This is a genomic window from Streptomyces sp. PA03-5A, assembly GCF_033792725.1.
Classification (GTDB): Bacteria; Actinomycetota; Actinomycetes; order Streptomycetales; family Streptomycetaceae; genus Actinacidiphila.
Map to the genome: position 1 here is coordinate 137,606 of NZ_JARAVL010000007.1, position 56,306 is coordinate 193,911.

The 56,306-nt window shown below is 73.4% G+C and carries 54 protein-coding genes and 4 tRNA genes (2 of these 58 running past the window's edge); 35 read left to right on the forward strand and 23 right to left on the reverse strand.

Features of this window, described 5'->3' with window-relative positions; all coding sequences use genetic code 11:
- From PV410_RS10565 to PV410_RS10580, 4 genes are all read left to right on the forward strand, one after another.
- Positions 1-479: the 3' portion of a tyrosine-protein phosphatase gene (locus PV410_RS10565; RefSeq protein ID WP_500323815.1), read on the forward strand. Its footprint begins 253 nt before the window's first position; 479 of the gene's 732 nt are visible here — the last part of the coding sequence; its start codon lies off the left edge, out of view; the stop codon is at positions 477-479.
- 92 nt (positions 480-571) lie between these two features.
- Positions 572-1,048 (forward strand): SRPBCC family protein, encoded by a 477-nt coding sequence (locus tag PV410_RS10570; protein ID WP_500323816.1) that lies wholly within the window; start codon positions 572-574, stop codon positions 1,046-1,048.
- Positions 1,045-1,398: an ArsR/SmtB family transcription factor gene (locus PV410_RS10575; RefSeq protein ID WP_500323817.1), complete on the forward strand. Its 354-nt coding sequence runs from the start codon at positions 1,045-1,047 to the stop codon at positions 1,396-1,398. Before PV410_RS10570 ends, PV410_RS10575 begins: the two co-directional genes overlap by 4 nt.
- Positions 1,399-1,403: 5 nt before the next feature.
- Positions 1,404-1,949 carry a hypothetical protein gene (locus PV410_RS10580; protein ID WP_500323818.1) on the forward strand — a complete coding sequence of 182 codons (546 nt, stop codon included), beginning with the start codon at positions 1,404-1,406 and terminating at the stop codon, positions 1,947-1,949.
- Positions 1,950-1,998: 49 nt separating this feature from the next.
- Here PV410_RS10580 and PV410_RS10585 read toward each other — a convergent pair whose 3' ends face one another.
- Positions 1,999-2,238, reverse strand: coding sequence for a hypothetical protein (locus PV410_RS10585; RefSeq protein ID WP_500323819.1), 240 nt, complete (start codon positions 2,236-2,238; stop codon positions 1,999-2,001).
- A gap of 13 nt (positions 2,239-2,251) precedes the next feature.
- Complete coding sequence (locus PV410_RS10590; protein ID WP_500323820.1) at positions 2,252-3,403, reverse strand: inorganic phosphate transporter; 1,152 nt, start codon at positions 3,401-3,403, stop codon at positions 2,252-2,254.
- Between the two features lie 175 nt (positions 3,404-3,578).
- On the opposite strand from PV410_RS10590, the gene PV410_RS10595 reads away from it, so the two are divergent.
- Entirely contained in the window at positions 3,579-4,214 is a 636-nt protein-coding gene (locus tag PV410_RS10595; protein WP_500323821.1) for a DUF4291 domain-containing protein, read from the forward strand.
- Here the strand turns inward: PV410_RS10595 and PV410_RS10600 are convergent.
- Positions 4,189-4,566, reverse strand: coding sequence for an MmcQ/YjbR family DNA-binding protein (locus tag PV410_RS10600; RefSeq protein WP_500323822.1), 378 nt, complete (start codon positions 4,564-4,566; stop codon positions 4,189-4,191). The genes PV410_RS10595 and PV410_RS10600 overlap by 26 nt on opposite strands.
- Positions 4,567-4,731: 165 nt before the next feature.
- Positions 4,732-6,087: a M14 family metallopeptidase gene (locus tag PV410_RS10605; RefSeq protein WP_500323823.1), complete on the reverse strand. Its 1,356-nt coding sequence runs from the start codon at positions 6,085-6,087 to the stop codon at positions 4,732-4,734.
- A gap of 176 nt (positions 6,088-6,263) precedes the next feature.
- Here PV410_RS10605 and PV410_RS10610 point away from each other — a divergent pair.
- From PV410_RS10610 to PV410_RS10635, 6 genes are all read left to right on the forward strand, one after another.
- Positions 6,264-6,336 (forward strand) — tRNA-Ser (locus tag PV410_RS10610).
- Between the two features lie 16 nt (positions 6,337-6,352).
- A tRNA-Glu gene (locus tag PV410_RS10615) sits at positions 6,353-6,424 on the forward strand.
- Positions 6,425-6,444: 20 nt separating this feature from the next.
- Positions 6,445-6,516, forward strand: a tRNA-Cys gene (locus tag PV410_RS10620).
- 15 nt (positions 6,517-6,531) lie between these two features.
- Positions 6,532-6,604, forward strand: a tRNA-Ala gene (locus PV410_RS10625).
- Positions 6,605-6,640: 36 nt separating this feature from the next.
- Positions 6,641-8,002 carry an SDR family NAD(P)-dependent oxidoreductase gene (locus PV410_RS10630; protein ID WP_500323824.1) on the forward strand — a complete coding sequence of 454 codons (1,362 nt, stop codon included), beginning with the start codon at positions 6,641-6,643 and terminating at the stop codon, positions 8,000-8,002.
- 1 nt (position 8,003) lies between these two features.
- Positions 8,004-9,182 (forward strand): leucine-rich repeat domain-containing protein, encoded by a 1,179-nt coding sequence (locus tag PV410_RS10635; protein ID WP_500323825.1) that lies wholly within the window; start codon positions 8,004-8,006, stop codon positions 9,180-9,182.
- On the opposite strand, the gene PV410_RS10640 is transcribed toward PV410_RS10635, so the two are convergent.
- The 11 genes from PV410_RS10640 to PV410_RS10690 form a co-directional block, all read right to left on the reverse strand.
- Entirely contained in the window at positions 9,183-11,039 is a 1,857-nt protein-coding gene (locus PV410_RS10640) for an ATP-binding protein (RefSeq protein ID WP_500323826.1), read from the reverse strand.
- A complete protein-coding gene (locus tag PV410_RS10645; RefSeq protein WP_500323827.1) occupies positions 11,036-12,436 on the reverse strand; it encodes a vWA domain-containing protein in 1,401 nt (466 codons plus the stop codon). The genes PV410_RS10640 and PV410_RS10645 overlap by 4 nt, the downstream gene beginning before the upstream one ends.
- A complete protein-coding gene (locus tag PV410_RS10650) occupies positions 12,325-13,392 on the reverse strand; it encodes a hypothetical protein (RefSeq protein ID WP_500323828.1) in 1,068 nt (355 codons plus the stop codon). Before PV410_RS10650 ends, PV410_RS10645 begins: the two co-directional genes overlap by 112 nt.
- A 37-nt stretch (positions 13,393-13,429) precedes the next feature.
- A complete protein-coding gene (locus PV410_RS10655) occupies positions 13,430-14,050 on the reverse strand; it encodes a TetR/AcrR family transcriptional regulator (protein ID WP_500323829.1) in 621 nt (206 codons plus the stop codon).
- Positions 14,038-14,787, reverse strand: a complete 750-nt coding sequence (locus PV410_RS10660) for an enoyl-CoA hydratase family protein (RefSeq protein ID WP_500323830.1) — start codon at positions 14,785-14,787, stop codon at positions 14,038-14,040. The genes PV410_RS10655 and PV410_RS10660 overlap by 13 nt, the downstream gene beginning before the upstream one ends.
- On the reverse strand, positions 14,787-16,376 hold the full coding sequence (locus tag PV410_RS10665) for a 4-coumarate--CoA ligase family protein (RefSeq protein ID WP_500323831.1): 1,590 nt from the start codon (positions 16,374-16,376) through the stop codon (positions 14,787-14,789). The genes PV410_RS10660 and PV410_RS10665 overlap by 1 nt, the downstream gene beginning before the upstream one ends.
- A gap of 29 nt (positions 16,377-16,405) precedes the next feature.
- Positions 16,406-17,608, reverse strand: coding sequence for an acyl-CoA dehydrogenase family protein (locus tag PV410_RS10670; protein WP_500323832.1), 1,203 nt, complete (start codon positions 17,606-17,608; stop codon positions 16,406-16,408).
- Positions 17,605-19,497: an acetyl/propionyl/methylcrotonyl-CoA carboxylase subunit alpha gene (locus PV410_RS10675; protein ID WP_500323833.1), complete on the reverse strand. Its 1,893-nt coding sequence runs from the start codon at positions 19,495-19,497 to the stop codon at positions 17,605-17,607. The genes PV410_RS10670 and PV410_RS10675 overlap by 4 nt, the downstream gene beginning before the upstream one ends.
- Before the next feature lie 13 nt (positions 19,498-19,510).
- Positions 19,511-21,049: an acyl-CoA carboxylase subunit beta gene (locus PV410_RS10680; protein WP_500323954.1), complete on the reverse strand. Its 1,539-nt coding sequence runs from the start codon at positions 21,047-21,049 to the stop codon at positions 19,511-19,513.
- Positions 21,050-21,069: 20 nt separating this feature from the next.
- Positions 21,070-21,867, reverse strand: coding sequence for a TIGR03084 family metal-binding protein (locus PV410_RS10685; RefSeq protein ID WP_500323834.1), 798 nt, complete (start codon positions 21,865-21,867; stop codon positions 21,070-21,072).
- 189 nt (positions 21,868-22,056) lie between these two features.
- Complete coding sequence (locus PV410_RS10690) at positions 22,057-22,719, reverse strand: HAD family hydrolase (protein WP_500323835.1); 663 nt, start codon at positions 22,717-22,719, stop codon at positions 22,057-22,059.
- Positions 22,720-22,843: 124 nt separating this feature from the next.
- On the opposite strand from PV410_RS10690, the gene PV410_RS10695 reads away from it, so the two are divergent.
- Positions 22,844-23,305 (forward strand): GNAT family N-acetyltransferase, encoded by a 462-nt coding sequence (locus PV410_RS10695; RefSeq protein ID WP_500323836.1) that lies wholly within the window; start codon positions 22,844-22,846, stop codon positions 23,303-23,305.
- Between the two features lie 55 nt (positions 23,306-23,360).
- Here the strand turns inward: PV410_RS10695 and PV410_RS10700 are convergent, their stop codons facing one another.
- Both PV410_RS10700 and ddaH read right to left on the reverse strand, forming a co-directional pair.
- Complete coding sequence (locus PV410_RS10700; protein WP_500323837.1) at positions 23,361-24,326, reverse strand: acyl-ACP desaturase; 966 nt, start codon at positions 24,324-24,326, stop codon at positions 23,361-23,363.
- Between the two features lie 89 nt (positions 24,327-24,415).
- Positions 24,416-25,192: a dimethylargininase gene (gene ddaH / locus PV410_RS10705; RefSeq protein WP_500323838.1), complete on the reverse strand. Its 777-nt coding sequence runs from the start codon at positions 25,190-25,192 to the stop codon at positions 24,416-24,418.
- A 102-nt stretch (positions 25,193-25,294) separates the two neighbouring features.
- Here ddaH and PV410_RS10710 point away from each other — a divergent pair, with 102 nt between their 5' ends.
- The 5 genes from PV410_RS10710 to PV410_RS10730 all read left to right on the forward strand — a co-directional run bounded on the left by PV410_RS10710 (position 25,295) and on the right by PV410_RS10730 (position 31,619).
- Entirely contained in the window at positions 25,295-26,935 is a 1,641-nt protein-coding gene (locus tag PV410_RS10710; RefSeq protein WP_500323839.1) for an ABC-F family ATP-binding cassette domain-containing protein, read from the forward strand.
- 112 nt (positions 26,936-27,047) lie between these two features.
- Positions 27,048-27,536 carry a glutathione peroxidase gene (locus tag PV410_RS10715; protein WP_499515182.1) on the forward strand — a complete coding sequence of 163 codons (489 nt, stop codon included), beginning with the start codon at positions 27,048-27,050 and terminating at the stop codon, positions 27,534-27,536.
- Between the two features lie 29 nt (positions 27,537-27,565).
- Positions 27,566-28,246 carry a L,D-transpeptidase family protein gene (locus tag PV410_RS10720; protein ID WP_500323955.1) on the forward strand — a complete coding sequence of 227 codons (681 nt, stop codon included), beginning with the start codon at positions 27,566-27,568 and terminating at the stop codon, positions 28,244-28,246.
- A gap of 326 nt (positions 28,247-28,572) precedes the next feature.
- Entirely contained in the window at positions 28,573-30,657 is a 2,085-nt protein-coding gene (locus PV410_RS10725) for an FUSC family protein (protein WP_500323956.1), read from the forward strand.
- A gap of 44 nt (positions 30,658-30,701) precedes the next feature.
- Positions 30,702-31,619 (forward strand): DMT family transporter, encoded by a 918-nt coding sequence (locus PV410_RS10730; protein WP_500323840.1) that lies wholly within the window; start codon positions 30,702-30,704, stop codon positions 31,617-31,619.
- Positions 31,620-31,657: 38 nt separating this feature from the next.
- On the opposite strand, the gene PV410_RS10735 is transcribed toward PV410_RS10730, so the two are convergent.
- Positions 31,658-32,578, reverse strand: a complete 921-nt coding sequence (locus PV410_RS10735; RefSeq protein WP_500323841.1) for a LysR family transcriptional regulator — start codon at positions 32,576-32,578, stop codon at positions 31,658-31,660.
- A 73-nt stretch (positions 32,579-32,651) separates the two neighbouring features.
- Here PV410_RS10735 and PV410_RS10740 point away from each other — a divergent pair, with 73 nt between their 5' ends.
- The gene (locus tag PV410_RS10740; RefSeq protein ID WP_500323842.1) at positions 32,652-33,743 is read left to right on the forward strand and encodes an EamA family transporter; all 1,092 of its coding nucleotides are present in this window, start codon (positions 32,652-32,654) and stop codon (positions 33,741-33,743) included.
- Here PV410_RS10740 and PV410_RS10745 read toward each other — a convergent pair.
- Positions 33,664-34,545 (reverse strand): SCO6745 family protein, encoded by an 882-nt coding sequence (locus PV410_RS10745; RefSeq protein ID WP_500323843.1) that lies wholly within the window; start codon positions 34,543-34,545, stop codon positions 33,664-33,666. The two genes, PV410_RS10740 and PV410_RS10745, sit on opposite strands and share 80 nt — an antisense overlap.
- Before the next feature lie 196 nt (positions 34,546-34,741).
- On the opposite strand from PV410_RS10745, the gene PV410_RS10750 reads away from it, so the two are divergent.
- The gene (locus PV410_RS10750; protein ID WP_500323844.1) at positions 34,742-35,407 is read left to right on the forward strand and encodes a pyridoxamine 5'-phosphate oxidase family protein; all 666 of its coding nucleotides are present in this window, start codon (positions 34,742-34,744) and stop codon (positions 35,405-35,407) included.
- Here PV410_RS10750 and PV410_RS10755 read toward each other — a convergent pair.
- A complete protein-coding gene (locus PV410_RS10755; protein WP_500323845.1) occupies positions 35,385-36,161 on the reverse strand; it encodes an enoyl-CoA hydratase/isomerase family protein in 777 nt (258 codons plus the stop codon). The two genes, PV410_RS10750 and PV410_RS10755, sit on opposite strands and share 23 nt — an antisense overlap.
- 151 nt (positions 36,162-36,312) lie before the next feature.
- On the opposite strand from PV410_RS10755, the gene PV410_RS10760 reads away from it, so the two are divergent.
- Positions 36,313-36,921, forward strand: coding sequence for an HdeD family acid-resistance protein (locus PV410_RS10760; RefSeq protein WP_500323846.1), 609 nt, complete (start codon positions 36,313-36,315; stop codon positions 36,919-36,921).
- Positions 36,922-37,131: 210 nt separating this feature from the next.
- Positions 37,132-37,623, forward strand: a complete 492-nt coding sequence (locus tag PV410_RS10765; protein WP_500323847.1) for an ATP-binding protein — start codon at positions 37,132-37,134, stop codon at positions 37,621-37,623.
- Positions 37,624-37,702: 79 nt separating this feature from the next.
- Here the strand turns inward: PV410_RS10765 and idi are convergent, their stop codons facing one another.
- From idi to galE, 3 genes are all read right to left on the reverse strand, one after another.
- Positions 37,703-38,311 carry an isopentenyl-diphosphate Delta-isomerase gene (idi, locus tag PV410_RS10770; RefSeq protein ID WP_500323848.1) on the reverse strand — a complete coding sequence of 203 codons (609 nt, stop codon included), beginning with the start codon at positions 38,309-38,311 and terminating at the stop codon, positions 37,703-37,705.
- Positions 38,312-38,423: 112 nt separating this feature from the next.
- A complete protein-coding gene (locus PV410_RS10775) occupies positions 38,424-39,374 on the reverse strand; it encodes a cation diffusion facilitator family transporter (protein ID WP_500323849.1) in 951 nt (316 codons plus the stop codon).
- A gap of 183 nt (positions 39,375-39,557) precedes the next feature.
- Positions 39,558-40,544 (reverse strand): UDP-glucose 4-epimerase GalE, encoded by a 987-nt coding sequence (gene galE, locus PV410_RS10780; RefSeq protein WP_500323850.1) that lies wholly within the window; start codon positions 40,542-40,544, stop codon positions 39,558-39,560.
- A gap of 420 nt (positions 40,545-40,964) precedes the next feature.
- On the opposite strand from galE, the gene PV410_RS10785 reads away from it, so the two are divergent.
- From PV410_RS10785 to hpnH, 14 genes are all read left to right on the forward strand, one after another.
- Positions 40,965-42,746: a DUF5941 domain-containing protein gene (locus tag PV410_RS10785; protein WP_500323957.1), complete on the forward strand. Its 1,782-nt coding sequence runs from the start codon at positions 40,965-40,967 to the stop codon at positions 42,744-42,746.
- Positions 42,743-43,492: a phosphocholine cytidylyltransferase family protein gene (locus tag PV410_RS10790; protein WP_500323851.1), complete on the forward strand. Its 750-nt coding sequence runs from the start codon at positions 42,743-42,745 to the stop codon at positions 43,490-43,492. Before PV410_RS10785 ends, PV410_RS10790 begins: the two co-directional genes overlap by 4 nt.
- On the forward strand, positions 43,480-44,541 hold the full coding sequence (locus PV410_RS10795) for an iron-containing alcohol dehydrogenase family protein (RefSeq protein WP_500323852.1): 1,062 nt from the start codon (positions 43,480-43,482) through the stop codon (positions 44,539-44,541). The genes PV410_RS10790 and PV410_RS10795 overlap by 13 nt, the downstream gene beginning before the upstream one ends.
- A complete protein-coding gene (locus PV410_RS10800) occupies positions 44,519-45,304 on the forward strand; it encodes a CDP-alcohol phosphatidyltransferase family protein (protein WP_500323853.1) in 786 nt (261 codons plus the stop codon). Before PV410_RS10795 ends, PV410_RS10800 begins: the two co-directional genes overlap by 23 nt.
- Positions 45,305-45,357: 53 nt before the next feature.
- On the forward strand, positions 45,358-46,203 hold the full coding sequence (locus PV410_RS10805) for a glycosyltransferase family 2 protein (protein ID WP_500323958.1): 846 nt from the start codon (positions 45,358-45,360) through the stop codon (positions 46,201-46,203).
- Positions 46,204-46,275: 72 nt separating this feature from the next.
- On the forward strand, positions 46,276-47,199 hold the full coding sequence (locus PV410_RS10810; protein WP_500323854.1) for an ABC transporter permease: 924 nt from the start codon (positions 46,276-46,278) through the stop codon (positions 47,197-47,199).
- Positions 47,192-47,983, forward strand: coding sequence for an ABC transporter ATP-binding protein (locus PV410_RS10815; protein ID WP_500323855.1), 792 nt, complete (start codon positions 47,192-47,194; stop codon positions 47,981-47,983). The genes PV410_RS10810 and PV410_RS10815 overlap by 8 nt, the downstream gene beginning before the upstream one ends.
- A 572-nt stretch (positions 47,984-48,555) precedes the next feature.
- Positions 48,556-49,485, forward strand: coding sequence for a squalene synthase HpnC (hpnC, locus tag PV410_RS10820; RefSeq protein ID WP_500323856.1), 930 nt, complete (start codon positions 48,556-48,558; stop codon positions 49,483-49,485).
- 26 nt (positions 49,486-49,511) lie between these two features.
- On the forward strand, positions 49,512-50,420 hold the full coding sequence (gene hpnD, locus PV410_RS10825; RefSeq protein ID WP_499515199.1) for a presqualene diphosphate synthase HpnD: 909 nt from the start codon (positions 49,512-49,514) through the stop codon (positions 50,418-50,420).
- Positions 50,421-50,606: 186 nt separating this feature from the next.
- Positions 50,607-52,052, forward strand: coding sequence for a hydroxysqualene dehydroxylase HpnE (gene hpnE / locus PV410_RS10830; protein ID WP_500323857.1), 1,446 nt, complete (start codon positions 50,607-50,609; stop codon positions 52,050-52,052).
- Positions 52,049-53,170, forward strand: a complete 1,122-nt coding sequence (locus PV410_RS10835; protein ID WP_499515201.1) for a polyprenyl synthetase family protein — start codon at positions 52,049-52,051, stop codon at positions 53,168-53,170. Before hpnE ends, PV410_RS10835 begins: the two co-directional genes overlap by 4 nt.
- 98 nt (positions 53,171-53,268) lie before the next feature.
- Positions 53,269-55,296: a squalene--hopene cyclase gene (gene shc, locus PV410_RS10840; protein ID WP_500323858.1), complete on the forward strand. Its 2,028-nt coding sequence runs from the start codon at positions 53,269-53,271 to the stop codon at positions 55,294-55,296.
- Positions 55,296-55,898, forward strand: a complete 603-nt coding sequence (locus PV410_RS10845) for a phosphorylase family protein (protein WP_500323859.1) — start codon at positions 55,296-55,298, stop codon at positions 55,896-55,898. The genes shc and PV410_RS10845 overlap by 1 nt, the downstream gene beginning before the upstream one ends.
- Positions 55,899-55,903: 5 nt before the next feature.
- A protein-coding gene (hpnH, locus tag PV410_RS10850) for an adenosyl-hopene transferase HpnH (RefSeq protein ID WP_500323860.1) crosses the window boundary here: on the forward strand, positions 55,904-56,306 show its 5' portion. It continues 626 nt past the right edge of the window; the window shows 403 of its 1,029 coding nt (coding positions 1-403); it begins with the start codon at positions 55,904-55,906; the stop codon falls past the right edge of the window.

The window sequence follows — 56,306 nt, forward strand, 5'->3', positions numbered from 1 at the left end:
TCGAGCACCGGCCCGTCGACCAGACCGCGTTCGGGCCGGAGGTCGAGACGACCGCCTTCTACGCCCGGCTGCACGCGGAGGTCGCGGCCGACGGCGTCAAGGAGCTGGCGCGCGCGCTCGAGGTGATCGCCGCCGACACCAGCGGGCCGCTGGTGTTCCACTGCGCGGCGGGCAAGGACCGCACCGGGCTGCTCGCCGCGCTGGTGCTCGGGCTGCTGGGGGTGTCCGAGGAGGACATCGTCGCCGACTACGCGCTGAGCGAGCTGGCCACCGCCCGCCTGCTCGCGGACTGGACGGCGGCCAACCCGGAGCGGAGCCTGCGCTGGCCCGGCTGGGGGAGGGCGCCCGCCGACGCGATGCGGATCTTCCTCGCCGGGCTCACCGCCGAGCACGGTTCCGTCGAAGGGTACGCCCGCGCGCGGCTCGGCACGGACGACGCCCTGCTCACCGCCCTGCGCGAGGTGCTGCTCACCGGCTGACCCCCCAACGTGCAACTTATCGGTTGCGCGATATGGCCTTACGTGCAACCCTGGAGTTGCATGTAAGGCTGTCCAGCGACGGAGGAACCATCATGAGCACCCAGACCCAGGACCGGATCGAACGGGAGATCAGCATCGCCGCGCCGGTCGAGCGCGTGTGGGACGTCCTGACCAGGCCCGAGCACATCGGCCGCTGGTTCGGCGAGGACCTGGGCGGTGGCGGCGCGCCCGCGGACGTGGACCTGCGGCCGGGCGGCGCCTTCGAGATCGACCACGGCTTCGGCGTCTACCCCAGCCGCATCGTGAGCGTGGAACCGCCGCGCTACTTCTCCTACCGCTGGGCCACCGCCTTCCCCGGCGCGGAGGCCACGCAGGACAACTCCACCCTCGTCGAGTTCACCCTCACCGCCGACGGGGACGGCACCCGTCTGCGGGTCGTCGAGAGCGGCTTCGCGGCCCTCGCCATCCCCGAGGACCGCATCCCGTACGCCGGGTACGAGAGCCATGCGCAGGGCTGGGTGGACGTCACGGCCGGACTCGCCACGTACGTGGAGAAGCTGCCCGCATGACGCAGACCCGTACCGAGGGCGAGGAGGACGTCTTCGCCGCGCTGGCCGACCCGATGCGGCGTCGCATCCTGGACGCCATCGCCGAGCACGGTGACACCACCGCCACCGTGCTCGCGGCCGAGCTCCCCGTGTCCCGTCAGGCGATCGTCAAGCACCTCACGGTGCTGGACCACGCGGGACTGGTCGCCGGGAGGCGCACGGGCCGGGAGATGCGGTACGCCGTACGGCCCGAGCGGCTGGTGGCGGCGGCGCGGTGGATGGACCGCGTCGCCGCCCGCTGGGACGCCCGGCTGTCGGCCATCAAACGCCTTGCGGAGGAACCCACTTCGCGGGACCCCGGTGTAACCTGAGCGCCGTGAACGGGGAGAGGCCGCCGGACAAGTTCTCCGGCCGCATAGGCGACGGTCGGATCAACTGGCAGGTGGGCCTGCTGCTCGTCGTCGTGAACGTGGTGCTGCTCGCGCTGGGCGTGGCATCGACCTTCTGGTTCTTCGGGCAGGACATCGGCATCGCGGGGCTGTCCGTGGCGCTGCCCGCCATGAGCCTGTGCACCTTCCTGGTGCTCTTCACCGACTCCCGCGACGTGCGCACCGCCGTGATGTCCGCCTTCACGGTCCTCTACTTCGGTTTCGTCGCGGCCTCGTTCAACAACGAGGTCGCGCGGGCGATGGCGGACACCTCCGGCTTCCTCGACGACGTCTACGGCAGCTTCAACACCTTCATGATCGTGATGGTGGGCTTCTACTTCGGCGGCAAGACCGCGGAGAAGGTCGTCGAGAAGAAGCACGCCGGCGGGCAGGCCCCCGCCGCCGCCCCGCCTCCGGAGCCCGCCGGGGACGAGCGCGGCACCGTCACGCCGCTGCCCGCGCCCGCCTCGGCCGTGGACGCCAACCCGGCCTGACCGGGCCCGGACCCCCGAGCCGGCCCTGCCGCACCTCGGCGCGGGTGCGTCAGCCGGGGACGATCAGGTCGATGCCGTAGGCCGCCACCGCCAGGCACGCCGCGAAGCACAGGGCCGCCACGGCCAGGGCCGTCTTCTCCTGGGCGTCGCGCGACTGCCCGTCGCGCGGGCCTCCGCCGCCGGCGCGGCCCCACGCGGCGACGCCCAGCGAGAACATCACCACGACGGCGATCGTGATGCCGAGGCTGGCCCCGAACACGCTGCCGAGGTTGCCCCACTGGATGTCCATGCGGATCCGCTCCTCACCGTTGCCCGGCCGAGTGGCCGGCGGGGCTCGGCGCCGGTGCACCGGGCCGCGTGTCGTTGACGTTCTCCGCGGTCACCGGGCGACGGCGCGACAGGAGGTAGAAGCCCGCGGCGGCGGCGACGGCCACACCCGCCACGAGCGCCACGCCCAGGTCGCCGTGGTCCGCGACCCAGGCCGCGACCCCGCCCACGGCCGCCGCCGCGGGGAGCGTCAGCACCCAGGACACGGCGATCCGCCCGGCGACCCCCCAGCGCACCTGGGCCAGTTTGCGGCCCAGCCCGGCGCCCAGGATGCTGCCGGTGCAGACCTGGGTGGTGGACAGCGCGAAGCCCAGGTGTGAGGACGCGAGGATCACGGAGGTCGCGCTCGTCTCAGCGGCGAAGCCCTGCGGGGACTCGATGTCGGTCAGCCCCTTGCCCATGGTGCGGATGATCCGCCAGCCCCCCACGTACGTGCCGAGCGCGATCGCCAGCCCGGCGCTCAGCACCACCCACCACGGCGGACCGGAACCGGGGGCGAGCAGTCCCCCCGAGATGAGCGTCAGCGTGATGACCCCCATCGTCTTCTGCGCGTCGTTGGTGCCGTGGGCGAGCGCCACGAGCGAGGCGGAGCCGATCTGGCCGGCCCGGAAGCCGCGCTTCACCTCGTTGCCCCGGGTCCGTCTGGTGATCACGTAGGCCAGGTACGTCGCCAGCATCGCCACCACGCAGGCCACGACGGGTGAGGCGACCGCGGGGATCACGATCTTCTCCAGGACCTCGCCGGCGTTGACCGCGGACGCGCCCGCGCCCACCCAGACCGCACCGATCAGCCCGCCGAACAGGGCGTGCGAGGAACTGGAGGGCAGGCCGAGCAGCCAGGTGACGAGGTTCCACAGGATGGCGCCCACCAGCCCGGCGAAGATCATGACGGCGGACACCTTGGCGTCGTCGACGATGCCGTTGGAGATGGTCTTGGCGACCTCCGTGGACAGGAACGCCCCCAGCAGGTTCAGCACACCGGCCACCGCCACCGCCACCCGCGGCGTGAGCGCGCCCGTGGCGATCGACGTCGCCATGGAGTTGGCCGTGTCGTGGAACCCGTTGGTGAAGTCGAAGGCGAGCGCCGTGACGATGACGATGACGATCAGAAAGGAGACAGTGGCCACCGCATACCTCCCACCCGGGTGCGGTGCAGTTCACCGGGCCCTTCGTAGCGATGTCGTGTCGGGATTCCAGGCTAGGCGAGGTGCCGGTGGGCCGCATGGCACGGCCCTCCGGACGGGCACGTCGCCGGAAAATGCCTGGCGGCGGGTGGCCCGTGGGGGGCACGATGCCCGCATCATGGAGAACACCGAGACGCCGTACCGCCTGATCAGGGCCGCGCACACCGAGGACGCCGTGACGGTCTATCAGGCGTACCGCCCCGAGATCGGTGACCACGCCGCGCAGCACGGGCGCTTCCCCGCGAGCTGGAGCCGCTCCCGGATGACGTGGATCAAGCCGTCGTTCCTGTGGATGATGTACCGCAGCGGCTGGGGCCGCAAGGACGGGCAGGAGAGGGTGCTCGCCCTCGACATCAGCCGCGACGGCTTCGACTCGGCGCTCCGGCAGGCCTGTCTGTCGCACTTCGACCGCTCGGTGTACCCCGACCGCGAGACCTGGGCCGAGCGCGTGCGCACCACGCAGGTCCGCGTCCAGTGGGACCCGGAGCGGGACCTCTCCCTGCGTCCGCTGCCGTACCGCTCGCTGCAGCTCGGGCTCACCGGCCGGACGACGCGCGACTACGCCGACCACTGGATCGTCCGGATCCGGGACGTCACCGCGCTCGCCCAGCGCGTCCAAGGGCTTGTGCGCTCCGGCGACCACGAGGCCGCGAAGGCGCTGCTGCCGCAGGAGCGGCCCTATCCGGTCGACGCGGCGACCGCCGCCGTGATCGGCGCGAGGACCGGGCTCAGCGGCCGTCCAGCTCCGCGATGAGCCGCTTCGGGGCGACCACGCGGTAGCTCTCCTCCACCCAGTCGCACAGCACCTCGGCGGCCGGCGCCGCCCCGGTGAGGGGGACCGTGACCCAGCCGGCCCCGCCGAGGCCGTAGCCGGAGGGCTCGGCGCCGGGGACCGACAGGGCGTGCTCGTGGACCTGGGGGTCCTTGAGCTTGACGTTGATGCCGGGAGGATGGCTGCCGTCGCCGGCACCGAGGAAGACGAAGACCTTCTTGTTGACCTTGACGACGCTCTCGCCCCAGGGGAACTCCTCGGCCGCGCCGGGCAGCGTGAGCGCGAAGGCGCGCACCTTCTCGCGCACGGCGAGCGGGTCGTGGACGGTGGTCACGGGGCCTCCCCGGGGCGGGCGCGGACGGCGGGCGACGGGCACGCGTACGCCCCGATCGTAGGACGGGGGTGGCCCGGATCCCGGGCAGGCGGGCCCCGCGACGCGCGAGGCCCCGCGACGCGCCAGGCGCCGCAGGGCCGGGCCGCGGGGGCCGTACCGGCCCGCTCATGAGCAGTACTGCGCCTCCTTGCCGATGGCGCGGTACATGCAGTCCGCGTTCTCCAGGAGCAGCAGCACCGCCTCGCGGTTGCGGCTGGTCTGGGCGGGGATCACCTCGTCGGGCGGGTAGAAGCCCGAGGAGCCGTTCGGGCCCGGGTACATCTCGAAGGTGTACGCCCAGATCCCCTGGTCGCCCCAGAGCCAGTCGTCGATCGACCCGTCGGTGATGTAGAGGTCGCTGGACTGCTCGGGGGTGTAGCCGTTGGTGGCGGCCATGGTGCGGCCGAAGGTGGCGAAGGTGTTGTACTGGTCGGCCGTCATCCCGGTGGTGGTGTTCGCGGTGGTGTAGCCGAAGGGCCACAGGACGAGCTGGCTGTAGGTGTGGAAGTCGATGCCCGCCGTGATCTGCTGCCTGCCGCCGACGACCCGGCCGCGTACGAAGTCCGCGACGAGCCTGACCTCGGGTGCGGACTCGGGGGACGCGCCGCGGTAGGTCTCGCTCGACTTGGTGCCGGAGGAGCCGCCGCAGCAGCCCCACCGGTAGTTCCAGTTGCGGTTGAGGTCGGTGCCGACGGCGGAGGAGCCGGAGTTGGGCTGGCGGTTCTTGCGCCAGCTGCGGTAGGAACCGGTCGCGATGTCGTACTCGCCGCCGTCCGGGTTGAGGTCCGGGATGATCCAGATCTCGCGGGAGTCGACGATGCCCTTGATGCGGCTGTCAGTGGCGTAGGTGTCGCCGAACTGGTGCAGCAGGTAGAGCGCCATCTCGACGGTGAGGTGCTCACGGGCGTGCTGGTGGTGGGTGAACAGCACCTCGGGCTCGGCCTCGTCGGTGCCGACGTTGTCGCTGACCTTGACGGCGACGATGTTCCGGCCGCCGTAGGAGGTGCCGATGACCTGCTGCCTCATGATGGCGGGATGCGCGGCGACCAGGGCGTTGATCTCCGCGGTCATCTCCGCGTGGTTGTGGTAACCGGAGTCGGAGCCGGGGAAGTCCAGCACCGAGGCGCCCCCGTCGGCGCCGCGGCCGCCGTCGCTCCCGGCGGGCGGACCGGGGAGCGCGGTGAGGCGGTAGCCCGCGGAGCGGAGTGCGGCTGCCTGGGCGGCGTTCGCGGTGACGACGGTGGAGTGGGTGCGGGCGGCGTCAATGGATACGCCGTGGGCGGCGAGCGCGGTACGGGCGGCGACGGTGCCGGTGCCGGCCACCTCGTACTGCCGGACGATCTCGTCGGCGGCGGCCGCGACGGGACGGCCGCCGGCGGTGGCCGGCGAGGCGTCGGCCTGGACGGCGAGCGAGGTCGCCAGGGCGCAGGCGAGCAGTGCGGCGGTGACCGTTGCCCGTCGGCCCGTTCGGGGGATGTGCATGGACGTCTCCTGGGTGTGGGGGTAGCGCAGGAGTTCGACCCGATCGTGCGGTCGTGGCATGCGCGCGTCAAGATGTCCACGGTGTCTTCGGCTGTGAACGCCCGGAACCCTCTGGTGGATTGGCCGGGGGCCGCCCTGAAGGGCCCTGCGCGGCGCCGGTACGATCGGCGCAATGCCCGGACGTAGCGCAGAGGCAGGCGCGCCGTCTTGCTCAGACGCATCACGCCGGTTCGAATCCGGCCGTCCGGGCAGTCGGTGACACATGGGGCCCGTAGGGCAGAGGCAGACCCGCCGCCCTCTCAAGGCGGATACGCCGGTTCGAATCCGGCCGGGCCCCCGATAGGATCATCGCAATGCCCGGATGTAGCGCAGAGGCAGGCGCCCCGTCTGCACAACGGGATCACGCCGGTTCGAATCCGGCCGTCCGGGCAGCCGGGGGCATATGGGTCCGTAGCGCAGAGGCAGGCGCCGCCGCCTCAGCAAGGCGGATACGCCGGTTCGAATCCGGCCGGACCCATCCCTCTTCGTCGCGGCGGGACATCGGGCAGGAGCCATGGGGGAGACGGGCGACATCACGGAGGCGGAACTCGCCGTCTTCGACGCGGTGGTGGGCAAGCTGCGCGCGCTGCCCGTCGACGATCCGGTACGGCTGAGGGCCGAGCAGGTGGCCGCGTCCTTCGCCCGTGACGGACGGCTGCGGCGCAGGAAGACCCGGCGGGACGGCCGGGCCATGGCGGACGCCGACGTCGTGGCGGCCACCGCGACCGGTGCGCGGGCACGCCGCGAGGACGCGCCCCTGGACGAGGTGGCGCAGGGAGGCGCCGCAGGGGAGTTCGCCAAACCCCGCCGCTGCTACGTCTGCAAGTCCTTCTACCGGCAGGTGGATGCCTTCTACCACCTGCTCTGCCCCGCCTGCGCCGCGGACAACACCGCACGCCGGCGCCTGCGTACCGACCTCGGCGGCAGGCGCGTGCTGCTGACCGGCGGCCGCGTCAAGATCGGCTTCCAGCTGGCCCTGATGATGTTGCGCGACGGGGCCGAACTCCTGGTCACCAGCCGCTTTCCCCGGGACACGCTGCGCCGCTTCACCGAGGCACCCGGCAGCGAGCAGTGGCTGCACCGGCTCACGGTCGTCGCCGTGGACCTGCGCGACCCCCGCCAGGTCGTCGGCCTGTGCGAACGGCTCCGCGAGACAGGTGAGCCGCTGGACATCCTGGTCAACAACGCGGCCCAGACGGTCCGGCGGCCACCCGAGTCGTACGCGGCCCTCACCGCGGGCGAGCGCGCGCCGCTGCCCGCCGGGGCGCGGCCCAAGGCCATGCTCACCGCTCCGGGTTTCGGCACCGCCCCCGCGCTGCCGGCGGCCGCCGGTCCCACCGCCGAACTCCTGCTGGCCGGGACCGACGAGGCCGGGCTCCTGCCCGACACCGCGCCGGAGAACTCCTGGTCGGCGGAGCTCGGCGGCCTCGACCCGGCCGAGGTGCTGGAGACCCAGCTCGTCAACTCCCTCGCCCCGGCGCTGCTCTGCGACCGCCTGCTGCCGCTGCTGCTGGCCTCCCCGCGGCCGCGCCGCTACATCGTCAACGTCACCGCGGTCGAGGGGCGCTTCACGGTGCGCAACAAGACCGCCGGCCATCCGCACACCAACATGGCCAAGGCCGCCCTCAACATGCTGACCCGCACCAGCGGACCCGCACTCGCCCCACAGGGCGTCCACATGTGCAGCGTCGACACCGGCTGGATCACCGACGAGAACCCGCTGCCGAAGAAGAACCGGCTGGCAGACCGGGGCTTCCGCACCCCACTGGACGTCGTGGACGGCGCGGCCCGGGTCTACGACCCGATCGTGCGCGGAGAGGCCGGGCACCCGCTCTCCGGCGTCTTCCTCAAGGACTACCAGGAAGCCGAGTGGTGAGATGACGGACGACCGGCCCCCGTACGCGGGCGTCCCCGAGACCGTGCCGCGCCCGCACGCCGACCTCGAGCCGCTGCTGGGCTGGCTGCGCGGCGGCGAGGGCGTGCCCGAACGCCGGGACTTCCCGGCCGGCACCGCCCTGCCCGACGGGCGCCTCGACCTGTGCAAGCAGGCGCTGGGCCCGGAGGGGGCGGCCGCCGTCGCCGAGGCCCTGCGTCAGGCACCCGCCACCGGTGCCGTACGCCACCTGCTGCTCGGCACCGACGGACTGGGCGACACGGGCGCCGCCGCCGTCACCGAACGCACCGGGGGCACCGGAGTCGAGACGCTCTACCTGGGCTGCAACGGCATCACGGCGGGTGGCGCCTGCCGCATCGCGGACAACCTGCGGGCCTCACCGCAGGCCGTCACCGGGGTCTGGCTGAAGCGCAACCCGCTCGGCGGCGGCGCGGGCGAGGCGGGTGCCGGACTCGTGGAGTCGGCACGGTCGTTGCGCACCCTTGACCTGGTGCAGACCGGACTCGACCCCGCGGGCCTCGCCGTGCTGGCCGACGCGCTGGTCGTCGCCGCCCGCTCGGGACGCGCCGTGGAGCGGCTGTTCGTCGGCGGCAACGCGCTCGGCACGGCCGGAGCCGCCTGCCTGGGGACTGTCATCACAGCGGGAGCCGTCGCCGAGCTGTACGTGTCGGCCGCCGGTCTCGGCGACGAGGGAGCCCTCGTGCTCGCCGAGGCCCTCGCCCGGGCGCCGCACGGCCGGCTCACCCGGCTCTCCGTGGCCAGCAACGGCATCGGAGCGGTGGCCTGCGCCCGCCTGGTCACCGCCGCGACGGCCGCGGGTGTGGAACTCGTGGACCTGGGGCGGGTCAAGGCCGCCCGCGTCCTGGGCGCCGCGGACAACCAGGTCGACGTCGAGGCGGCCACGGCGATGGCCGCGGCACTGACCTCGGCGCCGCACCGGCTGACCCATCTCGTGCTGGCCCACACCGGAATGCGCAGCCGGGAGGCGCACCGTCTGCTCGACGCCGCCCCGGCTGCGGCGACCGCGACGCGCTACGTCCTCGGCAAGGGCATCGCGACCAGCGTCCGGCGGCGGCTGGACGCGCTCAGCGCGCACCTGCCTTCGCCGGCCGTGCCCGAGGACGTCGCCGCCGTGCGCAGCGTCCACCGCACCCCGCGCTGATCAGCGGGGCATGCGGGCGAAGGTCTCGATCCAGAAGCGCTGCGTCTGCTCCGAGGCGCCCACCAGGTAGGTCGAGCGCAGCTTGGGCGGCAGCAACGCCACCAGCCGGGCGACGGCCTTGCGGTGCCGCTTGAGCTGGGACAGCTCCGCGTTGGCGATCACCTGGTGGACGACGTCGCTCTCGTCGTTGCCCTCCCCGGACTCCTCCCGGGCCCGTCGCAGCCGTGCCTCCCAGGCGTCCACGTCCCGCGCCAGTTCCCGCAGCCCGGTCACCGAGCGGTTGGCGAGCCGGTCGACCAGCGCGGTCAGCGGCACCGGGGCGTACTCGCCGTCGCCGAGGTAGACCGTGGCCATCTGCAGGGGCAGACCGCGTTGGTGGAGCTTGATCAGCCGCTCGATGGTGCGCTTGGTGATCCAGGCGCGGCCCTCGTCGTCGATGTCGTGCTTCCACCACTCCAGCACGGTCTCGGCGAGGCCGCCGTACCGCGCGATCAGCCACTCGTTGGCCGGGATGTCGCCCGGTTCGACGGTGAGCGAAGCCGTGAAGCGCGTCGCCTGGGCGATGTTGTTGCGGGACACCATCAGCCGGCGGCCCAAATGGTACGGCGGGTTCTGCACCGCTATCTGGGCACGCAGGTTCTCGATCGGGCGCCCCGCCAGCGACCACTCCTGCGTGATCTCCATCAGCTTGGCGAACGCGGCCTTGTCCTTGGGCCGGTTGTACTCGTCCCAGACGATCGCCTTCGGCTCGCTCCCGGTGAACTTCTGCGCCAGCAGGGTGTCCAGTGAGCCGTCCCGGTCCGGGACGGGCGCGCACAGGTCCTCGACGTTGGTGACCGGCAGCGAGAAGTACAGCGGGTCACGGCCCAGGTCCTCGCGCAGCGTCTCGCGCACCACCTCGGTCTTGCCGCAACCGGGCGGCCCCTGGAGCAGCACCGTCCACCGGTTGCGCAGCGCCGCCCGCACCACCGAGCGCACCGGGTCCGGCACGGTCGCCGGGTTGGGCACGCCGAGCTCCGTGGCGATCCGGTCCAGGATCTCCGACGTCCGGTCCTGCCCCGGCCTGCCGTCCGGCCGGGGCTCCGCCAGGCGCAGCCGCTCGCCGTTGACCAGCGGCAGCCCCCAGCGCAGCGGGAACCCCTCCCGCGCGTTGGCGAGGACGTGGTCGAGGGTGCGCGGGGAGAGCAGCTCGCGGACCGCCGGGCCGAGCGACGCCCACAGGGCGAAGACCCCGTTCAGGTCCCAGTCCCGGTACTTCTCGGCGAGCTTGCGCCGCCACGCCGTGTTGTTGGCGGTCACCCGCACCGTGACCATGCGGTCGAGGACGGCCAGGTCGCCGCGGCGCGCGGCCGTCTCGGACAGCGACTCGTTGTCGCTGAGGAACACCCCGACGCAGCCCAGCGCCCGCAGGTCGTACTCGCCGAGCGTCCAGTTGCAGGCGATCTGCATCAGCTGCGACTGGATCGTCTCGCCGGCCTGCAGCGAGTCGTCGATGAGCAGCACGAACGGGCGCCCCGGCCGCAGCTGGCTCATCACCAGCTGGCGCAGCACCAGTTCGTCCGAGTGCGGGTCACGGACCGGCGCGTTCACCAGGAGGTCGTCCGGGGTGAGGTTGGCAGCGGGCACGTAGACCAGCTCGGCGTGCGGATGGGCCTCGGCGACGTGCGAGAAGAACGTCGAGGTCTTGCCGATGCCGTGCTCACCGAAGACCTGCCCCGTCTGCCCCATGTCGATCATCGCGTCGATGAACGACTCCAGCCGGGAAGCCTCCGGCCGGCCCTCGGGCGGCCGTGGATAGGTGGCGTTGGCCCGCCAGGGCCGGGGGCCGGCCGTGGCGGTCGCCGCGGTGGTGGTCATCTCGCTCCTGTCGTCACGCGGTGGCAGGCCATGGGCGGGGTGTGGGCGTCGGGCCAGTCGTCGCCGCCCTCGGTGATCAGCCATATCCACTTGTCGGGCTCCTGCGGCGTGATGTGCGGGGCGTAGCCGTCGGTCAGCACGACCACCGCGTCCGGACGCTCCTCGAAGCGCCGCCCTCGGACTTCCGTACGCCCCTCCACGTAGTCGGCCACGGCCTGGAAGCTCGTGCCCCCGCCGCCGTACACCCGCTCGCCGGGGGCGAAGGGCATCACGACGCCGTCGAAGGAGAGCCAGTGGGCCTCCACGCCGTCGATCCGCCCGACGAGTTCGGTCAGCCAGGTGATGACGGAACCCGGCATGGACCCCGAGGTGTCGTAGGCGATGACCAGCACCTTGTCGCGGACGGGGCCGCGCCTTGAGAGCATCGGGTCGTGGCCGAGCGCCGCCAGCAGCGCGCCCCGCTTCTTCGGGTAGACCAGCCGCTCGCCCTCGCGCAGCTTCGAGGCGACCACGTCGACCAGCCACCGCTGCCACCAGTCCACCCGCCGGGTCCTGACGGTCTCGCCGCGCAGCGTCCCGGCGCCCAGCTGTCCCCACAGCCGGGCCGTGCGCTCCGAGGCGCCCTCGGTGCGGCCCATGAGGTCCAGCAGCTCGCGCTCGGCTCCGGTGTGCCCGCGGCGCGCGGCCAGCAGCGAGTTCAGCAGGGAGGAGGAGACCAGTGCGTCGATGGTGCCCTGGTCGCCCGGTACGCCCTCACCCTCGAGGTGCACGCACGACGACGTCAGGGGCACCGGTGGGTGCTTCATCCGCTTGAGCTCGGTGTAGACGCCCATGTCGGTCTCGACGAACTCCGCATAGGACAGGGGTGTCAGCCCCTGCTCCGTCAGATCCCGCTCGTACGCGGCGTGGACCTCGTGCGGATCGACCCCCGTCGGCCGGCCGTCCCGCAGCGGCAGGGCCTGCCGTCGTAGGCGGACCAGCGCCACGTGGTTGATCGCCACCTCCGCCGCGGTGGAGAAGACCGGGTCCTCCCGCAGCGCGGGCTCGGCGAACAGATGCCGGTGCACCACGTGCCGGGCCTCGTGGAAGAGGACGAACTTGACCCCGTCCAGCCCCAGGTCGACGAAGAACGCGGGGTTGTACAGCAGGAGGACGGAGCCGTCCCCCGAGGCCACCACCGCCGCGGTGTCCACGGCCGTGGTCGGGATCTGGTGCGGGCACTTGGCGTACAGCCAGGACGCGACCGCCGACTCGGTCAGCCCGAAGTCCAGCAGCGCGGCCTCCTTCAGCCGCTCGGCCTCCGCCACGACGACCGGATCCGCCGGATGCCACTGCTCCAGCGCCCGCCGGTCGGCGAGGTCGACCACGGGTCGTCGCCCGCGCTCGTCGAATCCCATGTCGGCCCCCCACGTTCGTGCCCCGGACCCTCCTGGCCCCTTGGTGACTCAGTGTTACCAGAGGCCACTGACAACGGGCCGTCGGCTTCCTCCCCGGCGCCCTCCCCGGCGCCCTCCGTGATCGCCCCCGCCGTCGTGATCAGCTCCGGCAGCGTGCCCGTGAACGTCGGCAGGAGCTGCGTCAGCACCGCCCACGCCTCGGTGTTGCCGCCCAGCTCCGTGCGCACCAGCGGCCGCAGCGCGTCGGCGGCCTCCGGCAGCCGCAGCGGGAACGCCCAGCGGCCCATGGCCAGGACGCGCAGGGCGTCGCGTGCCGGACGCGTGCCGGTCGCGTACGCCCCCGGGCCATCCACGACGCCCGCGTCACGGAGCCGGTTGGTGAACTTGCGATGCGTACCGAACTGCGTGCGCAGCGCCGGAGGGCAGTCGGGGCGGATCGCCAGTGCCCAGCGGGCGTAGCCCGGCAGCGGCTGCTCGCGGTCGGCCTCGGCCACCACGGCCCAGTCGTCCCGCCCCACCGTCAACGCGGCGGCCCGGCCCTGGGACATACCCGCCACGGCCCGCAGCGCGGCGACCAGCGCCTCCGGCCCGGCCGGCAGGGCGAGTTCCGGCGCCGGAAAGTGCGCGAGGTCCGCGTGCACCTTCACAGGGCGGGAGCGATCCGGCCCGTACGGAAGGCCGTTGAGGATGTCGTACCGGACGCGGTCGTCGGTCCGCCAGTGGTGGTACACCAGCGCGTTGGTCCGGGGATCGTCCTCCTGCAGGATCCACCAGAGCACCGACGCCGGCAGGTTGTGCCACAACGGTCCCCACATCAGGTGCTCCGGGGGCTTCGCGACGGCCGCCGGATCCTCCTCCGGCACACCCGTCCGGCTCCGCGCACGCGCGGCGAGCGCCGGGTCGACCAGACCCAGCAGGAAGCCCAGTTCGCCGGCGGACACCGCCTCGTTCAGCATGCCGTGATCGTCTCACCCGGCACCGACAGCGGGCGACTCAAAAACCCCGGCGCAGCACCCCGTCCAGGACCGCCGACCACTCGCGGACGATGCCCGCCCGGCGGGCGCTGTCGTCGCTGAGGAGGTTCGCCAGCCCCAGGCCGCGGGCCATGTCGAGGGTGGCCTGGACGGTCTCCCTGACCCCGGCCACCGCCTCGTCCGCGCCGAGCATCTCCACGGCGAGCCGGTGCGCCTCCCGCCCGATGCGCGCCTCCAGCGAGGTGACCCGGGGCCGCAGTTGCTCCTCGTTCGCCGCGGCGACCCACAGGTGCAGGGCGGCCCGGAAGATCGGCCCCGTGTAGAGGTCGACGACCATGCCGACCACGGCGTGCGTGCGGGGCACGCCCTCGCGGGGGAGGGCGTGCGCGTGCTCGCGCAGGGCGACCAGCCACTGTTCGGCGACGAACTCGATGGCCCCGGTGAACAGGTCCTCGCGGGTGGGGAAATGGTGCTGGGCCGCACCCCGCGACACCCCCGCGCGCTCGGCGACCACGGTCACCGTGCTGCCCGCCCAGCCGCGTTCGGCCAGGCAGGCGACGGCGGCCCCCAGCAGCCGCTGCCGCGTGGCGCGGCTGCGGTCCTGCTTGGGCGTACGGGTGCCGGCGCTCACAGCGCCCATGGGGCCTCCCGCCGTTCGAGGAACGCCCGCATCCCCTCCGCGGCCTCGGGCGAGCCGAACAGCCGGGCCGACTGCTCGGTCAGCGCCGCGGCGTCCCGGTCGAAGACGCGCAGCACGGCGGCCGTCGTCAGCGCCTTGGACTCCGCGAGCCCCTGCGGCGACGCCGCGCGCAGCCCGGCGAGGATGCCGTCCAGCGCCTCCTCCGGCGCGGCGACCAGGCCGGTGCGGACGGCCTCCGCGGTGTCGAAGACCTCGCCCGTCAGGTAGTGCCGCGCGGCGGACCGGGCGTCCATACGCGGCAGCACGGTCAGCGAGATCACGGCCGGGGCGAGGCCGAGCCGTGCCTCGGTGAAGGCGAAGCTCGCTCCCGCCCCCGCCACCGGGACGTCACAGGCCGCCAGCAACCCGAGGCCGCCAGCGCGCACGTGACCGGTCACGTGCGCCACGACCGGCTTGGGCAGTTCCACGATGGCGCGCAGCAGCGCCACCAGCCGCCGCGGCCCGTCCGGCGACGCCGCCTCCTTCAGGTCCGCGCCCGCGCAGAAGGTGCCGCCGGTGTGCGTGAGCAGCACCGCCCGCGTGGCCGGGTCCTTGCCGGCCCGGGCCAGCGCGTCGGACAGCTCGTCGACCATGCGTGCGGACAGCGCGTTGCGGTTGTGCGGGGAGTCCAGCGTGAGCGTGGTGATCCCCCGGTCGTGCGCGCTCCGCACGCAGGGTGCCGCGGCGTCGTCGGTCATCAGGTGGTACCCCTTTCCCGGGCGCGCAGTTCACGCCGGAGGATCTTGCCGCTCGCGGCCCTCGGTATCGCGTCGGTGAACTCCACCCGGCGCACCTTCTTGTACGGGGCGACCTGCGCGGCCACGTGCGCGATCACGTCGTCCGGCGTGAGGCCGGAGCCCTGCTGCGGCACCACGTACGCCTTGGGGATCTCGTTGCCGTCCTCGTCCACCACGCCGATGACCGCGGCGTCGGCCACCCGCGGGTCGGTGAGCAGCACGGCCTCCAGTTCGGCGGGCGGCACCTGGTAGCCCTTGTACTTGATCAGCTCCTTGACCCGGTCGACGACGTGCAGCCACCCGCCGGCGTCCACCCGGCCGACGTCGCCGGTGTGCAGCCAGCCCTCCTCGTCGATCATGGCGGCGGTCTCCTCGGGCCGTCCCAGGTAGCCCTTCATGACCTGCGGACCGCGGATCTGGATCTCCCCGGTGCCCTCGGCGGCGGCGTCCCCGCCCTCCTCGCCGAGCGGCACGATGCGCATCTCGGTGCTGGGCAGCAGTTTGCCGACCGCGCCGGGCGGCGCGTCCCGCGAGTCCAGCGGCACCACGTGCGTGCCCGGGGAGAGTTCCGTCATCCCGTACGCCTGCAGGATCGGCGGCAGTCCCAGCCGCTTGGAGCAGGCCTGGGCCAGCTCCGCGTCGAGCGGGGCCGCCGAGCACAGCACGTACTCCAGCGAGCTCAGGTCGTGCGCGGCGACCGCCGGGTGCTTGGCGAGCGCCAGCACGATCGGCGGGGCCACGAAGAGGCCCTGTACGCGGTGGGTCGCCACCGCCTTCAGGAACTGCTCCAGGTCGAAGCGCGGCAGCACCACGACGGTGGCGCCCTTGCGCAGCGGGGCGTTCATGAGCGCGGTGAGCCCGTAGATGTGGAAGAACGGGAGCACGGCCAGGATGCGGTGCCCGGGGCCCATCGAAAGCGTCGGGTCCAGCTGGGCCAGGTTGGTGGCGATGTTGCGGTGGGTCAGCATCACGCCCTTGGGCACGCCGGTGGTGCCCGAGGAGTACGGCAGTGCGGCCAGGTCCTCGCCCGGGTCGAAGGTGATCTCCGGCTCGGGGGCGGTGGAGCCGAGCAGGTCCAGGACCGAGCGGTGGCCCTCGGCGCTGTCGCAGACGAGGATCTCCCGCACGCCGCCGGCCTGCTCCGCCGCCTTGCGTGCGGTCTCCAGCAGCGGCGAGACGGTGACGATCCACGAGGCGCCGCTGTCCCGCAGCTGCCGCGCGAACTCCTCGGCCGTGGCGAGCGGATGGACGGTGGTGACGGCCGCCCCGGCGCGCGTGGCGCCGTAGAAGACCGGCGGGTAGGCGATGGTGTTGGGGCTGTGCAGGGCGAGGACGTCGCCCTTGCGCAGGCCCGACTCGGCCAGCGCCGCGGCGATGCGGTGGGTGAAGGAGTCGAGCTGCGCGTAGGTGAGCGTCGTGCCCTCGATCCCGTCGACGAGCGCCGGCCGGTCGCCGAACTCGGCGGCGTGGCCCAGCACAGCCTCGTGGATCGGCAGGTCGATGGCGGGAACCGCGGGGTACTCGCTGTGGAACACGGCCGGCTGTGCCATGGCCGTTCCCCCTCCTCGGTAGGACGTGCTCAGTAGGACTTGGGCAGACCCAGCGTGTGGTGCGAGACGTAGTTGAGAATCATCTCCCGGCTGACCGGCGCGATGCGACCCACGCGCGACGCCGTGAGGAGGGAGGCCAGCCCGTACTCGGCCGTCAGCCCGTTGCCGCCGAGGGTGTGCACGGCCTGGTCGACGGCCTTCGCGCCCGCCTCGGCCGCCGCGTACTTCGCCATGTTGGCGGCCTCGCCGGCCGCCATGTCGTCCCCGGCGTCGTACAGGAACGCGGCCTTCTGCATCATCAGCCGGGCCAGTTCCAGCTCGATGTGGGCCTGTGCCAGCGGGTGGGCGATGGCCTGGTGAGAGCCGATGGGGGCCTTCCACACCTGCCGGGTGCGGGCGTAGTCCACGGCGGCGTCGAGCGCGAAGCGGCCCATGCCGATCGAGAAGGCGGCCGTCATGACGCGTTCGGGGTTGAGGCCCGCGAACAGCTGCAGCAGCCCCGCGTCCTCGTCGCCCACCAGGGCGTCGGCGGGCAGCCGCACGTCGTCCAGGTAGATGTGGAACTGCTTCTCGGGCGCCGACAGCTCCATGTCGATCGGCCGGAACTCGAAGCCCGGCGTCTCGCGCTCCACGACGAACAGGCACGGCTTCAGCTTTCCCGTACGGGCGTCCTCGGTGCGGCCCACGATGAGCGTCGCGTCGGCGATGTCGACACCGGAGACGAAGACCTTGCGGCCCGTGAGCAGCCAGTCCGAACCGTCCCGGCGGGCCGTGGTCGTCAGGCGGTGCGAGTTGGAACCGGCGTCCGGCTCGGTGATGCCGAACGCCATCCGGAGGGAGCCGTCCGCGAGCCCGGGCAGCCACCGGCGCTGCTGCTCCCCGGTGCCGAAGCGGGCGATGACGGTGCCGCAGATCGCGGGGGAGACGATGAGCAGCAGCAAGGGGCAGCCCACGGCGCCCAGTTCCTCCAGCACGATGGAGAGCTCGGCCAGGCCGCCGCCCCCGCCGCCGTGCTCCTCCGGCAGGTTGACGCCGAGATAGCCGAGCGCGCCGGCCTCCTGCCACAGCTTGTCGGTGTGCCGCCCCTCGCGGACGGCGTCGAGGAAGTACGAACGCCCGTACCGGCGGCCCAGGTCGGAGACGGCCTTGCGCAGCGCGCGCCGTTCCTCGCTCTCCAGCAGGACGTTGTCGAAGGTGCCGGTCGGTCCGTGCACAGCGGGCGTACCGCTCATGGGGAATCCTCTTCCTGAACGACGGCGAGTACGGCTCCGACGTCGACCTGGCGGCCGGCCTCGGCGTGCAGTGCGGTGAGCACACCGTCCGCCGGGGCGGCGACGCGGTGCTCCATCTTCATGGCCTCCAGCCACAGCAGGGGCTGCCCCGCGGCCACCTTGTCGCCGACGGCGACGTCCGCGACGCGGACGACCGTCCCCGGCATCGGGGCCAGCAGCGAGCCGGGCGCGAGCTGGGCCTGCGGGTCGGGGAAGCGGGGGAGCGCGGTGAAGCGGTGGGAGCCCGACGGGCCGTCGACGCACACCTCGTCCCCGTAGACCGCCACCTCGAAGGCCCGGCGCACCCCGGCGACCTCCAGCACCACGTGTCCCGGCCCGTGCTCCAGCAGGCGTACGTCCGGGTGGCCCTCGGCGGCGAGGCCGTCACGGCCGAGCCGGTAGCGGACCTCGTACTCCGCGCCACCCGGCTCGCCGCGGTAGGTCTTGGACTGCGGCGCCGACCGCACGTTGCGCCAGCCGCCCAGCGGGTGGCGTCCCGAGGCGTCGGCGAGCGCGGCGGCCAGGGCCGACAGCCGTAGCGCGGCCCCGTCCTGCTCCGGCGCCGGGCCGAGCCGGTCGAGGAAGGCCGTCGACAGCCGCCCCGCGGCGAAGTCCGGGTCGCGCAGCACCCGTACGAGCAGGTCGCGGTTGGTCACCAGGCCGTGCACGCGGGCCCGCTCCAGGGCGTGCGCGAGCAGCCGCAGCGCCTGCGGGCGGGTGGGGGCGTGGGCGACGACCTTGGCGAGCATCGCGTCGTAGTGCACGCCGATCCGGTCGCCGTCGCCGAAGCCCGCGTCCACCCGCAGGCCCGGCGCCTCCGGCACCAGGAAGCGGTGCAGGACGCCGGTCTGCGGCTGCCAGTCGCGGGCCGGGTCCTCCGCGTACAGCCGGGCCTCGACCGCGTGCCCGGAGGGCGCCGGGGGAGCGGCCGGGAGCCGCCCGCCCTCGGCGACGTCCAGCTGGAGCGCGACGAGGTCCACGCCGAAGACGCACTCGGTCACCGGGTGCTCCACCTGGAGACGGGTGTTCATCTCCAGGAAGTACGGCCGGCCGTCCGCCGACACCAGGAACTCCACCGTCCCCGCGCCGACGTAGCCGATGGCCCGCGCCGCCGCTTCCGCCGCCTCGTGCAGCGTCCGGCGCAGCGCGTCCGGGATACCGGGCGCCGGGGTCTCCTCGACCACCTTCTGGTGGCGGCGCTGCACCGAGCAGTCGCGCTCGCCCAGCGTCCACACGGTGCCGTGCGTGTCCGCCAGCACCTGCACCTCGATGTGCCGGCCGTCCTCGACGTACGGCTCCAGGAACACCTCGCCGTCCCCGAAGGCGGACAGCGCCTCCGCACGGGCGGCGGCCAGCTCCCGCTCCAGGTCGGCCGCCTCGCGGACGACGCGCATGCCGCGTCCGCCGCCGCCCGCCGCCGCCTTGACCAGCACGGGCAGGTCGCCTGGACCGGCCTCCAGCACCGGGACGCCGGCCTCGGCCATCAGGTGCTTGGCCCGGGTCTTGGAACCCATCGCCTCGATGGCCTCCGGCGTCGGCCCGATCCAGGTCAGGCCCGCCGCGATGACGGACCGGGCGAACTCGGCGTTCTCCGACAGGAACCCGTAGCCCGGGTGGACGGCGTCCGCGCCTGCGGCGAGGGCGGCCTTCACGATGAGGTCGCCGCGCAGATAGGTGTCGGCGGGCGCGTCGCCCGGCAGCCGCACGGCGGCGTCCGCCTCCCGTACGTGCGGGGCGGTCGCGTCCGCGTCCGAGTGGACGGCGACCGTGGCGATGCCCAGGTCGCGGCAGGTACGGAAGACACGGCGGGCGATCTCGCCGCGGTTGGCCACCAGCACTGATGCGATCACGGTCAGGTGCTCCTCACATCCGGAAGACGCCGAAGCCGCCACGGGCGCCCTCGACCGGTGCGCTGTGGACCGCCGACAGGCACACGCCGAGCACCGTGCGGGTGTCGCGCGGGTCGATCACCCCGTCGTCGTACAGCCGCCCCGACAGGAACATCGGCAGGGACTCGGACTCGATCTGCTGCTCCACCATCGCCCGCAGCCCGGCGTCGGCCTCCTCGTCGAAGGGCAGGCCCCGGGCGGCCGCGGACTGCCGCGCCACGATGGACAGCACTCCCGCGAGCTGCGCCGGCCCCATCACGGCCGACTTGGCGCTGGGCCAGGCGAACAGGAAGCGCGGGTCGTACGCCCGGCCGCACATGCCGTAGTGCCCGGCGCCGTAACTCGCGCCCATCAGGACGGAGATGTGCGGGACCTTTGAGTTGGACACCGCGTTGATCATCATGGCGCCGTGTTTGATGATGCCGCCCTGCTCGTACTCGCGGCCCACCATGTAGCCGGTGGTGTTGTGCAGGAACAGCAGCGGGATGTCGCGCTGGTTGGCGAGCTGGATGAACTGCGCGGCCTTCTGCGACTCGGCGCTGAAGAGCACGCCCTGCGCGTTGGCGAGGATCCCGACGGGATAGCCGTGCACCCGCGCCCAGCCGGTCACCAGGCTCGGCCCGTACAGCGGCTTGAACTCGTCGAACTCCGAGCCGTCCACGACCCGCGCGATGACCTCGCGAGGGTCGAAGGGGGTCTTCAGGTCGGCGGGGACGATGTCCAGCAGCCCGTCCTCGTCGTACAGCGGCGGGTCGTAGGCGGCGGCCGGGGCGGGGCCCTGCTTGCGCCAGTTGAGCCGGGCCACCACCCTGCGGGCGGTGCGCAGGGCGTCGGGCTCGTCCAGCGCGAAGTAGTCCGCGAGGCCGGAGGTACGGGCGTGCATGTCCGCCCCGCCCAGCGACTCGTCGTCGCTCTCCTCGCCGGTGGCCATCTTCACCAGCGGCGGGCCGCCGAGGAACACCTTGGAGCGCTCCTTGACCATGATCACGTGGTCGGACATCCCGGGGACGTACGCGCCGCCGGCCGTGGAGTTGCCGAACACGACGGCGACGGTGGGGATGCCGGCCGCCGACAGCCGGGTCAGGTCCCGGAAGAGCGCGCCGCCCGGGATGAAGATCTCCTTCTGGCTGGGCAGGTCGGCGCCGCCCGACTCCACGAGGTTGACCAGCGGCAGCCGGTTGGAGAGCGCGATCTCGTTGGCCCGCAGGGCCTTCTTCAGGGTCCACGGGTTGCTCGCCCCGCCGCGCACCGTGGGGTCGTTGGCGGTGATCACGCACTCGGTGCCCTCGATCACGCCGATCCCGGTCACCAGCGACGCGCCGACCGGGTAGTCGCTGCCCCAGGCCGCGAGCGGCGACAGCTCCAGGAACGGGCAGTCCTGGTCCAGCAGCAGCTCCACCCGCTCCCTGGCGGTCAGCTTCCCCCGCGACCGGTGCCGGTCCACGTACTTGGGGCCGCCGCCCGCGAGCGCCTTCTCGTGCTCGGCCTCCAGTTCGGCGAGGCGTTCGAGCATGGTCGTACGGTTCTCGGCGTTCACGCCGTTCCTCCCTCACGCGGCTCGCGGCCCCGCCCGGGCGGTCCCGCGAAGGCCTGGGCGATGTCCAGCCAGCGGTCGGCGTCCTCGCCCTCGGCACGTACGGCCAGGTCGGCGCGGTGCCGGCGGCGGGTCGCCAGCAGGCACAGGTCGAGCGCCGGGCCCGTGACGCGCTGCGCCGCGTCCTTCGGGCCGTACGCCCACAGCGTGCCGTCGGGGGCCGACAGCTCGACCCGGAACTCCTCGGCGGGCGGGGTCAGCCCGTTGACGAAGTACGCGTAGTCGCGGGCCCGTACGGCGATCCGCGCCACGTGCCGCAGCCGCGCGGTCGGCGGACGGCGGACACCGAGGGCGTCCGCGACGTCCTCGCCGTGCGCCCAGCTCTCCATGAGCCGGGCCGAGGCCATGGACGCGGCGCTCATCGGCGGCCCGAACCACGGGAAGCGCGTCCCGGGCGGCTGCGCCCGCAGCGCGGCCTGCAGCTCCGCCCGCCCCGAGCGCCAGCGCGCCAGTAACTCGGCGGGCGGCAGCGCCGCGCCCTCCTCGGCTCCGGCGTCGACGAAGGTGTCGACCGCGGCGGCGGCCTTCTCCACCACGGAGCCGAAGCCCTCCGGGTCGGTGACCGCCAGCACGGACTGCCGGTCGGTCCAGGCCAGATGGGCGATCTGGTGCGCGATCGTCCACCCCGGAGCGGGCGTCGGTGCCGCCCAGGCGCCCTCCGCGAGCGGGGCGACCAGGGCGTCCAGGCCCTCGCTCTCGTCCCGCAGATCGTCCAGTACGGGTGTGGGGTCGGACAAAGGTCCCCCTGAATGACGCAGCGTCAGCGAAGCCGTGTGCGTCACAGGCTGGCACCGCGGCAGGAAACAATCAAGCGTGCTTGCATGATTTTCCGCCTGGGCCCCGCTGCGGCGGCCACGCTGCTGTCGATGGCGACGTTCTCCGCCGCGGCCTGGGCCCTGGGCCCCGCCCACGGCTGACTCCCGTCGTCAGTGAACCGCCGCGACCAGGCGGCTCAGGGCGGGAAGCACGTCCCGCAGGTCCTCGCCGTCCACCGCGACGGTCGCCGCGGCCCGGGCGTCCGCCGAGGCGTTGAACGCCACGCTCAGCCCGACGGACGCGAACAGCGGCAGGTCGGAGCGGCTGTCGCCGACGGCCCCGCAGGCGCCGGGGGCCAGGGCCAGCCCTCGCGCGTGGGCGAGGGCGAAGTCCCTCTTGCCGTACTCGTCGAAGTGCCGGGCGACCCGGCCCGTGAACCGGCCGCCGGAGGTCTCCAACCGGGGGCCGCTGAACGCGTCGAAGCCGAAGCGCTCGCTCAGGTGGCCGCCGACCGGCGACCAGGCGAGGGTCGCCAGCACGGGCGCCAGTCCGTTCCGCCGGCACCAGGCCACCGTCTCCGTGATGCCCGTGACCAGGGGGAGCCCGTCGAGCCACCCGGCGACCCGTCCCTCGGGCACGCCCGTCCAGCCGGCGGCGTCCAGCTCGGAGACCTGCCGGTTGTCCATGGCGCCCCTGGCGTAGGCGTCCTCGGCCTCGCTCAACTCGTCCCGATGGCCGAGGAAGCCGGCCAGGAAGGCCGACGAGCTCGTGCCGGGCACGAGGGTGCCGTCGACGTCGAAGAACACCGCGCCCGCGCGACCGGAGGGGAACACCGCTCAAGGATGTCATCGGAGCCCACGCCCTTCCCCGGTGGGTCGCGGAGCCGGCCCGGGGCGGCCCGGCCTGCCGGGGGCGGAAAACCGATGACGCCGTGGCCTGCGCTGCCACGCTCGTGGCATGGAAGGTGTCGTGATCCGTCCGGCCCGCCCGCAGGAGCTGCCGTTCCTGGACGCGTTGGTCCTGAGGTCGAAGTCGCACTGGGTGGGCGGTCGCGTGGAGGACGTCCCCGACGTGACGCCGAAGCTCACGGCGGCGGACATCGCCTCCCGGTACGCCACCGTCGCCGAGAAGGACGGTGTGCCCGTCGGCTTCTACACGCTCAACGAGCACGAGGACTACCTGGGGATCGGTCTGCTGTTCGTCGACCGGACGTCCATCGGCACCGGGGTCGGGGGCCTGCTGTGGGGCCATCTGGTGCGGCGGGCGGTCGCGCTGGACGCACGCCTGCTCGGGGTCGGCGCGGAGCCGCGGGCCGAGGGCTTCTACCTGCGGATGGGCATGGTGAGCCGGCACGCGTTCGAGCACAACGGCGAACGCCTGATCTGGATGGTGGGCGAGGTCGCCGCGCTGGCGCGCTGACCGGCCCGCCGCGGTGGGGCCCCTCCGGGGAGGCGCCCCACCGCGCACCGCTTCGTCAGGCGCGCGCGGCCCGCCGGGCCATCAGGGCGTCCCGGCGCTCCTCGAACTTGCGTGCCTGGCTGTCCAGCTCGCCCATGAAGAAGCCCAGTTCCTCCTGTGCCTTCAGGCCCTCGGCGCCGAGCCCCGCGGTCTCCAGCACCTTCAGGTGCCGCAGTACGGGCTGGAGCACGTCGTCGTGGTGGATGCGGAGGTTGTAGATGCCGCCGATGGCGATCCGCGCCGCGGAGCGTTCGAAGCCGGGCATCCCGTGCCCCGGCATCCGGAAGCCGACGACCACGTCACGGATCGCCTGCATCGCCTGGTCCGGCGCCAGTTGCAGCGCCGCCGCCAGCAGGTTGCGGTAGAAGACCATGTGCAGGTTCTCGTCGGTCGCGATGCGCGCCAGCATGCGCTCGCACAGCGGGTCGCCCGACTCGCGGCCCGTGTTGCGGTGCGAGATGCGGGTGGCCAGTTCCTGGAACGCCACGTACGCCACCGAGTGCAGCATGCTGTGCGCGTTGTCGGACTCGAAGCCCTCCGACATGTGCTGCATGCGCAGCCGCTCCAGCTCCACCGGGTCCACGGCACGGGTGGTGAGCAGGTAGTCCCGCATCACTATGGCGTGCCGGCCCTCCTCCGCGGTCCAGCGGTGGACCCAGGTGCCCCAGGCGCCGTCCCGGCCGAAGAGGGTGGCGATCTCGTGGTGGTAGCTGGGGAGGTTGTCCTCCGTGAGGAGGTTGACCACCAGCGATATCCGGCCGATCTCGGTGACCTTGGACTGCTCGGGCGCCCAGGCCTCGCCGCCCATCACACCGTCGTAGTCGCGGCCCTGGCTCCACGGGACGTACTCGTGGGGCATCCACTCCTTGGCCGCCTTCAGATGACGGTTGATCTCGGTCTCGACGACCTCTTCCAAGGCGTACAGCAGCCTGGTGTCACTCCATGCTTCCGAACCGGCACTCTGGGACGGGGCAATGGTCACGCGGGGCTCCTGGCTGTTCGCTGAGAGTGCTTACGGAATCGTAAGTTACGAAACCGTAGGTTAGGTGACACTGAAAAGGCAACCCGCCGTCAGGCGTACAAGTTCCGCAGGCGAACGGACAGGCAGGTCACGCATCCCTCGAGCTTCTCGAACTCACTGATATCCACTGATACGGGCTCATATCCCCTATCACCCAGCAGCTCCGCGCTCCTCGGCGCGCTCGCCGCCATCAGCAGCCGCCCGCCGCCGAGCAGCACCACGTGGGCCCCCGCCTCCTCCGGCACCGGCAGGAAGCGGGGGAAGACCGACGGGTCGTCAACCAGCGGCGGATACCCGATGACCGTGCCGTCGGGCAGCGCCGTCACCGCCGACTTCAGATGCAGCACCTTGGTGACGGGAACGGCGACCACCCGCGCCCCCAGCGGCTCGAACGCGGACCGCAGCTGCCGGACGCCCTCGGCGTTGGTCCGCCCGCCGCGGCCCACGTACACGGTGTCCCCCGTCTTCAGCACGTCCCCGCCGTCCAGCGTGCCCGGCTCGCGGACGCGGTCGACCGAAAGCCCCAGCGCCGCCACCGCCTCCCCGACCCCGGCCGTCTCCGGGCGCCGGGACACGGCACCGGACCGGGCGAGCAGCGCGACGTCGCGGAAGACGACCACCGGGTCCTCCACGAAGACCGCGTCCGGGCAGTCGTCGGCGGCCGGCACCTCCACCGTCTCCCAGCCGTGGGCGCGCAGCGCCGCCACGTACCCCTCCCACTGGCGCGCGGCGAGTCCGGCGTCGACGGGGGAGCGCTCGACGTGCGTCACCAGCCCCTCGGCGAGGCGCGGACCCGGACGGCGGACGAGGGCCATCTTGCTCGGCACGGAAGGTTCCCTCCCTGGGATCGGGGACGGCCGGCGGCCGTCCCGGGCGCCACGCACGGGCCGCAGGGCGCGGGCCGGCGGGGCGATAGCATCGGCAGCCTGATGAGTGCCACTCTTGTCGTCAAGGATCTCGCCGCCGGCCACGGGGACCGCGTCCTCTTCTCCGGCCTCGACCTCGTCGTCGCCCCCGGCGACGTCATCGGCCTGGTCGGTGCCAACGGTGCCGGGAAGTCGACGCTGCTGCGCCTGCTCGCGGGCCTCAGCGCGCCCGAGCAGGGGCAGCTGCGGCTGAGCCCGCCCACCGCGACCGTCGGCCACCTCCCGCAGGAGCCCGAACGCCGCCCGGACGAGACCGTACGGGCCTTCCTGGCCCGGCGCACCGGGGTCGCCGCCGCCCAGGCCGAGCTCGACGCCGCCACGCAGGCCCTGGTCGACGGGGCGCCCGGCGCGGACGACGCCTACAACGACGGCCTGGAGCGCTGGCTCGCCCTCGGCGGCGCGGACCTCGAGGAGCGCGCCGAGGAGGTCACCGACTCGCTCGGGCTGACCGTCGGCCTCGACCTCCCGATGACCGCCCTGTCCGGCGGCCAGGCCGCCCGCGCCGGCCTGGCGTCCCTGCTGCTGAGCCGATACGACGTCTTCCTGCTCGACGAGCCCACCAACGACCTCGACCTCGACGGCCTGGAGCGGCTGGAGGCCTTCGTCAGGGGCCTGAAGGCGGGCACCGTCCTCGTCAGCCACGACCGCGAGTTCCTCACCCGCACCGTGACCAGGGTCGTCGAACTCGACCTCGCCCAGCAGCAGGTCAACACCTACGGCGGCGGCTACGCCGCCTACCTGGAGGAGCGGGAGACCGCCCGCCGTCACGCCCGCGAGGAGTTCGAGGAGTACGCCGACACCAAGGCCGCCCTGGAGTCCCGCGCCCGGATGCAGCGCAACTGGATGGAGCACGGCGTCCGCAACGCCCGCCGGAAGGCGAGCGACAACGACAAGATCGGCCGCAAGCTGCGCTCCGAGTCCACCGAGAAGCAGGCCGCCAAGGCCCGGCAGACCCAGCGCATGATCGAACGCCTCGACGTCGTCGACGAGCCCCGCAAGGAGTGGGAGCTGCGCATGGAGATCGCCGCCGCGCCCCGCGCGGGCGCGGTCGTCGCCACGCTGCGCGGCGCCGAGGTCCACCGCGGCTCCGGGTTCACCCTGGGGCCCGTCGACCTGCAGGTCGACTGGGCCGACCGGGTCGCCATCACCGGCGCCAACGGCTCCGGCAAGTCCACCCTCCTGGCCGCCCTCCTCGGCCGCGTCCCGCTGGACGCCGGCGCCGCCCACCTCGGGCCCGGAGTCGTCGTCGGCGAGGTCGACCAGGCACGCAGGCTCTTCCTCGGCGGCGAGTCGCTGCTCGACGCCTTCTGCGCGGAGGTCCCCGACACGGCCCCCGCCGACGTCCGCACCCTGCTGGCCAAGTTCGGCCTCAAGGCCGCCCACGTGCTGCGCCCCGCCGCCACCCTCTCCCCGGGCGAGCGCACCCGGGCCGCCCTCGCCCTCCTGCAGGGCCGCGGCGTCAACCTCCTCGTCCTCGACGAGCCCACCAACCACCTCGACCTGCCCGCCATCGAGCAGCTCGAGTCCGCCCTCGCCTCCTACGACGGCACCCTGCTGCTGGTCACCCACGACCGCCGCATGCTGGAGGCCGTCCACACCACCCGTCGCATCCGGGTCGACTCCGGGCGGGTCACCGAACACTGACGTCACGCCGCGGTCGTGCCGCGGACCCCCTCCCATGGGAAGATCGGCACCGTGACCGGGGTTGAAAGGACGACCTGTGGTCCGTCCGTGCCCCAAACGAGGAGATCCGAACGTGAGCATCTACGACATCCCGCTGCGCACCCTCACCGGTGAGCCCGCCTCCCTCGCGGACCACCGGGGCAAGGCCCTGCTGATCGTCAACGTGGCCTCCAAGTGCGGTCTGACCCCGCAGTACGAGGGCCTGGAGCGGCTGCAGAAGCGGTATGCCGACCGTGGGTTCACCGTGCTGGGCTTCCCCAGCAACCAGTTCGCGGGCCAGGAGCCGGGCACGGCCGAGGAGATCGCGACCTTCTGCTCCGCGACCTACGGCGTGAGCTTCCCGCTCTACGAGAAGGCCGACGTCAACGGTGAGCAGCGGCACCCGCTGTACGCCGCGCTGACCGAGACCGCCGACGCCGAGGGCCAGGCGGGCGACGTTCAGTGGAACTTCGAGAAGTTCCTCGTCGGCGGCGACGGCCAGGTCGTCGGCCGGTTCCGCCCCCGCACCGAGCCCGAGGCCGACGAGATCGTCGCCGCCATCGAGGCGCAGCTCCCCGCTTGAGCCTGCGCGCGGCACTGACGCGCCTCGCCGTGCCGGCCGTCGTGGCCGGCACGGCGGCCGCGGTCCCGTGGTCGCCGCCCGCGCTGCCGGACCGCATGGCGGACACCGGCGGCGGCACCCAGCTGATCACGGCGGTCGCCGCCTCCCCGGAGGCCACCACTGGGACGCTGACCTGGTGGGACCGCCGCGACGGCCGCTGGGTCGCCGCGGGCTCCGCGGCCGCCCGCTTCGGCGGCGGCGGCCTCGTCGAGGGCGGGACCCGGGTGCAGGACACCTCGACCACCCCGACCGGGCTGTACGACCTCCCGTTCGCGTTCGGCACCAAGGCGCCTCCCCCCGGCACGACGACGCGGTACCTGCCGGTCACCGAGGACTCCTGGTGGTGCCAGGACAACGCCTCGGACTCCTACAACCGCTGGGTCGAACCGCTGCCCGAGGACTGCGCCCCCGAGGAGTCCGAGCACCTCGCCGACTTCGGCCGCCAGTACGCGCACGCCCTCGTCATCGGCTTCAACTACCGCCACCCGGTCCGCGAACGCGGCGCCGGGATCTTCCTCCACGTGAACGGCCGCGCCGCAACGGCGGGTTGCGTCTCGGTCCCGGCCGGCGCCATGCGTCGCATCCTGGCCTGGGCCGACCCCGGCCGTGACCCCCACATCGCGATCGGCACGGAACCGGGCCGCGGCGGGACCGCGGTCACGCGGTACTAGGCCGCGTCGTCACATGCCCTCCGCCAACCTTCGGCCGGGGGTGCCCCCACCCCGCGACGCTCCCCCAGCCGGCACTGGGAGGTACCCCCACCCCACGCTGCGTTGTCGAATCGTCCGAGCAGCCCACTACGAGGACGGCTCTCCGCCTTGTGATGCCCCGCACCTGGGGCACCTCCCAGCGGAGCTGGGGGAGCTCCTTCGACGACACGGCCCAGGCCGGTGCCTGCTCGCCCGCGGCCGATAGGCTGAGGTGGGGGAGGCGAGGGCCCGGAACCCTGCTGGCCTGCGTCTTTTCCCGACGCTGAGATCGTTCCCGTCCCGTGAGGATGCCCGTGCTGCCCCGTGGCCCCGGCCGCCGGCCCGTCGCCCTGCCGACCTGGCTGGCCCATCCGCTGCGCTGGCAGCGAGGGCCGGTGCCCTGGCCCGCCGTGCTGCGCGGGGCGCTGGCGGCCGGGCCCCTGCTCGCGCTGGGGATCGCGCTGGGACGCGTCGAGATCGGGGTGCTGGCCGGACTCGGGGCCCTGTTCGCGGGCTTCAACGACCTTCCCGGCACCCGCAGGACGGGCGTCGTCCACATCGGGCTGCCCGCGCTCGTCGCCGCGCTCGGCGTGCTGGTGGGTGCCGCGACGCAGGACGCCCTGAGCGGGTGGTGGGGGCTGCCGGTGCTCTTCGCGGTGGGCGCGGTGTCGGGCGCGGTCAGCGTGATCGGCCCGGTCTGCTCGCGGGCCGGGATGCAGGGGCTGGCCGCCATGGTGATCGGTATGGGCCTGCCGCTGCCCGGCGGGCCCTGGTACAAGGCGCTGTGGTTCCTCGCCGGGGCGGGCTGCCTGCTCCTGCTGCGGCTCGTGCTGCGGCCGCCGCGCCCGTCCGGCGGGGCGCTGGAGGGCGAGCGCGCCTCGCTGGCCCGGATCTTCGACGCCCTCGCCGACGCTCTCGACGCCGTCGGCGGACCCGGGGCGGAGGCGGCGCGGCGACGGCTCAGCGCCGCCCTGGACCGCGGTGACGAGGCGGTTCGGCTGCGCCGGCTCAGCCGGCGTCTGCTGCGTACCCGCGCACGCCGCGACGAACTGCTGCTCGCCGAGCGCTTCGGCGTGGCCACCGAGCTGACCGACGCCGCCGCGGCCCTGCTCTGGGAGGCCCGCCCCCTGCCGCCCGGGACCGGCGACGGCCCGCGGCGGCTCGCGCGGGCCCTGCGGACCGGAACGCCGCCCGGCCCCCTCCCGGCGCCCGGGCAGGCCACCCCCGCCCGCGCCGCCTTCGACGCGATGCTGCTGCACGCCGCCGTCGTCTTCGCCCGCACGGTCCCGGACACGGACCGGCCCGAGGAGGCCGCGCCGCTCCCCGCCCGCCGCCCGGCGCCGCTGCTGCGCCGCCGCGTCCTCGGCCCCGTGGGCCGTGAGTACGGGCTGAAGGTCGCGGTGTGCGTCACCGCCAGCGCGGCCGTGGCCCTGGCCCTGCGGGCGGACCACTGGTACTGGCTGCCGCTCACGGCGGCGTTCCTGGTGAAGCCGGACATCGGCCCGCTGTTCTCCCGGGTCGTCAACCGCTGCTTCGGCACGGCGCTCGGCGTGCTGGTCTTCGCCGCGGTGGCCGCGGTCCTCGGGGGCGGGATCTGGTGGACCGCGGTCTGCGCCTCGGTGGCGGGCGCGCTGCTGCCGTTCGCGGCCCGCCACTTCGCGCTGCAGACCTCCGCCGTCACGATCATGGTGCTGGCGTTCGTCTGGGCCGGCGGCGACACCCAGGCCGCCCTGTCCCGCCTGCTGGACACCGCGATCGCCTGCGCGATCGTCGTCGTCGTGGGCCACCTCCCGCGGCTCGCCGACCCCACCGCGCGGGTCGGCCACCTGGTGGCCGTCGCACAGCGGCGCACCGGGGACTACCTCGACCACGTCCTGACCGTGCCCGCCGGCGAGCGGCCCGAGGAACGCAGGGTGCTGCGGCGGGCGGCCTACAGCGCCCTGGGCGAGGCCCGCGTCGCCGCCGAGACCCTGGCCGCCGAGCTGCCCTCGCGGCACGGCGGGAACGGCGACTGGTTCCGGGTGGTCGCCGCCTCCGAGCGGATCGTGGACGCGGCCACCGCCTGCGTCGTCCGAATGGAGCAAGGGGCCCCGCGTCCGTCGGCCCGCGAGGGGGCGCAGGTGGCCGCCGCGCTCACGGCGGTCGCCGACACCCTGGACGGCAGGGCCCCCGCCGCGGGCCCTCCGGAGCTCCCGGCGGCCCCCGAGTGCGAGACGCTCGCCGACGTCGTAGCCGAGCTGCACTTCATCCGCGCCATCATGGCGGGCCTGCCCGTGCCCGCGCGGGGCAGGCGCACCACACGGCACCCCGCCGCGACCGCCGCGACGGCCTCGACCGCCGCGGCCGCGGGCCGGGAGCCAGAGGCGGACAATCGTCGCGATCAAGACGGGTGAGGGGCTAAGGTCGGGCCAGTCGGCGACACCGGGAGGTTGACGAGGTGGCCGTATTCCTGCTCGGGGTGGGGGCCGCTTGCTGTCTGGGGCTGGGCTTCGTGCTCCAGCAGCTGGCCGCCCAGCGTGCCCCGCTGTCCGACTTCCTCTCCTTCAGGCTGCTGCTGGACCTCATGCGCATGCCGCAGTGGCTGCTCGGCGTCTTCCTGATGATCTGCGGCATGCTGCTCAGCGCCCTCGCGCTCACCAAGGGCGAGGTCTCGCTCGTCGAACCGCTGACCGCGACCAACCTGCTCTTCGCGATGGCGCTCTCCCGCCGCCTCACCGGCCAGAGACTCGGGTGGCACGGCTGGTCGGGCGTGGCGCTGCTGGCGCTCGGCGTGACGGCGTTCATCGTGGCCGGCCGGCCCTCGGGCGGCGGACCGCTCGCAGGGGCGCTGCGGCACTGGCTCGTGGTCGGCGTCGTCGTCGGCCTGGCGCTGCTCCTGGTGGGCTGCGCGCGGCGGCTGCGCCCGTCGCCCGAGGCCACGGTGCTGGCGCTCGCCGCGGGCCTGCTCTACGGCCTCCAGGACGCCCTGACCCGGATCTCCGGCCAGGTGGCCGAGGACGAGGGCGTCGGCGCGCTCCTCATGCACTGGCAGCCGTACGCCGTCGTCGCGATGGGCCTGACGGGGCTGATGCTCGTGCAGAGCGCCTTCGAGACGGCCCCGCTGCGCATGTCGCTGCCCGCGCTGACCGCCGCCCAGCCGCTCGCCGGGATCGCCTGCGGCGTCGGCTTCCTGGGCGACCGCGTGCGCGTCACGCCGGGCGCGCTGGCCTGGGAGGCGGCGGGGCTCGCGGCGATCGCCGTGGGCGTCGTGCTGCTGGGCCGGCACCCGGCGATGCCCTGCGCGCACGGCACGTCCCGGAAGGACGCGGCCGACGTCGGCGGATCCGGCGAGGAACCCGTCAGGATCGTCCACTGACCACGTGACCACGTGACCACCGCGGTCGCCCGGCGCGCTCACCCCGTGAGCAGCCGGGCGACCGTCGCGATCGGCGGCCACGACCACTGACCGGCGCGTGCCACCAGGAAGTGCCGGCGCGTGCCGACCAGCGGGTCCAGCGGACGGGTCACCACGTCGTCGCGCTGCCGCTCCACCCCCGACTCGGCGAGCAGCGCCACACCGAGCCCCGCCCCGGTCAGCAGGTTCACCAGGTGCAGGCTGTCGACCCGGTGGACGATCCGCGGGGTGAAGCCGGCCATCGCGCACACCCGCTGCACCAGCTCGTCGTCGTCACTGCCGCGGGAGTTGGTGATCCACCCGGCCCCGGACAGCCGGCTCAGCCCGGACAGCGGCACCGGCCCGCCCGGCCCCGGGTCGCCGGTGTGCCCGGACGGCAGCAGGAGCACCATCGGCTGGGTGGCGAACTGCCGGGCGCTGAGGCCGTCCGGCACCGGCCGCGGCACCAGGCTGTAGTCGTAGACGATGCCGAGGTCGACGTCCCCCGACAGCAGCAGCGCGAGGGTCTGCTCCGGCTCGTGCTCGTACAGCTGCACCTCGACGCGCGGGTGCTCCGCGCGGAGCCGGCCGAGCGCGGGCACGACCGTGGGCTCCACGGCGCTGACGAAGCTCGCCAGCCGTACCCGGCCGGCCGGGCCGGACGCCCCGCGCAGCTCGGCCCGGGCCTCCTCGACCGCCGCGAGGATCCCCACGGCGTGCCCGACCAGGCGCTCGCCCGCCGGGGTGAGCCGTACCCGGCGGCCGACCGGGGTGAGCAGCCTGGTGCCGACCTCCTGCTCCAGGACGGCGAGGTGCTTGGAGACGGCGGAGGTGCCGTAGCCGGTGCGCTCGGCGACGGCGGCCATCGTGCCCAGGCGGCTCAGCTCGACCAGCAGGCGCAGCCGGCCGAGGTCGGGGAGCTGGTCGGGCGCATCGATCATCCACCGATCGTAAACAATGCGTCCGCCAATGACGCGTGGACAGAAACAACGGGCGGCGTGTCCAATGGGGGCCGTGTCCGAGCCGCATACCTTTACGACCCGCCGCATACCTGGCGCCGTGCTGATCCTGGCCGCGATGACGGTGCTGCACACCGGAAGCGCCCTGACGACGGAACTCTTCGACGAGATCGGCCCGGCCGGCACGACGTGGCTGCGCGTCGGTTTCGCCGCGGTGCTGCTGCTCGCCTTCACCGGCCGGTCGCTGTGGCCCGCGCTGCGCGCCGCCCCGCGCCGGGACCTGGCGGCCGTCGTCCTGCTCGGCGCGGTCAGCGGCGGCATGATGCTGCTCTTCTCGGAAGCCGCCGACCGCATCCCCCTGGGCACCGCGACCGCGCTGGAGTTCCTCGGACCGCTCGCCGTCGCGGTCGCCTCCTTGCGGCAGCGCCGTGAACTCGCCTGGCTGCTGCTCGCGGCGGCGGGCGTCCTGTGCCTCACCTCCCCGTGGCAGAGCGGCGCCGACCTGGCGGGCGTCCTGTTCGGGGTCGCCTCCGGCGCGTGCTGGGCGCTGTACGTGATCAGCACCCAGCACGTCGGCAGCCGCTTCTCCGCGCAGCACGGCCTCGCCGTCTCGCTGGGCGTCGCCACGGTGTTCACCGCGCCGTTCGGCGCCCCGGGCGTGGTGGCGGGCGCCACGTGGTCGGTGCTCGCGGCGGTGGCGGGCATCGCCGTCCTGATGCCGCTGGTGCCCTTCCTGCTCGAGATGAAGGCCCTGCAGCGGATCGGCAAGACCGCCTACGGCACCCTCGCGGGCATGGAACCCGCGGTCAGCCTCCTCGCCGCGATGGTGCTGGTCTCCCAGGTCCCGACCGCCCTCCAGGCGGCGGGTACGGCCCTGGTCGTGGTCGCCGGCATCGGCGCCGCCCGCGGCGAGAAGCGCGCGGCGGGCCGCTCCGGCCGCGAGGTCACCCGCAGCGAACCCCCCCCACCCCCGCCCCGGCCGCCCCCACCCCCTGACGGCGACGGGCGGCCGGACGAGGTGGGGGTCGTGGGAACCGCACCGCAAGCGGGGCGCGGAGGACGTCCCCTCAGTCCTTGCCGAAGTGCTGCAGCGGGAAGCCGCCGTTGCTCAGGACGCGGTGGGTCAGGGCGCCCGCGAGGGAGGTGAGGCGGTCGACGGCGGCTGCGCCGAGGTGTTCGTAGGGGGCGCGGTCGAGGCGGTCGGTCACGCCCTCGATCTCGCGGCGCAGTTCGACGCCGCGGTCGGTGAGGTCGCCCGCCGCGTCGAGGAGACCGCGCTCCCGGAGCCGGTCCTGGGCCGCGGCCCAGTCCTGCGCGGACCAGCCGCGGCTGCGCTGCACGAAGCGCGGGGTGAAGCTCTTGCCGGTGGCGGTGTGGGTCACGAGGGCCTCCAGACCGTCGAGGCCCGCGGCGGCGAGGGCCGAGAGGTGACCGTCTCCGCGGTGCTCGCGCAGCAGGGTGGCGGCGTGCCAGAGCGCGAGGTGGGGCCGGTCCGGCACCGGCAGGTCCGCGTTGGCGGCGTAGAGGGGCCTGGCCCCGCGCGTGCAGGCCTCGGCGGCGCGCAGCGCCAGGTGCGCGGCGTCGGCGAGGTCGGCGGAGGCGATGACCTCCGGTCCCAGCAGCCGCGTCAGTACGGCGTCGGCCACCCGCAGCCGGGTCCCGACGATCGCGTCCGGGCTCGCGATGTCCCAGGCACGCGGGATGACCGGGGCGACGATCGCGTGGTTGAAGTTGTAGAACGTGGCGGTGACCGTCCCCGCCGCGACGGCGCCCAGCGGGGCCGCCCGCCCGGCGAAGTAGGCCATGGCGCCTCGCTCCAGGCCGAGCGCCGAGAGTTCGTCGTCGTACTCGGACGAGAAGTACACGACCGAGTGCAGGGGGTTGAGGGCGTTGTGGCAGCGCCGGCCCGCGCGCGGTTCCAGCGCGGGGGCGGGGACGGTGGCGGTCATGGGCAGCAGGTTACCGACCGGTCGGCATGTCGCCGAGACCGGGACCGCCGAAACACGGATTCCGTCGCCCAAACGGCCATCGCCACCGATTCCGTGGAAAGCGTGGCGCGGAGTTGCTCATATGACTAGTCTCGGCGTCCTGTAGCCGCGAACCCTTCGGAGGCCGCCCGTGCCAGCCGCCGACCGTGCGCTTCCCGTGACCGGGCGCACCCGGCACCGCCGCCTCCGGGAGCAGGGCAGTGTCTCCCGCGACGACCTGGAGGCCGTGCTGGGCGCGGGGTTCGTGTGCCACCTCGCCGTCGTCGTCGACGGCACGCCGCTGGCGGTGCCCACCGCCTACGGGTACGACGCCGCCACCGGCACCCTCTACCTGCACGGCTCCGTGGCGAGCCGCAGCCTGCGCCCGGCCCCGGGCGCGCCGGTGTGCGTCACGGTGACGCACGTGGACGGCCTGGTCCTGGCCCGGTCCGTCTTCGAGCACGGCGTCAACTACCGCAGCGCGATGGTCCTCGGTACGCCCCGCACCGTGACCGGCCCCGAGGAGAAGCTGCACGGCCTGCGGGTGCTCACCGAGCAGTGCGCCCCGGGGCAGTGGGACCACGCCCGCCGGCCGGACCGCCGGGAGCTCGCCGCGACGACGCTGCTGGCGCTGGCCACCGACGAGGCCTCGGTGAAGCTCCGCACCGGCCCGCCCGAGGACGGCGACGGGCCGGACGCCGCGCTGCCCGTGTGGGCGGGCGTCCTGCCGCTCACCACCGCGTGGGGCACGCCCGTCCCCGACCCGGCGCTGCGCGACGGCGTGCCGCTGCCGCCGCACCTGGCGGCCCTGACGGGGCTGACTACCGGTCCACCGTCCACGTGAAGCGGGGCTCGCGGCCCTCCAGGAACGCGGCCACGCCCTCCGCCGTGTCGTCGCTGCCCTCCGCCTGGCGGGCCCAGTGCCCGACCCGCGCGGGGTCGGGTCCGGGCGCGGTGAACTCCTTGGCCGCCGCCTGCGTCAGCAGCGACCGCGAGGCCAGCACCCCGGCGAACTCCTCGACCCGCTTGTCCAGCTCGTCCTCCGCCAGTACCTCGTCCACCAGCCCGGTCCGCAGCGCCCGCTCGTGACCGATCAGCTCCGCGGAGAACAGCAGGTGCTTCGCCGTCGAGGGCCCGACCAGCCCCGTCAGCCGCCGCGTGGAGGACGCGGGGTAGACGATGCCCAGCCGCGCCGGGGTGACCCCGAAGCGCGAGCCCTCCGCGGCGAACCGCAGGTCGCAGGCGGCCGCGAGCTGGCATCCGCCGCCCACGCAGAAGCCGCGGATCACGGCCAGCGTCGGCTTGGGGAACCCCGCGAGCGCCTCCTCCGCCTCCACGGCCGCGGTCTGCGCCGTGCCGGAACCGCTCGCCGGATCGCGCAGGTCGGAAATGTCCGCTCCGGCGCAGAAGGTGCCGCCGGCGCCGGTGAGCACCAGGACGCGCACGGCCGGGTCCGCGGCGAGGCCGTCGAGCAGGCCGGGCAGCTCCCGCCACATCGCCACGGTCATCGCGTTGCGCTTGGCCGGATTGCTGATCGTCACGGTGGCCGTGGCGCCCGCCGTGTCCACCCTCAGGCCGGGCCCGGACGGCTCGGACATGCCCGCATCCCTCATCTCGTCGTCGACCCGGCTGCCCGGAGATCGCGGCGGCCGCCGGACGGGGATCCTATCCCGGTCCGTGCCACGGCAAATCGGGTATATGAGCAGTAGCTCCCGACTGGCTCCCGACGCGCGCGAGGAGGCGACGGCCATGACCCCGTTCAAGGGACGCAAGAAGCATCCCGAGCCCCCTGAGGCCGGGATCAAGCGCAGCTTCGGCTGGGTCGCCGCCCTCGGGGCGGTCCTCGTCGTGGGCGGCCTGGTCGGGCTGTTCTACGTGGGCTTCGCCACCATCACCTCGATGCTGCTCTTCGGCTGGCTGCTGCTGGTCGGCGGCGTCGTCGGCCTGGTCCAGGCGGTGCAGAACCGCAACACCAACTTCTTCTGGCTCGCCCTGGTCGTCGCGGCCCTCTACATCGCCGCCGGGGTCGTCGTGATCCGCAACCCCGAGCAGACGGCGGCCGCCCTCACCATGTTCGCGGCCCTGCTCTTCCTGACCGGCGGGATCTTCCGCCTCTTCGGCGGGCTCGTGGTGCGCGGGCCGCACATGGTGTGGACGCTCATCCAGGGCGCGATCGGCATCCTGCTGGCGGTCCTGGTCCTGGCGAACTGGCCGGAGAGCAGCCTCTACGTCATCGGCGCCTTCTTCTCCCTGGCGCTGCTCTTCGACGGGCTGGGGCTGCTCGGCGCCGGCCTCGGGGGCCGCCGGATCGTCGGAATGGTCGCCGATGCCCGGGACGCCCCGCTGACGCGTCAGTGAACCGGAAGTACCAGATCAGTAGGGGCTCACGGGCCCGACACGTCCGATCGCCTTGAGTCGGAGGTGGTCGAAAGGTGCGGATTTACGGTCAGCGGCTCGGGGTGGACCCGTCGGCTGCCGACACTCGATCCGTGAGGCGGACCTCGCCGCCGCCGTGGGCGGCCCGCGGGGGCCGCGGGGTGCATCGCGAATGCAAGGGTGAAGACCGCCATGGACGTACGCGGGAGCGTCCCGCCCTCCGAACCGGTGCCCCCGATGGCGCCGGATGTCCCGCGCCCTTACGAGGGCGTGTGGCGCTTCACCGCCCCCGCGCTGGACTCCTCGGTGCCGCAGGCCCGGCACGCGGTACGGGACCTGGTCGTCCGCCAGGGCGTGCCGGTCAGCGAGGAACTGCTGCACGGCCTGCTGCTGATCGTCTCCGAGCTGGTCACCAACGCGGTGCGGCACGCCGCACTGCTGTCTCCCGAGATCGCCGTGGAACTCGCCGTCGGAGTGGACTGGGTACGGGTGGCCGTCGAGGACAACCACCCGTACCGGCCCAAGGCCCTGCAGGTCGACGACGCCGACACCGGCGGGCGCGGCCTGCTGCTGGTCAAGACGGTCACCGCCGAGGCGGGCGGGATGTGCGACGTCCAGCAGACGACGACCGGCGGCAAGGTCATCTGGGCCGCGCTCCCACTGCCGCCCGGCCTGGTGCACTGACCGCACCGAGCGCACCGAGCGCACCGAGCGCACCGAGCGCACCGACCGCGGCCGGCCGCACCGAGCGCACCGGCCGGGGCTACCAGCCCGCGTCCCCCGTCAGCTCGCGCACCGCCGGCAGCGCGGCATCGAGCACGGTCGGGAACCAGGCCGAGAACGGCCCGGCGGCGCGGAGCGCGGCGAGCTCGGCGGGCGACACGAACGCGGTCTCGTCGATCTCCTCCGGATCCGGCTCCAGGGGTGCGGTCACCAGGCCGACGAAGAGGTGGTTGTACTCCTGCTCGACCAGCCCCGACGCCGGGTCCGGGTGGTTGTAGCGGACCGTGCCGGCCTCCCGCATCAGGGCGGGCGCCACACCGAGCTCCTCGCCGGTGCGGCGCGCGGCGGCGACGAAGGGCGGTTCGCCCGGGTAGGGATGGCCGCAACAGGTGTTCGACCACACGCCGGGGGAGTGGTACTTCCCCGCCGCCCGGCGCTGCAGCAGCAGCCTTCCCTCGCCGTCGAAGAGGAAGACCGAGAACGCACGGTGGAGCCGCCCCGGCGGCAGGTGGGCCGACAGCTTCTCCGCGGTCCCGATCGTCACCCCGGTCTCGTCGACCAGCTCGAGGAGGATCGGCGCCGGGGCACCGTTGGAGGAGGGGTCCGCGGCGGGTGTGCGGGGCCGGTCGGCGGCGGGGCTCGTGGGCATGGCCATCCTTTGCTTCGACGACAAGACCTCAGTTTGCCTCACGCGGGGACACGCCACGTGGTTGCAGCGCGCTCAGGCTTCGTGACACTGCGTCGCACGGCGCGGCGTGCCGTCAGTGGCACAACCGCGCCTCGTGCTCCGCGTGTCCGACCGGCTCCAGCTGGAAGGTGCAGTGCTCCACGTCGAAGTGGGTGCCGAGGCAGCCCTGCAGGTCGTGCAGCATCTTCTCGTGGCCGACCGCGTCCAGGACGTCCCGGCTCACCACGACGTGCGCGGAGAGCACCGGCATCCCCGAGGTGATCGTCCACACGTGCAGGTCGTGCAGCCCGGCCACGCCGGGCAGCGCGAGGATGTGCGCCCGCACGTCGGCCATGTCCACGTCCTTGGGCGCGGCCTCCAGCAGGACGTCGATCGCCTCGCGCAGCAGCTTCCACGTCCGCGGGACGATCATCAGCCCGATCAGGATCGAGGCGACCGGGTCCGCCTGCTGCCAGCCGGTGGCCAGGATCACCAGCGCCGCCACGACGACGGCCAGCGAGCCCAGCGCGTCCGCCATGACCTCCAGGAACGCACCCCGGACGTTCAGGCTCTCGCGCTGCCCGCGCATCAGCAGCAGCAGGGACACCGAGTTCGCCACCAGGCCGATCGCACCGAAGACGACGGTGAGCCCGCCCTCCACCTCGGTGGGCGTGATGAGCCGGCGGACCGCCTCGTAGAAGATGAAGGCGCCCACGCCGAACAGCAGCACCGCGTTGGCCACCGCCGACAGGATCTCGGCGCGCGCCAGCCCGAAGGTGCGGCGCTCGCTCGGCGGGCGGTTGGCGAAGTGGATGGCCACCAGCGCCATCGCGAGGCCCGCTGCGTCGGTCGCCATGTGCCCGGCGTCGGCCAGCAGGGCGAGCGACCCGGTGAGCGCGCTGCCCGTGACCTCGGCCACCAGGATCAGCAGCGTGATGCCGAGCGCCATGCGCAGCCGCCCGCGGTACGCGGCGGCCGCGGTGCCCGTCGGTACGGATCCCGGCCCGTGCGAGTGGCCGTGGCCGTGCGCGTGCCCTGCGCCCATCGCCCGACGCTCCCGTCCGCCGCCTCCACGCGACGGCGTGCCCGCGCGCGGAGACCGGCGTGCCCAGTGAACAACGGTCACCTTCCGTGGGCAACTCGCCGACGGTGGCCGCTGTCAGGTGCTGTCAGCCGCGGTGACCTGCGGCGATGGGGAGCGTGACGGCCGCGGGGGGAGCGCCCGTGGTCAGGCGCGGCGCGCCTGCGGGTGGTTCAGGCACCAGCCCTCCCACGCGGACTCCACCATCTCGCGGATGCCGCGGCTCGCCGTCCAGCCCAGTTCCCGGCGGATCAGCGCGGACGAGGCGACCACGCTCGCCGGGTCGCCCGCGCGCCGCGGCAGGATCACCGGCGTGACGTCCTTGCGGCCGGTGACCTCGAGGACGATGTCGATCAGCTCCCGGACGGAGACGCCCTCGCCGCGTCCGATGTTCACCGTCAGGTCCGTGCCGCCGTCGCGCTCGCCGACCCAGCGGGCGGCCGCGAGATGGGCGTCGGCGAGGTCCTCGACGTGGATGTAGTCGCGCACGCACGTGCCGTCGGGGGTGGGGTAGTCGTCGCCGAAGATCTGCGGGGCCTCGCCGCGGGTCAGCTTGTCGAAGACCATCGGGACGATGTTGAACACCCCGGTGTCGGCCAGCCGGGGCTCGGCCGCCCCCGCGACGTTGAAGTAACGCAGGCAGGCGGTGGAGATCCCGTGCGCCCGCCCGGCCGCGCGGACCAGCCACTCGCCGGCCAGCTTGGTCTCGCCGTAGGGGCTCAGTGGCAGGCACGGCGTGGACTCGGTCACCAGCGGCACGTCGGGCAGGCCGTACACGGCGGCGGAGGAGGAGAAGACGAAACGGCCGATCCCCGCGTCCGCCACCGCCTCCAGCAGCGTCCCGAGGCCGCCGAGGTTCTCCCGGTAGTAGCGCATCGGCTGTTCGACCGATTCGCCGACCTGCTTCCTGGCGGCCAGGTGCACGACGCCCGTGACGCCGTGCTCGGCGATCGCGCGGTCCAGCACGGCGCGGTCCAGGACGGAGCCGGTCACCACGGGGACGTCCGCGGGCACACGGGCCGGCACACCGGCCGAGCCGTCGTCGAGCACGACCACGCGCTCGCCCGCGCCGCTCATCGCCCGCACCACGTGAGATCCGATGAAGCCGGCCCCGCCGGTGATCAACCAAGTCATGGCGCCACCCTAGTGGTTCGGCGCGGGAGCGGGTCCGCCGCCGTCGGCTCGCGGAACACCGGGTCGAGGAACGCGGACGGACGGACGCCGGGCCGGCACCGGGACCCGGCGACGTCCCGGTCCCACCACGCACCCCCGGGCCGTTCGAACGGCCACCCGGCACCCCTCCCGGAGCGGCCACTCACCTGCACCCACAGTGACCCCTGTTCCACGGGGCGTACCGGGCGGTTGTCGACGCCCGTGCGATCGACCATGATGATCACGCCCAGCGGCCCACCGCAGGGGAAACGGCCGGTGAACGGAGCCTTCCGGGAATCCGATAGCCTCTGCCGACACGGCCCCGCGGCACGTCGCACCCTGTGGCGGCGGCGTCCCCGGCAGGCGCCGAGTACTCACGCACGTCCAGGGAGATGAGTCCTTCTGTCGACCGCCATCCTCACCGGTACGCCGGTCGCGATGTCGCCGATCGAGGGCGACCTGCGGACCCTCGGGTTCGAGGTCGTCACCGCGGAGGACGCCGCCTCGCTCGCGGCGAGCCTCCGCGCCGCCCCGGCGGCCGACCGCGTCGCCGTGGTCGACCCGTGCTTCGTCGGGCACCTGCACGCGCTGCGCCTGGGGCTGGTCGATCCGCGTTTCGACGTCTCCGCCGTGCCGGGCGCCTTGTCGGTGCGGCCCGCCGCCCGCCCCGCCCTCGTGCGAGCCCTCGCGGAGACCGGGGATGAGGGCGCGGACGAGGGGGAGGGCCTCGCCGACCGGCTCGCCGGGCGCATGGAGAAGGACGGCGTCCGCGTGCACCGTCCTGAGCTCGGCGTCCTGATCGCGACCGTACCGGCCGACGCCGCGGGGCGCGTGAGCGCCGAGGCGGCCGTCGCGGCCGTGGACGACGAGGCGGTGCGGCTGCGCAGCGCCGTCAAGTCCCGTGACGGCTTCTTCACCACGTTCTTCATCAGTCCCTACTCCTGCCACATCGCGCGCTGGTGCGCCCGCCGCGGACTCACCCCGAACCAAGTGACCACCGCCTCGCTGCTGGTGGCCCTGGTCGCGGCCGGCTGCGCGGCCACCGGCACCCGGCCGGGCTTCGTCGCCGCGGGCGTGCTGCTGCTGACGTCCTTCGTCCTGGACTGCGCCGACGGCCAGCTGGCCCGTTACTCGCTGCAGTACTCCACGCTCGGCGCCTGGCTGGACGCGACCTTCGACCGCGTCAAGGAGTACGCCTACTACGCGGGCCTCGCGGTCGGCGCGGCCCGCGGCGGTGACGACGTCTGGGCGCTGGCGCTCGGCGCCATACTGCTGCAGACCTGCCGCCACCTCGTGGACTTCGCCTTCTCCGAGTCCGCCCAGGACGGCGCGACCGGCGCCGGCGCGGCGGCGCTGTCCCGGAAGCTCGACCGCGTCGGGTGGACGGTGTGGCTGCGGCGCATGATCGTGCTGCCCATCGGCGAACGCTGGGCGCTGATCGCGGTGCTCACCGCGGCGACCACGCCGCGCATCACCTTCACCGTGCTCCTCGTCGCCTCCGGACTGGCCGCCTGCTACACGACGGCGGGCCGCGTGCTGCGCTCGGTGCGCGGGGCGACGCACTGCGGCGACGCCGCGGCCCGGGCACTGGCCGACCTCGCCGACACCGGCCCGCTCGGTGAGGGCCTCGCGCGTCTCTTCCGGGGCCACGGCATCCCGGCGGCCGCCCTGCTGGGCGCGGCAGTGATGATCGCCACGTCGCTGCTCGCGCCGGCCGGCAGTCCGTGGCCCCTGGCCGCCGCCGGCTGCTACGCCGTGACGTCGGCCCTCGCCGTCTCCCGGCCGCTCAAGGGAGCCCTCGACTGGATCGTGCCGCCGGTCTTCCGCGCGGCCGAATACGGAACCATCCTGGTGCTCGCGGCGGTCTCCGATGTGAACGGAGCATTGCCCGCGGCTTTCGGGCTGGTGGCCGCGGTCGCCTACCATCACTACGACACGGTCTACCGCATCCGCGGCGGGAGCGGTGCGCCCCCGCGGGGCCTGGTCCGCGCGACGGGCGGTCACGAAGGCCGGGCACTGCTGGTCACGGCGGCGGCCGCGGCCCTGGCGCACAACACGATTTTCACGGTCGCGCTGACGGCTCTCGCCGTCGCGCTGGCGGTGGTGGTGCTCACCGAGAGCATCGGCTTCTGGGTGTCATCACATGCACCCGCTGTACACGACGAAACTGGAGGACCTGCATGATCGGCCTCGTGCTGGCGGCCGGCGCCGGACGGCGACTGCGCCCCTACACCGACACCCTGCCGAAGGCCCTGGTGCCCGTGGACCCGGCGGGTGAGGGGACCACGACCGTGCTGGACCTCACGCTGGGCAACTTCGCCGAGGTCGGCCTGACCGAGGCCGCCATCGTCGTGGGATACCGCAAGGAGGCCGTCTACGAGCGGCAGGCCGAGCTGGAGGCCAAGTACGGCCTGAAGCTCCACCTCGTCGAGAACGACAAGGCCGAGGAGTGGAACAACGCCTACTCCCTGTGGTGCGCCCGTGACGTCATCAAGGAAGGCGTCATCCTCGCCAACGGCGACACCGTGCACCCGGTCTCCGTCGAGAAGACCCTGCTCGCCGCCCGCGGCAACGGGCAGCGCATCGTCCTCGCCCTCGACACGGTGAAGCAGCTCGCCGACGAGGAGATGAAGGTCATCACGGCCGAGGGCAAGGGCGTCCAGCGGATCACCAAGCTGATGGACCCGGCGTCCGCCACCGGTGAGTACATCGGCGTCACCCTCATCGAGGGCGAGGCCGCCGCCGACCTCGCCGACGCGCTGAAGGCCACCTACGAGCGCGACCCGCAGCTGTACTACGAGGACGGCTACCAGGAGCTGGTCAACCGCGGCTTCCAGGTCGACGTCGCCCCCATCGGCGAGGTCTCCTGGGTCGAGATCGACAACCACGACGACCTGAACCGTGCCCGGGAGATCGCGTGCCGGTACTGACGAGGCTCATCCCCTCGCCGGTCGTCGTCGACATCCGTGCCGGAGCCCTGGACGACCTGGCGACCGTACTCGCCGACCAGCGCATCTCCAGTTCCGGCAGGCTGGCCATCGCGATAAGCAGCGGTTCGGGGGCCCTCCTGCGGGCGCGGCTCGCCCCGGCGCTGCCGGGCGCGGACTGGTACGAGGTCGCGGGCGGTTCCATCGACAGCGCGGTGAAGCTCGCCGACGCCATGCGCGGCAACCGCTACGACGCGGTGGTCGGGCTCGGCGGCGGCAAGATCATCGACGCCGCCAAGTACGCCGCAGCGCGCGTCGGCCTGCCGCTGGTGGCGGTGGCGACCAACCTCTCGCACGACGGCATCTGCTCGCCGGTGTCCACCCTGGACAACGACAACGGCCGCGGCTCCTACGGCGTGCCGACCCCGATCGGGCTCGTCATCGACCTGGACGTGATCCGCGAGGCCCCGGTCCGCTACGTGCGCTCCGGCATCGGCGACGCCCTGTCCAACATCTCGGCGATCGCGGACTGGGAGCTGTCCCACCGCGAGACCGGTGAGCCGATCGACGGGCTGGCCGCCGCCATGGCGCGCACCGCCGGCGAGTCGGTGCTGCGGCACCCCGGCGGCACGGGTGAGGACGAGTTCCTGACCGTGCTGTCCGAGGCGCTGGTGCTCACCGGCATCGCGATGTCGATCAGCGGCGACAGCCGCCCCGCCTCCGGGGCGTGCCACGAGATCAGCCACGCGCTCGACCTGCTGTACCCCAAGCGGGCCGCCGCCCACGGCGAGCAGGTCGGCATCGGCGCCGCCTTCGCGATGTTCCTGCGCGGCGCCGAGGAGGAGGCCGGCCTCTTCGCGGAGGTGCTGCACCGCCACGGGCTGCCCACGACGCCGGGTGAAATCGGCTTCACCGAGGCCGAGTTCGTCACGGCCGTCGAATACGCTCCGCAGACCCGCCCCGGGCGTTACACGATCCTGGAGCACCTGGAGCTCTCCACCGACCAGATCAGGGACGCATACGCCGACTATGCCAAAACCATCGGTAGCTGAGCTGCGGCCGGTCGTTCACCCCTCGGGGCTGAAGGACCGGCGCAGCGGTGAGCACTGGGCCGGGCGCATCTACATGCGGGAGATCTCGCTGCGCTGGACCCGGCACCTCGTCAACAGCCGGGTGACCCCCAACCAGCTCACGTACCTCATGATCGTCGCGGGCATCGCGGCCGGCGCGGCGCTGCTCGTGCCCGGCCTGCCCGGCGCCGTCGCCGGCGCGCTGCTGATCCAGCTGTACCTGCTGCTGGACTGCGTCGACGGCGAGGTCGCGCGCTGGCGCAAGCAGACCTCGATCACCGGCGTCTACCTCGACCGGGTGGGGCACTACCTGTCCGAGGCGGCGCTGCTGGTCGGCTTCGGGCTGCGCGCGGCCGACCTCTTCCACCGCGACGGCGCCACCACCCAGTGGGGCTGGGCGTTCCTGGGGACGCTGGCCGCACTCGGCGCGATCCTGATCAAGGCCGAGACGGACCTGGTGGACGTGGCCCGCTCCCGCAGCGGTCTGTCCGCCGTCCAGGACGAGGCCTCCGTGCCCCGGTCCTCCGGACTGGCGCTGGCCCGCAAGGCCGCGGCCGCGCTGAAGTTCCACCGGCTGGTGGGCGGTGTCGAGGCCTCGCTGCTGATCCTCGCCGCCGGTGTCGCGGACTTCGTCCACGGCGATCTGCTCTTCACCCGCATCGCCGTCTGCCTCCTGGCCGCCATCGCCGTGCTGCAGACGCTGCTGCACCTGGTGTCGATCCTCGCGTCGAGCAGGCTGAGGTGAGCGCCGTGGGGACGTCGGCCGGAACGATCCGCCTCGGCGCGGTGATCATCACCATGGGCAACCGCCCCGAGGAACTGCGCGACCTGCTGGACTCGGTCGCCAAGCAGCGCGGCCCGGCGATCGAGGTCGCCGTGGTCGGCAACGGTTCACCGCTGCCCGAGCTGCCCGCCGGGGTGCGGGCCGTCGAGCTGCCCGAGAACCTGGGCATCCCCGGCGGCCGCAACGTCGGCATCGAGGCCTTCGGCCCCGGTGGCGGCGAGGTGGACGTCCTGCTCTTCCTGGACGACGACGGACTGCTGCCGAACGAGGACACCGCGGAGCTGGTCCGCGAGGCCTTCGCCGCGGACCCGCGGCTCGGCATCGTCAGCTTCCGGATCGCCGACCCGGAGTCCGGGACCACCCAGCGCCGCCACGTCCCCCGGCTGCGGGCATCCGACCCCCTGCGCTCCTCGCGCGTGACCACCTTCCTCGGCGGCGCCAACGCGGTGCGCACGGAGGTCTTCCGGCAGGTCGGCGGCCTGCCCGACGAGTTCTTCTATGCCCACGAGGAGACCGACCTCGCCTGGCGGGCCCTCGACGCGGGCTGGATGATCGACTACCGCGCGGACATGGTGCTGTTCCACCCGCTGACCGCTCCGAGCCGGCACGCGGTCTACCACCGGATGGTGGCCCGCAACCGCGTGTGGCTGGCCCGCCGCAACCTGCCCTGGGTCCTGGTCCCCGTCTACCTCGGCGTGTGGATGCTGCTGACCCTGCTGCGCAGACCCTCGGGCCCCGCGCTGAGGGCGTGGTTCGGCGGCTTCAAGGAGGGCTGGACGACCCCGAGCGGCCCGCGCCGGCCCATGCGGTGGCGGACCGTGTGGCGCCTCGCCCGACTGGGCCGGCCCCCCATCATCTGACAAGCTCGGAAATGAGTGACCCCGCGCGACGGGCCCGGCCCGTGGCGCGCCAAGAGGACGAAAGTGTCAACTGTGAGCGAGACAACGCACGGCGGTGCGGTCGCCGTGGGCCCGGTGCCCCCGGCGGGCGGCGGCCTCACGCCGTCCCAGCTGGCGGCCAAGTACGGCCTGTCGGTCAGTGGTGCCAGGCCGGGTCTCGCCGAGTACGTACGGCAGCTGTGGAGCCGCCGTCACTTCATCTCGGCGTTCGCCCGGGCCCGCGTGTCGGCCCAGTACACCCAGGCCCGGCTGGGCCAGCTGTGGCAGGTGCTGACGCCGCTGCTCAACGCGGCCGTCTACTACTTCATCTTCGGCCTGCTGCTGGGCACCGACCGCGGTGTCGACAACTTCATCGCCTTCCTGGTCACCGGCGTCTTCATCTTCACCTTCACCCAGTCCTCGGTGCTGGCGGGGGTGCGCGCCGTCTCGGGCAACCTCGGGCTGATCCGCGCGCTGCACTTCCCGCGGGCGAGCCTGCCGATCGCCTTCACCCTGGTCCAGCTGCAGCAGCTGCTGATGTCGATGTTCGTGCTGCTGGCCATCGTGCTGATGACCGGCGAGGTGCCCGGGCCGTCGTGGGTCCTCGTCGCGCCCGCGCTCGTCCTGCAGTGCGTCTTCAACGCGGGCCTGGCGCTGGTGATGGCGCGGCTCGGCAGCAAGATGACCGACCTCGCGCAGCTGATGCCGTTCATCCTGCGGACCTGGATGTACGCCTCCGGTGTCATGTACAGCATCAGCCACTTCGCGGCGGCCGCGCCGACCGCGGTCAAGATCGCCCTGGACGTCAACCCGGCGGCCGTCTACATCGACCTCATGCGCTTCGCGCTGATCGACAGCTTCACCGCCGAGCAGCTGCCCCCGCACGTGTGGGCGCTGGCGCTCGGCTGGGCCCTGGTCATGGGCATCGGGGGCTTCGTCTACTTCTGGAAGGCCGAGGAGAGGTACGGCCGTGGCTGAGCACAACGAGACCGCCGAGGGCGGCGAGCGCGTCCCCACCGTGATCGTGGACGACCTGCACATCGTGTACCGGGTGCACGGCGCCGGCAGCAGCAAGGGCAGTGCCGTCGGCGCCCTGTCCCGTCTGGTCACCCGCAGGGGCGATCCGAACGTCCGCAAGGTGCACGCCGTGCGCGGCGTCAGCTTCACCGCCTACCGGGGCGAGGCGATCGGGCTGATCGGCTCCAACGGCTCGGGCAAGTCCACCATGCTGCGCGCCATCGCCGGCCTGCTGCCCGCGGAGAGCGGCAAGGTGTACACCGAGGGCCAGCCCTCGCTGCTCGGCGTGAACGCCGCCCTGATGAACGACCTGACCGGCGAGCGCAACGTCATCCTCGGCGGTCTCGCGATGGGGATGTCGCAGGACGAGGTGCGGGAGCGCTACGAGTCGATCGTGGAGTTCTCCGGCATCAACGAGAAGGGTGACTTCATCTCCCTCCCGATGCGGACCTACTCCTCCGGCATGGCGGCCCGGCTGCGCTTCTCGATCGCCGCGGCCAAGAGCCACGACGTCCTGATGATCGACGAGGCGCTCGCCACCGGTGACCGATCGTTCCAGAAGCGCTCCGAGGCGCGGATCCGCGAGCTGCGCAAGGAGGCCGGCACGGTCTTCCTGGTCAGCCACAACAACAAGTCGATCCGCGACACCTGCGACCGCGTGCTGTGGCTGGAGAAGGGCGAGCTGCGCATGGACGGCCCCACCGACATCGTGCTGAAGGCGTACGAGGAGTTCACCTCGAAGTGACCCCGCAGGCCGGCCCGCGCCCCCGACAGGAGGCGCGGGCCGGCGCACGTCCCGGGCGGTCCGCCGAACTCTCCCGCTCCCGCGTGGTGTTCGCCCGCGCTCGGCCACGGCCGCGACGGCGGCCGTCCACCCGGCGCCGATCCCTTCGTCCGGGACGCCGGCGGGTCCGCGTACGGATACGCCAAGTGAGTGGGCGCGCGCCCGGCGCATCCGCGGCGCGCGGACCACGGGGCGAATGAGGCCGATGATTTTCCCGGGATTTTGCGAGACACCGGGGACAGGAACCCACGGTTCGTGCGTTGCTGCTTTCGGATCGACATCGGTCCGCCCCCCGGCGCACGCCGGAGCGGGTCCGCGCCGTAAGCTGTAGCGGTACTCAATCGCCGGATCTCGGGCGATACGTCCGGAGAGTCGGTTCGAGTGCCGGGACAGCCAGGAGCAGGAATTATAGGAGCGGCGTGTCCGAAATTGGGTGTAATGGGCTATCGGTGTAGAACGGGGGATGTGACGGCAATGGCTCTGTGGACCCCTGGGGAGAAAACACCCACCGCCCGCACACCGGGACGTCCACGGTGACCGGTCTCAAGCCCGAGGCACGGGCTGGCACGGCGCCGGATCCTCATTCACGTGCCGTCCTCGACAAGGCGGCCCGCGAGAACTTCCCCGTCGCACCCTTCTTCGTCCCCCGTTCCTGGCGCGCCGACCTGATGGCCGTCTACGGCTTCGCCCGGCTCGTCGACGACATCGGCGACGGGGACCTGGCCGACGGCGGCCGCACGGACGCGGTACGGCTGGGGCTGCCCGCGGAGGCGGCCGAGGACCGCCTCGCCATGCTCGACGCCTTCGAGGCGGACCTGCGCCGGGTCTTCGACGCAGGCCCCGACGACGTCCGCCACCCGCTGCTGCGCGCCCTGCAGCCCACCGTCCGGCGCCACGGCCTCACGCCCGCGCCCTTCCTCGGCCTCGTCGAGGCCAACCGCCAGGACCAGGTCGTCCGCCGCTACGCCACCTACGAGGACCTCCTCGCCTACTGCGAGCTGTCGGCGAACCCGGTCGGCCGGCTCGTGCTCGGCATCACCGGCACCGCCACACCCGAGCGGATCCGCCGCTCGGACGCGATCTGCACCGCACTGCAGATCATCGAGCACCTCCAGGACGTGGCCGAGGACCTCGGCCGCGACCGCATCTACCTGCCCGCCGAGGACATGAAGCGCTTCGGCGTCACCGAAACCGATCTCACCGCCGCGAACGCAGGCGCACCGGTGCGCGCACTGGTCGCGTACGAAGCCGAACGCGCCCGAGACCTCCTGAATGAAGGCACCCCCTTGGTGGGTAGCGTCCACGGCAGGCTCAGGCTGTTGCTCGCCGGGTTCGCCGGAGGAGGCCGCGCCGCCCTGCGGGCGATCGCGGACGCGGGGTACGACGTGCTGCCGGGTCCGCCCAAGGCGGGCACGTTCAGCCTGCTGCGCGAGGTGGGGTCGACATTGCGAAGAGAGGGGTGAGCCGGACCGTGAACGGCTCCGATCGCATGTCCGGCCCGGTACTCGCGGCCTACCGCTACTGCGAGGTCGTCACCGGCCACGAGGCCCGGAACTTCGCCTACGGCATCCGGCTGCTGCCCACCCCCAAGCGACAGGCCATGTCCGCCCTGTACGCCTTCTCCCGGCGGGTGGACGACATCGGCGACGGCGACCTCGACCTCCCCGAGAAGCAGCAGCGGCTGGACGGGACCCGGGCCCTGCTCACCCGGGTCCGGGAGGGCGCCGTCACCGAGGACGACACCGACCCGGTGGCCGTCGCGCTCGCCGACGCCGCCCGCCGCTTCCCGCTCCCGCTCGGCGGGCTCGACGAGCTGATCGACGGCGTGCAGATGGACCTGCGCGGCGACACCTACGAGACCTGGGACGACCTCGCCTCCTACTGCCGGTGCGTCGCCGGCGCCATCGGCCGGCTCTCGCTCGGCGTCTTCGGCACCGTGCCCGGCGCGCCCGGCCGGGAGCGCGCCGCGGAGTACGCGGACACCCTGGGGCTCGCCCTGCAACTCACCAACATCCTGCGGGACCTGCGCGAGGACGCCTCCAACGGGCGCACCTACCTGCCCGCCGAGGACCTCGCGAAGTTCGGCTGTTCCGGCGGGTTCCTCACCGACACCCCGCCGCCGGGGTCCGACTTCGCGGGCCTGGTCGAGTTCGAGGTCAAGCGGGCCCGCGCCCTGTTCGCCGAGGGGTACCGGCTGCTGCCCATGCTGGACCGCCGCAGCGGCGCCTGCGTCTCCGCCATGGCCGGCATCTACCGCCGTCTCCTGGAGCGCATCGCCGCCGACCCCGAGGCCGTCCTCCGCGGCCGGGTCTCGCTGCCCGGTCACCAGAAGGCGTACGTCGCGGCGCGCGGCCTCGCCGGTCTCGACGCCCGACGTGCCGCCAGGAGGCGCGTGTGACGCCCGCTCCACCGGCCGCGGGCGCCTTCCCCCGCACCGGCAAAAGCACCGCAACCGGCACGGGAGCGGCAGCCTCGCGGAAAAGCGCCGTTTTCCGCCGCCGTGAGGCAACCGCCGTCGTGCCGGAGGCGTCACTGTCGGCAATGGTGCGCCGCGCCGCGCGCGGCGGCACCCGGGGGAGGACGCATGGCTGAGCGCACGGCCGTCGTGATCGGCGGCGGGCTCGCGGGCACGACGGCGGCGCTGGCACTGGCCGACGCCGGGCTCCGCGTCACCCTGCTCGAGGCCCGGCCCCGGCTCGGCGGGCTCGCCTTCTCCTTCCGGCGCGGCGACCTGACCGTCGACAACGGCCAGCACGTCTTCCTGCGGTGCTGCGTCGCCTACCTGCGGTTCCTGGAACGCATCGACGCTGCCGACCTCGTCACCCTCCAGGACCGGCTCGACGTGCCGGTGCTCGACGTGGCCACCTCCCGGCCCCGGCTCGGCCGGCTGCGCCGCGCGGGGCTGCCCGTACCGCTGCACCTGGCCGCCAGCCTGGCCACCTACCCGCACCTGTCCCTGGGCGAGCGGGCGTCCGTCGGGCGGGCCGCGCTCGCGCTGCGCTCGCTCGACCCCACCGACCCGGCGCTGGACGCCGTCGACTTCGGCAGCTGGCTGCGCGAGCACGGCCAGTCGGCCCGCACCGTCGAGGCGCTGTGGGACCTGGTCGGCGTCGCGACGCTCAACGCCACGGCCGACGAGGCGTCACTTGGCCTGGCCGCCATGGTCTTCAAGACCGGGCTGCTCTCCGCGCCGGGCGCGGCGGACATCGGCTGGGCCGCCCGCCCGCTCGGCGAGCTGCACGACGACCGCGCCCGCACCGCCCTGGACAAGGCGGGCGTGCGCACCCTGCTGCGCACCCGCGCCACCTCGCTCACCCGCACGGACGCGCCCGAGCCGGTACGGTCCGCCGACGGCGGCCCCGGGGAGGGCGGACCGGTCTGGGAGGTCGAGGCCGAGACCGGTCCCGGGCGCGCCGAGCGCTTCACGGCCGACGCCGTCGTGCTGGCCGTGCCCCAGCAGGAAGCCCACGGGCTGCTGCCCGCCGGCGCCCTGGCGGACCAGGACGCGCTGCTGCGCATCGGCACCGCGCCGATCCTCAACGTGCACGTCGTGTACGACCGCAAGGTCCTGCGGCAGCCCTTCCTCGCCGCCCTCGGCAGCCCCGTGCAGTGGGTCTTCGACCGTACGGAGCACTCCGGGCTGACCGGCGAAGGCCAGTACGTCGCCCTGTCCCAGTCGGCGGCCCAGGAGGAGATCGACCTCCCCGTGGCCGAGCTGCGGGCGCGCTACCTGCCGGAGCTGGAGCGGTTGCTCCCGGCCGCGCGTGAGGCCGCCGTCCTGGACTTCTTCGTCACCAGGGAACGGACCGCGACCTTCGCGCCCGCCCCCGGTGTCGGCGCCCTCCGCCCGGGTCCCCGTACCCGCGCGCAGGGCGTCTGGCTCGCCGGTGCGTGGACCGCCACCGGCTGGCCCGCGACGATGGAAAGCGCGGTCCGCAGCGGTTTGCAAGCCTCCCGCGCAGCTTTGACCGCACTCCGCCATCCCTTCGACCCACGTACCTTCGCAATCGAAGGCCTGGAGCCGGTATGAGCATGACCAGTGCAATCAGAGGAGAGAATGTGACCGCTGGCAACGAGCAGATGACCGCGGGCGTCGACAGAGAGACCGTGACCGTGCTGCTGGAGCGCGGCCGCGAGCTGTCCACGCCGGTGCTGCGCGCCGCCGTGGACCGCCTCGCACCCCCGATGGACACCGTCGCCGCCTACCACTTCGGATGGATCGACGCCGCGGGCAACCCGTCCCACGGCGACAGCGGCAAGGCCGTGCGCCCCGCACTCGCACTGCTGTCCGCGGAGGCGGCGGGCGCCGCCCCCGAGGTGGGCGTCCCCGGCGCGGTCGCCGTGGAGCTGGTGCACAACTTCTCCCTGCTGCACGACGACCTGATGGACGGTGACGAGCAGCGCCGCCACCGCGACACGGTCTGGAAGGTGCACGGCCCCGCCCAGGCCATCCTGGTCGGCGACGCGCTCTTCGCCCTCGCCAACGAGATCCTGCTGGAGCAGGGCACCGTCGAGGCCGGCCGGGCCACCCGCCGGATCACCACCGCGACCCGCAAGCTGATCGACGGTCAGGCCCAGGACATCTCCTTCGAGCACCGCGAGCGGGTCACCGTCGAGGAGTGCCTGGAGATGGAGGGCAACAAGACCGGCGCCCTGCTGGCCTGCGCCTGCTCCATCGGCGCGGTGCTGGGCGGCGCCTCGGAGGCCGACGCGGACGCCCTGGAGGAGTACGGCTACCACCTCGGCCTGGCCTTCCAGGCCGTCGACGACCTGCTGGGCATCTGGGGCGACCCGGCCGCCACCGGCAAGCAGACCTGGAGCGACCTGCGCCAGCGCAAGAAGTCCCTGCCGGTGGTCGCGGCGCTGGCCGCGGGCGGCTCGGCCTCGCAGCGCCTGGCCGAACTCCTGGCCGCGGATGCGAAGGCCGCGGATTCATCGGACCGTAATGACATCGAGTCCTTCGACGAGGAAGAGTTCGCGACGAGGGCGGCGTTGATCGAGGAGGCCGGTGGCCGGGAGTGGACCTCCCGGGAAGCCCGCCGGCAGTACGCCACCGCGATCGCCGCACTCGACAAAATGGACATGCCGGGAGAAGTTCGCCGTAAGCTCGTGGGCCTGGCGGATTTCGTGGTGGTTCGCGAGAAGTAGGGAAACAACTGGAGCGCAGTACGTCGCCGGCCGGGCGCGCGTGACGGCCGACGGCAGCCCCAACACCGCAGACGGAACGACTGTGCAAAGGGGAAGCCATGACAGCGACGACCGACGGCGGTCCCGGGGGCGAGGCGGCCCGCGGGACACCCTCGGCCAGAACGAAGACCGCGGGCGCGATTCCGGAACCGGCGTCAGTTCCCTGGCCCGGCGGCAGCACCGGAACGACCGAGGAGCTCGCGGCCGAGGCCGCGCGCCGGGCCACCGGCCACCTGCTGGCGCGTCAGCATCCTGACGGCTGGTGGAAGGGCGACCTCGAGACCAACGTGACGATGGACGCCGAGGACCTGCTGCTCCGTCAGTTCCTCGGCATCCAGGACGAACGGGTCGTCGGGGCCGCCGCCCGCTGGATCAGGTCCCAGCAGCGCGACGACGGCGCCTGGGCCACCTTCCACGGGGGGCCGCGCGACCTCTCGGCCACCGTCGAGGCCTACGTCGCGCTGCGGCTCGCCGGTGACGCCCCCGAGGAGCCGTGGATGGCCGCCGCCGCGGCCTTCGTCCGCGAGCAGGGCGGCATCGCGCGGTCACGGGTCTTCACCCGGATCTGGCTCGCGCTGTTCGGCTGGTGGCGCTGGGACGACCTCCCGGAGCTGCCGCCCGAGCTCATCTACCTGCCCAAGTGGGTCCCGCTCAACATCTACTCCTTCGCCAGCTGGGCCCGGCAGACCATCGTGCCGCTGACGATCGTCGGCGCCCACCGGCCCGTACGGCCCGCCCCGTTCACCCTCGACGAGCTGCACACCGACCCCGCGCGGCCCAATCCGCCGGTCCCGCGGGCACCGCTGTCCAGCTGGGACGGGTTCTTCCAGCGGGTCGACCGGGCCCTGCACGCCTACCGCAAGGTCACCGTCCGTCCGCTGCGCCGTGCCGCGATGCGCTCGGCGGCGCGCTGGATCATCGAACGCCAGGAGAACGACGGCTGCTTCGGCGGCATCCAGCCGCCCGCCGTGTACTCCGTCATCGCGCTCCACCTGCTCGGCTACGACCTCGACCACCCCGTGCTGCGCGCCGGACTCAAGGCGCTGGACGACTTCGCGGTCTGGCCGGACAAGGACACGCGGATGATCGAGGCGTGCCAGTCCCCGGTCTGGGACACCTGCCTGGCGACCATCGCGCTGGCCGACGCCGGCGTCCCCGCCGACGACCCGGCGCTGGTCAAGGCGGCGGACTGGATGCTGGGGGAGCAGATCACCAAGCGCGGCGACTGGGCCGTGCAGCGGCCCGGCCTGCCCTCCGGTGGCTGGGCGTTCGAGTTCCAGAACGACACCTACCCCGACATCGACGACACCGCCGAGGTGGTCCTCGCCCTGATCAGGGTCGACCACCCGGACCCGGAGCGGGTGAAGGCCTCAGTCGACCGCGGGGTGCGCTGGAACGTCGGGATGCAGTCGAAGAACGGCGCCTGGGGCGCCTTCGACGCCGACAACACCAGCGCCTTCCCCAACCGGCTGCCCTTCTGCGACTTCGGTGAGGTCATCGACCCGCCGTCGGCCGACGTCACGGCCCACGTGGTCGAGATGCTGGCCGCCCTCGGCCTGGAGCACGACCCGCACACCCGGCGCGGGATCGACTGGCTGCTCGCCGAACAGGAGCGCAGCGGCGCATGGTTCGGCCGCTGGGGCGTCAACTACATCTACGGCACCGGATCGGTGGTCCCGGCCCTCGTCGCGGCCGGCCTCCCGGCGGGCCACCCCGCGATCCGGCGGGCGGTGGGCTGGCTGGAGTCCGTCCAGAACGAGGACGGGGGCTGGGGCGAGGACCTGCGCTCCTACTCCTCCGACGAGTGGGTCGGCCGCGGCGAGTCCACCGCCTCGCAGACGGCCTGGGCCCTGCTGGCCCTGCTGTCGGCCGGCGAACGCGAGGGCGAGGCCGTACGGCGCGGGGTGCGCTGGCTGGCGCGGACCCAGAAGGAGGACGGGTCCTGGGACGAGCCGTACTTCACCGGCACCGGCTTCCCCCGGGACTTCTCCATCAACTACCACCTCTACCGGATGGTCTTCCCGCTCACCGCCCTCGGGCGCTACGTGCACGGCGAGCCGCTCGGCGGGCTACGGAAGGGGGCCTGATGGGGCCGGCCGGCCCACCTCTGCTCATCGTCTGCGCGCTACGGGTGGAACGGTTCGCCCTGCGCGGCGGCGACCGCAGCCACGCCGCGGGCCCGATCGCCTTCGTGCGCACGGGCATGGGGCCCCAGGCCGCGGAACGCGCCGTCGCCGCCGCGCTGCGCGACCCCGCCCTGGACGGGGCGGCGGTCCTCACCACCGGCTTCTGCGCCGGGCTGGCCCCCGGGATGCGGCCGGGCGATGTGGTCGTCGCCGACGAGCCGCGTGACGGGGAATCACTCGCCGCCGCCCTCAAGGCGGCGGGACACACCGTGCACGTCGGCCGGCTCGCCGAGTCGGACCACGTCGTACGGGGCCCGGAGCGGGCGGCGCTCCGGGCCACCGGTGCCGTCGCCGTCGACATGGAGTCGGCGGCGATGATGCGGGCCGCGCTCGCCCGGGGTCCACGCCCGGTCGCCGCGGCCCGCGTGGTCGTCGACACGCCCGAGTTCGAGCTCGTGCGGGTCGGCACGCTCCGCACGGGGATCACCGCTTTCCGCGTGCTGAGGGACCTGCTTCCTGCCTTTCTCGATTGGCACCGCTCTACCACGCTCCCCTGGAGGTGAGCTAGATGGCCATGCCACTCCGACAGTCCATCAGGGTCGGCACCTACCTCTTCGAACAGAAAATGCTCCGCAGGCGCGAGAAGTTCCCGCTCATCGTCGAGCTCGAGCCACTCTTCGCGTGCAACCTGAAATGCGAGGGCTGCGGAAAGATCCAGCACCCGGCGGGTGTGCTGAAGCAGCGCATGCCGGTGGCGCAGGCCGTCGGCGCCGTCATCGAATCGGGCGCGCCGATGGTGTCGATCGCCGGCGGCGAACCGCTGATGCACCCTCAGATCGACGAGATCGTGCGGCAACTGGTGGCGAAGCGGAAGTACGTCTTCCTCTGCACCAACGCCATGCTGCTGCGCAAGAAGATGGACAAGTTCACCCCCTCGCCCTACTTCGCCTTCGCCGTGCACATCGACGGAC

What these genes read in the sequence shown, in the direction of transcription:
- PV410_RS10570 (WP_500323816.1), top strand. Translation starts at nt 572, where the DNA reads ATGAGCACCCAGACCCAGGACCGGATCGAACGGGAGATCAGCATCGCC.
- PV410_RS10575 (WP_500323817.1), top strand. Translation starts at nt 1,045, where the DNA reads ATGACGCAGACCCGTACCGAGGGCGAGGAGGACGTCTTCGCCGCGCTG.
- PV410_RS10585 (WP_500323819.1), bottom strand. Translation starts at nt 2,238, where the DNA reads ATGGACATCCAGTGGGGCAACCTCGGCAGCGTGTTCGGGGCCAGCCTC.
- PV410_RS10595 (WP_500323821.1), top strand. Translation starts at nt 3,579, where the DNA reads ATGGAGAACACCGAGACGCCGTACCGCCTGATCAGGGCCGCGCACACC.
- PV410_RS10605 (WP_500323823.1), bottom strand. Translation starts at nt 6,087, where the DNA reads ATGCACATCCCCCGAACGGGCCGACGGGCAACGGTCACCGCCGCACTG.
- PV410_RS10630 (WP_500323824.1), top strand. Translation starts at nt 6,641, where the DNA reads ATGGGGGAGACGGGCGACATCACGGAGGCGGAACTCGCCGTCTTCGAC.
- PV410_RS10635 (WP_500323825.1), top strand. Translation starts at nt 8,004, where the DNA reads ATGACGGACGACCGGCCCCCGTACGCGGGCGTCCCCGAGACCGTGCCG.
- PV410_RS10640 (WP_500323826.1), bottom strand. Translation starts at nt 11,039, where the DNA reads ATGACCACCACCGCGGCGACCGCCACGGCCGGCCCCCGGCCCTGGCGG.
- PV410_RS10645 (WP_500323827.1), bottom strand. Translation starts at nt 12,436, where the DNA reads ATGGGATTCGACGAGCGCGGGCGACGACCCGTGGTCGACCTCGCCGAC.
- PV410_RS10650 (WP_500323828.1), bottom strand. Translation starts at nt 13,392, where the DNA reads ATGCTGAACGAGGCGGTGTCCGCCGGCGAACTGGGCTTCCTGCTGGGT.
- PV410_RS10655 (WP_500323829.1), bottom strand. Translation starts at nt 14,050, where the DNA reads ATGGGCGCTGTGAGCGCCGGCACCCGTACGCCCAAGCAGGACCGCAGC.
- PV410_RS10660 (WP_500323830.1), bottom strand. Translation starts at nt 14,787, where the DNA reads ATGACCGACGACGCCGCGGCACCCTGCGTGCGGAGCGCGCACGACCGG.
- PV410_RS10665 (WP_500323831.1), bottom strand. Translation starts at nt 16,376, where the DNA reads ATGGCACAGCCGGCCGTGTTCCACAGCGAGTACCCCGCGGTTCCCGCC.
- PV410_RS10670 (WP_500323832.1), bottom strand. Translation starts at nt 17,608, where the DNA reads ATGAGCGGTACGCCCGCTGTGCACGGACCGACCGGCACCTTCGACAAC.
- PV410_RS10680 (WP_500323954.1), bottom strand. Translation starts at nt 21,049, where the DNA reads ATGCTCGAACGCCTCGCCGAACTGGAGGCCGAGCACGAGAAGGCGCTC.
- PV410_RS10695 (WP_500323836.1), top strand. Translation starts at nt 22,844, where the DNA reads ATGGAAGGTGTCGTGATCCGTCCGGCCCGCCCGCAGGAGCTGCCGTTC.
- PV410_RS10710 (WP_500323839.1), top strand. Translation starts at nt 25,295, where the DNA reads ATGAGTGCCACTCTTGTCGTCAAGGATCTCGCCGCCGGCCACGGGGAC.
- PV410_RS10725 (WP_500323956.1), top strand. Translation starts at nt 28,573, where the DNA reads ATGCCCGTGCTGCCCCGTGGCCCCGGCCGCCGGCCCGTCGCCCTGCCG.
- PV410_RS10735 (WP_500323841.1), bottom strand. Translation starts at nt 32,578, where the DNA reads ATGATCGATGCGCCCGACCAGCTCCCCGACCTCGGCCGGCTGCGCCTG.
- PV410_RS10745 (WP_500323843.1), bottom strand. Translation starts at nt 34,545, where the DNA reads ATGACCGCCACCGTCCCCGCCCCCGCGCTGGAACCGCGCGCGGGCCGG.
- PV410_RS10755 (WP_500323845.1), bottom strand. Translation starts at nt 36,161, where the DNA reads ATGTCCGAGCCGTCCGGGCCCGGCCTGAGGGTGGACACGGCGGGCGCC.
- PV410_RS10760 (WP_500323846.1), top strand. Translation starts at nt 36,313, where the DNA reads ATGACCCCGTTCAAGGGACGCAAGAAGCATCCCGAGCCCCCTGAGGCC.
- PV410_RS10765 (WP_500323847.1), top strand. Translation starts at nt 37,132, where the DNA reads ATGGACGTACGCGGGAGCGTCCCGCCCTCCGAACCGGTGCCCCCGATG.
- idi (WP_500323848.1), bottom strand. Translation starts at nt 38,311, where the DNA reads ATGCCCACGAGCCCCGCCGCCGACCGGCCCCGCACACCCGCCGCGGAC.
- PV410_RS10775 (WP_500323849.1), bottom strand. Translation starts at nt 39,374, where the DNA reads ATGGGCGCAGGGCACGCGCACGGCCACGGCCACTCGCACGGGCCGGGA.
- galE (WP_500323850.1), bottom strand. Translation starts at nt 40,544, where the DNA reads ATGACTTGGTTGATCACCGGCGGGGCCGGCTTCATCGGATCTCACGTG.
- PV410_RS10790 (WP_500323851.1), top strand. Translation starts at nt 42,743, where the DNA reads ATGATCGGCCTCGTGCTGGCGGCCGGCGCCGGACGGCGACTGCGCCCC.
- PV410_RS10800 (WP_500323853.1), top strand. Translation starts at nt 44,519, where the DNA reads ATGCCAAAACCATCGGTAGCTGAGCTGCGGCCGGTCGTTCACCCCTCG.
- PV410_RS10805 (WP_500323958.1), top strand. Translation starts at nt 45,358, where the DNA reads ATGGGCAACCGCCCCGAGGAACTGCGCGACCTGCTGGACTCGGTCGCC.
- hpnD (WP_499515199.1), top strand. Translation starts at nt 49,512, where the DNA reads ATGTCCGGCCCGGTACTCGCGGCCTACCGCTACTGCGAGGTCGTCACC.
- hpnE (WP_500323857.1), top strand. Translation starts at nt 50,607, where the DNA reads ATGGCTGAGCGCACGGCCGTCGTGATCGGCGGCGGGCTCGCGGGCACG.
- PV410_RS10835 (WP_499515201.1), top strand. Translation starts at nt 52,049, where the DNA reads ATGAGCATGACCAGTGCAATCAGAGGAGAGAATGTGACCGCTGGCAAC.
- shc (WP_500323858.1), top strand. Translation starts at nt 53,269, where the DNA reads ATGACAGCGACGACCGACGGCGGTCCCGGGGGCGAGGCGGCCCGCGGG.
- PV410_RS10845 (WP_500323859.1), top strand. Translation starts at nt 55,296, where the DNA reads ATGGGGCCGGCCGGCCCACCTCTGCTCATCGTCTGCGCGCTACGGGTG.